The 57,671-nt window shown below is 54.0% G+C and carries 47 protein-coding genes and 1 riboswitch (2 of these 48 cut by a window edge); of the genes, 18 read left to right on the top strand and 29 right to left on the bottom strand.

Going from position 1 to position 57,671, the window contains the following annotated elements; all coding sequences use genetic code 11:
- The 21 genes from secM to leuO all read right to left on the bottom strand — a co-directional run.
- Positions 1-379, bottom strand: partial view of a secA translation cis-regulator SecM gene (secM, locus tag FDX14_RS13100; protein ID WP_038637228.1) — the 5' portion only. It extends 128 nt beyond the left edge of the window; 379 of the gene's 507 nt are visible here — the first part of the coding sequence; it begins with the start codon at positions 377-379; its stop codon lies off the left edge, out of view.
- 282 nt (positions 380-661) lie between these two features.
- Entirely contained in the window at positions 662-1,579 is a 918-nt protein-coding gene (lpxC, locus tag FDX14_RS13105; RefSeq protein ID WP_006686706.1) for a UDP-3-O-acyl-N-acetylglucosamine deacetylase, read from the bottom strand.
- A gap of 100 nt (positions 1,580-1,679) precedes the next feature.
- Complete coding sequence (gene ftsZ / locus FDX14_RS13110; protein WP_003018753.1) at positions 1,680-2,831, bottom strand: cell division protein FtsZ; 1,152 nt, start codon at positions 2,829-2,831, stop codon at positions 1,680-1,682.
- A 62-nt stretch (positions 2,832-2,893) separates the two neighbouring features.
- A complete protein-coding gene (gene ftsA, locus FDX14_RS13115) occupies positions 2,894-4,156 on the bottom strand; it encodes a cell division protein FtsA (RefSeq protein ID WP_003018755.1) in 1,263 nt (420 codons plus the stop codon).
- Positions 4,153-4,986, bottom strand: a complete 834-nt coding sequence (gene ftsQ, locus FDX14_RS13120) for a cell division protein FtsQ (protein ID WP_003018758.1) — start codon at positions 4,984-4,986, stop codon at positions 4,153-4,155. The genes ftsA and ftsQ overlap by 4 nt, the downstream gene beginning before the upstream one ends.
- A gap of 1 nt (position 4,987) precedes the next feature.
- Positions 4,988-5,908, bottom strand: a complete 921-nt coding sequence (locus tag FDX14_RS13125) for a D-alanine--D-alanine ligase (RefSeq protein ID WP_137349672.1) — start codon at positions 5,906-5,908, stop codon at positions 4,988-4,990.
- On the bottom strand, positions 5,901-7,376 hold the full coding sequence (gene murC / locus FDX14_RS13130; protein ID WP_042312325.1) for a UDP-N-acetylmuramate--L-alanine ligase: 1,476 nt from the start codon (positions 7,374-7,376) through the stop codon (positions 5,901-5,903). The genes FDX14_RS13125 and murC overlap by 8 nt, the downstream gene beginning before the upstream one ends.
- A gap of 51 nt (positions 7,377-7,427) precedes the next feature.
- Complete coding sequence (murG, locus tag FDX14_RS13135) at positions 7,428-8,495, bottom strand: undecaprenyldiphospho-muramoylpentapeptide beta-N-acetylglucosaminyltransferase (RefSeq protein ID WP_042312327.1); 1,068 nt, start codon at positions 8,493-8,495, stop codon at positions 7,428-7,430.
- Positions 8,492-9,736 carry a cell division protein FtsW gene (gene ftsW / locus FDX14_RS13140; RefSeq protein WP_042312329.1) on the bottom strand — a complete coding sequence of 415 codons (1,245 nt, stop codon included), beginning with the start codon at positions 9,734-9,736 and terminating at the stop codon, positions 8,492-8,494. The genes murG and ftsW overlap by 4 nt, the downstream gene beginning before the upstream one ends.
- The gene (gene murD / locus FDX14_RS13145; protein WP_042312331.1) at positions 9,736-11,052 is read right to left on the bottom strand and encodes a UDP-N-acetylmuramoyl-L-alanine--D-glutamate ligase; all 1,317 of its coding nucleotides are present in this window, start codon (positions 11,050-11,052) and stop codon (positions 9,736-9,738) included. The genes ftsW and murD overlap by 1 nt, the downstream gene beginning before the upstream one ends.
- Positions 11,053-11,054: 2 nt before the next feature.
- A complete protein-coding gene (mraY, locus tag FDX14_RS13150; RefSeq protein ID WP_016151694.1) occupies positions 11,055-12,137 on the bottom strand; it encodes a phospho-N-acetylmuramoyl-pentapeptide-transferase in 1,083 nt (360 codons plus the stop codon).
- The gene (gene murF, locus FDX14_RS13155) at positions 12,131-13,489 is read right to left on the bottom strand and encodes a UDP-N-acetylmuramoyl-tripeptide--D-alanyl-D-alanine ligase (RefSeq protein ID WP_137349673.1); all 1,359 of its coding nucleotides are present in this window, start codon (positions 13,487-13,489) and stop codon (positions 12,131-12,133) included. The genes mraY and murF overlap by 7 nt, the downstream gene beginning before the upstream one ends.
- Positions 13,486-14,973: a UDP-N-acetylmuramoyl-L-alanyl-D-glutamate--2,6-diaminopimelate ligase gene (murE, locus tag FDX14_RS13160; RefSeq protein ID WP_079225513.1), complete on the bottom strand. Its 1,488-nt coding sequence runs from the start codon at positions 14,971-14,973 to the stop codon at positions 13,486-13,488. The genes murF and murE overlap by 4 nt, the downstream gene beginning before the upstream one ends.
- Positions 14,960-16,726: a peptidoglycan glycosyltransferase FtsI gene (ftsI, locus tag FDX14_RS13165; protein WP_042312340.1), complete on the bottom strand. Its 1,767-nt coding sequence runs from the start codon at positions 16,724-16,726 to the stop codon at positions 14,960-14,962. The genes murE and ftsI overlap by 14 nt, the downstream gene beginning before the upstream one ends.
- A 15-nt stretch (positions 16,727-16,741) precedes the next feature.
- On the bottom strand, positions 16,742-17,107 hold the full coding sequence (gene ftsL, locus FDX14_RS13170) for a cell division protein FtsL (RefSeq protein ID WP_006686695.1): 366 nt from the start codon (positions 17,105-17,107) through the stop codon (positions 16,742-16,744).
- Positions 17,104-18,045 (bottom strand): 16S rRNA (cytosine(1402)-N(4))-methyltransferase RsmH, encoded by a 942-nt coding sequence (rsmH, locus tag FDX14_RS13175; RefSeq protein ID WP_042312345.1) that lies wholly within the window; start codon positions 18,043-18,045, stop codon positions 17,104-17,106. Before rsmH ends, ftsL begins: the two co-directional genes overlap by 4 nt.
- 1 nt (position 18,046) lies before the next feature.
- Positions 18,047-18,505, bottom strand: a complete 459-nt coding sequence (mraZ, locus tag FDX14_RS13180) for a division/cell wall cluster transcriptional repressor MraZ (protein ID WP_038637194.1) — start codon at positions 18,503-18,505, stop codon at positions 18,047-18,049.
- 613 nt (positions 18,506-19,118) lie between these two features.
- The gene (gene cra / locus FDX14_RS13185) at positions 19,119-20,123 is read right to left on the bottom strand and encodes a catabolite repressor/activator (RefSeq protein WP_032940373.1); all 1,005 of its coding nucleotides are present in this window, start codon (positions 20,121-20,123) and stop codon (positions 19,119-19,121) included.
- A 265-nt stretch (positions 20,124-20,388) separates the two neighbouring features.
- Entirely contained in the window at positions 20,389-20,880 is a 492-nt protein-coding gene (ilvN, locus tag FDX14_RS13190) for an acetolactate synthase small subunit (protein WP_003829566.1), read from the bottom strand.
- 2 nt (positions 20,881-20,882) lie between these two features.
- Positions 20,883-22,607 (bottom strand): acetolactate synthase 3 large subunit, encoded by a 1,725-nt coding sequence (gene ilvI, locus FDX14_RS13195; RefSeq protein ID WP_137349674.1) that lies wholly within the window; start codon positions 22,605-22,607, stop codon positions 20,883-20,885.
- A 318-nt stretch (positions 22,608-22,925) separates the two neighbouring features.
- Positions 22,926-23,873 (bottom strand): transcriptional regulator LeuO, encoded by a 948-nt coding sequence (leuO, locus tag FDX14_RS13200; RefSeq protein ID WP_042312350.1) that lies wholly within the window; start codon positions 23,871-23,873, stop codon positions 22,926-22,928.
- 654 nt (positions 23,874-24,527) lie between these two features.
- Here leuO and leuL point away from each other — a divergent pair.
- The 5 genes from leuL to leuD all read left to right on the top strand — a co-directional run bounded on the left by leuL (position 24,528) and on the right by leuD (position 29,385).
- On the top strand, positions 24,528-24,614 hold the full coding sequence (leuL, locus tag FDX14_RS13205) for a leu operon leader peptide (RefSeq protein ID WP_048998978.1): 87 nt from the start codon (positions 24,528-24,530) through the stop codon (positions 24,612-24,614).
- A gap of 89 nt (positions 24,615-24,703) precedes the next feature.
- Complete coding sequence (leuA, locus tag FDX14_RS13210; RefSeq protein ID WP_061382934.1) at positions 24,704-26,275, top strand: 2-isopropylmalate synthase; 1,572 nt, start codon at positions 24,704-24,706, stop codon at positions 26,273-26,275.
- Positions 26,275-27,366 carry a 3-isopropylmalate dehydrogenase gene (leuB, locus tag FDX14_RS13215; RefSeq protein ID WP_137349675.1) on the top strand — a complete coding sequence of 364 codons (1,092 nt, stop codon included), beginning with the start codon at positions 26,275-26,277 and terminating at the stop codon, positions 27,364-27,366. Before leuA ends, leuB begins: the two co-directional genes overlap by 1 nt.
- 2 nt (positions 27,367-27,368) lie before the next feature.
- Entirely contained in the window at positions 27,369-28,769 is a 1,401-nt protein-coding gene (gene leuC, locus FDX14_RS13220) for a 3-isopropylmalate dehydratase large subunit (protein ID WP_042312356.1), read from the top strand.
- Positions 28,770-28,779: 10 nt separating this feature from the next.
- The gene (gene leuD / locus FDX14_RS13225; RefSeq protein ID WP_137349676.1) at positions 28,780-29,385 is read left to right on the top strand and encodes a 3-isopropylmalate dehydratase small subunit; all 606 of its coding nucleotides are present in this window, start codon (positions 28,780-28,782) and stop codon (positions 29,383-29,385) included.
- Between the two features lie 45 nt (positions 29,386-29,430).
- On the opposite strand, the gene idnR is transcribed toward leuD, so the two are convergent.
- The 5 genes from idnR to sgrT all read right to left on the bottom strand — a co-directional run bounded on the left by idnR (position 29,431) and on the right by sgrT (position 34,309).
- Positions 29,431-30,423, bottom strand: coding sequence for a DNA-binding transcriptional regulator IdnR (idnR, locus tag FDX14_RS13230; protein WP_032944294.1), 993 nt, complete (start codon positions 30,421-30,423; stop codon positions 29,431-29,433).
- Between the two features lie 82 nt (positions 30,424-30,505).
- A complete protein-coding gene (locus tag FDX14_RS13235; protein ID WP_061382929.1) occupies positions 30,506-31,789 on the bottom strand; it encodes an MFS transporter in 1,284 nt (427 codons plus the stop codon).
- A gap of 58 nt (positions 31,790-31,847) precedes the next feature.
- Positions 31,848-32,612, bottom strand: coding sequence for a gluconate 5-dehydrogenase (gene idnO / locus FDX14_RS13240; protein ID WP_061382927.1), 765 nt, complete (start codon positions 32,610-32,612; stop codon positions 31,848-31,850).
- 280 nt (positions 32,613-32,892) lie between these two features.
- Complete coding sequence (locus FDX14_RS13245; protein ID WP_042312361.1) at positions 32,893-34,071, bottom strand: sugar efflux transporter; 1,179 nt, start codon at positions 34,069-34,071, stop codon at positions 32,893-32,895.
- Positions 34,072-34,186: 115 nt separating this feature from the next.
- Positions 34,187-34,309, bottom strand: a complete 123-nt coding sequence (gene sgrT, locus FDX14_RS13250; RefSeq protein ID WP_016151681.1) for a glucose uptake inhibitor SgrT — start codon at positions 34,307-34,309, stop codon at positions 34,187-34,189.
- A 99-nt stretch (positions 34,310-34,408) separates the two neighbouring features.
- On the opposite strand from sgrT, the gene sgrR reads away from it, so the two are divergent.
- The 4 genes from sgrR (at position 34,409) to thiQ (ending at position 39,500) form a co-directional block, all read left to right on the top strand.
- On the top strand, positions 34,409-36,064 hold the full coding sequence (sgrR, locus tag FDX14_RS13255) for an HTH-type transcriptional regulator SgrR (RefSeq protein ID WP_137349677.1): 1,656 nt from the start codon (positions 34,409-34,411) through the stop codon (positions 36,062-36,064).
- Positions 36,065-36,111: 47 nt separating this feature from the next.
- A riboswitch (TPP riboswitch) is annotated at positions 36,112-36,209 on the top strand.
- Positions 36,210-36,239: 30 nt separating this feature from the next.
- Positions 36,240-37,223, top strand: a complete 984-nt coding sequence (gene thiB / locus FDX14_RS13260; protein WP_137349678.1) for a thiamine ABC transporter substrate binding subunit — start codon at positions 36,240-36,242, stop codon at positions 37,221-37,223.
- Positions 37,199-38,809 (top strand): thiamine/thiamine pyrophosphate ABC transporter permease ThiP, encoded by a 1,611-nt coding sequence (gene thiP, locus FDX14_RS13265; RefSeq protein ID WP_137349679.1) that lies wholly within the window; start codon positions 37,199-37,201, stop codon positions 38,807-38,809. The genes thiB and thiP overlap by 25 nt, the downstream gene beginning before the upstream one ends.
- Complete coding sequence (gene thiQ / locus FDX14_RS13270) at positions 38,793-39,500, top strand: thiamine ABC transporter ATP-binding protein ThiQ (RefSeq protein WP_042312368.1); 708 nt, start codon at positions 38,793-38,795, stop codon at positions 39,498-39,500. Before thiP ends, thiQ begins: the two co-directional genes overlap by 17 nt.
- A gap of 38 nt (positions 39,501-39,538) precedes the next feature.
- On the opposite strand, the gene FDX14_RS13275 is transcribed toward thiQ, so the two are convergent.
- Both FDX14_RS13275 and araC read right to left on the bottom strand, forming a co-directional pair.
- The gene (locus FDX14_RS13275; protein WP_038637157.1) at positions 39,539-40,306 is read right to left on the bottom strand and encodes a DedA family protein; all 768 of its coding nucleotides are present in this window, start codon (positions 40,304-40,306) and stop codon (positions 39,539-39,541) included.
- 119 nt (positions 40,307-40,425) lie between these two features.
- Positions 40,426-41,271, bottom strand: a complete 846-nt coding sequence (gene araC, locus FDX14_RS13280; RefSeq protein ID WP_003018834.1) for an arabinose operon transcriptional regulator AraC — start codon at positions 41,269-41,271, stop codon at positions 40,426-40,428.
- Between the two features lie 339 nt (positions 41,272-41,610).
- Here araC and araB point away from each other — a divergent pair, with 339 nt between their 5' ends.
- The 6 genes from araB (at position 41,611) to rluA (ending at position 51,822) form a co-directional block, all read left to right on the top strand.
- Positions 41,611-43,320, top strand: coding sequence for a ribulokinase (gene araB, locus FDX14_RS13285; RefSeq protein WP_137349680.1), 1,710 nt, complete (start codon positions 41,611-41,613; stop codon positions 43,318-43,320).
- A 10-nt stretch (positions 43,321-43,330) separates the two neighbouring features.
- Positions 43,331-44,833, top strand: coding sequence for an L-arabinose isomerase (gene araA / locus FDX14_RS13290; protein ID WP_079225522.1), 1,503 nt, complete (start codon positions 43,331-43,333; stop codon positions 44,831-44,833).
- 96 nt (positions 44,834-44,929) lie between these two features.
- Positions 44,930-45,625, top strand: coding sequence for an L-ribulose-5-phosphate 4-epimerase (araD, locus tag FDX14_RS13295; protein ID WP_042312376.1), 696 nt, complete (start codon positions 44,930-44,932; stop codon positions 45,623-45,625).
- A gap of 91 nt (positions 45,626-45,716) precedes the next feature.
- Positions 45,717-48,068 carry a DNA polymerase II gene (gene polB / locus FDX14_RS13300; protein WP_137349681.1) on the top strand — a complete coding sequence of 784 codons (2,352 nt, stop codon included), beginning with the start codon at positions 45,717-45,719 and terminating at the stop codon, positions 48,066-48,068.
- A gap of 176 nt (positions 48,069-48,244) precedes the next feature.
- Positions 48,245-51,151 carry an RNA polymerase-associated protein RapA gene (rapA, locus tag FDX14_RS13305; protein ID WP_137349682.1) on the top strand — a complete coding sequence of 969 codons (2,907 nt, stop codon included), beginning with the start codon at positions 48,245-48,247 and terminating at the stop codon, positions 51,149-51,151.
- A gap of 11 nt (positions 51,152-51,162) precedes the next feature.
- Complete coding sequence (rluA, locus tag FDX14_RS13310) at positions 51,163-51,822, top strand: bifunctional tRNA pseudouridine(32) synthase/23S rRNA pseudouridine(746) synthase RluA (RefSeq protein ID WP_042312382.1); 660 nt, start codon at positions 51,163-51,165, stop codon at positions 51,820-51,822.
- A gap of 173 nt (positions 51,823-51,995) precedes the next feature.
- Here the strand turns inward: rluA and djlA are convergent, their stop codons facing one another.
- Entirely contained in the window at positions 51,996-52,811 is an 816-nt protein-coding gene (gene djlA, locus FDX14_RS13315; protein WP_003845702.1) for a co-chaperone DjlA, read from the bottom strand.
- Positions 52,812-53,066: 255 nt separating this feature from the next.
- Between djlA and lptD the strand changes: the two genes are divergently transcribed.
- The 3 genes in view from lptD to pdxA are tightly spaced (at most 53 nt apart) and all read left to right on the top strand, a layout consistent with a single transcriptional unit that may run on beyond the window.
- On the top strand, positions 53,067-55,424 hold the full coding sequence (lptD, locus tag FDX14_RS13320; protein WP_042312385.1) for an LPS assembly protein LptD: 2,358 nt from the start codon (positions 53,067-53,069) through the stop codon (positions 55,422-55,424).
- 53 nt (positions 55,425-55,477) lie between these two features.
- Positions 55,478-56,764: a peptidylprolyl isomerase SurA gene (gene surA / locus FDX14_RS13325; RefSeq protein ID WP_042312387.1), complete on the top strand. Its 1,287-nt coding sequence runs from the start codon at positions 55,478-55,480 to the stop codon at positions 56,762-56,764.
- Positions 56,764-57,671: the 5' portion of a 4-hydroxythreonine-4-phosphate dehydrogenase PdxA gene (gene pdxA, locus FDX14_RS13330; protein WP_042312390.1), read on the top strand. 85 nt of this gene lie beyond the right edge of the window; 908 of the gene's 993 nt are visible here — the first part of the coding sequence; it begins with the start codon at positions 56,764-56,766; its stop codon lies beyond the right edge, outside the window. Before surA ends, pdxA begins: the two co-directional genes overlap by 1 nt.

A 57,671-nucleotide genomic window follows, 5' to 3' on the forward strand; every position in this document is an offset into this window, starting at 1 on the left:
CCTGCGTCAGCATCGCGCTGAGCGTATTCAGTAACGCAAGATGGTGCGCCTGGATTGGCAACGGCTCTTCAGCAACGGGCAGCGCCTGAGGAGCCATGGCAAAAGAAAGATGGCGAATGACCGTACGAATAGCATGCTGATGCCAGTAGTCGACGGTAAAATTCGGGCGGCGATTGGTCGCTTCCAGCAAAGCAAGCTGGTTAAAGTTAACTTTAGCGCCTTGATCGTGATTGCTGGCGGTCGCCTTCGCGGGGGTATTAGGTTCAGCAGCATTACCGAGCGCGGGCAGGCCAAAACTAGCCGCGACCATCCCCAACAGGAGATGCGGCCAGAAGTACCGTCTGCCTAACTGTCGCCAGCGCGTCAGTATTCCACTCACGTTATTGCCACCTGATATACCCTGCGTTTGGGGTTACATATGCAAAACCATTTTTTGCGCACAAATATTACCATTAATGCGTTCGTACCACAGCAGTAATGACGCAAGTCGCGGGTAAATATGCTTAAGAAAGCAGCGATCGAACGCTATTTTACTCTGCCGGTGGGGAGAAAATCGCTTCAGAGAAGGTGGTTTGCAATCGAAAAATAAAAAAACGACTGGTTCACCTGGCCGGAGAGAGTGCCAGATTAACCAGTCGAATTTATGCGACAACGTATGTCGTTATGCCAGTACGGTCGAAGGTGCTTTGAACGCCAACGGCAGTTCTGCATCGTCCTGGAAGGTCACATATTCCCAGGCTTCCTGTTTCGCCAGGACCGCCTGCAACAGTTTGTTATTCAATGCATGACCGGATTTATACGCGGTGAATGCACCAATAATGTTGTGACCACACATGAACAAGTCACCAATCGCGTCGAGCATTTTGTGACGAACGAATTCGTCTTCAAAACGCAGGCCGTCTTCGTTCAATACGCGATAATCGTCAACAACGATGGCACAATCGAAGCTGCCGCCCAGGCACAGGCCGCGGGACTGCAGATATTCGATATCACGCATGAAGCCGAAAGTACGCGCGCGGCTGATCTGGCGCATGAACGCATCCGCAGAAAAGTTCATCGCGTAGCGCTGCGTGCTGGAGTCGATTGCCGGATGGTTAAAGTCGATGGTGAAATCCAACGTAAAACCATTATACGGCTTAAACTCAGCCCACTTATCGCCATCTTCGACACGAACGGTCTCTTTGATGCGAACAAATTTTTTGGCGCTGCTCAGTTCTTCAATACCTGCATCAAGCAGCAGATAAACGAACGGAGCGGCACTGCCATCCATGATCGGGATTTCCGGGGCGTTAACTTCAATAACGATGTTATCGATACCTAAGCCCGCCAGAGCAGCGTTAAGGTGCTCAACGGTTGAAATCCGTACATCATGCTCATTGACCAGACACGTACAGAGCATGGTATCACGCACAGATTTGGCATCGGCCGGGAAATCTACCGGAGGATTCAAGTCGGTGCGACGATAGATGACCCCGGTGTTGGCCGGCGCAGGGCGTAATGTCAGGGTGACTTTTTTGCCGGTATGCAAACCGACGCCAGTCGCCTGAACGATACGTTTAAGAGTCCTTTGTTTGATCATCGTATAATCTCGCCAAATTACCTATCCAACCGAAGTGTACTATACATTCGGTGGGCCAGTTTAGCACAAAGAGCCACAATTCCCAAATTCCAGCTAATTCTTAATCAGCTTGCTTACGCAGGAACGCAGGGATATCCAGATAATCCGGCTCTTTAGTGGTTTGCGGCGTATTGTCGTTCACCACTTTCGCAACCGGTTTTTGCTCTTGCGTCAACGGCGCCATACCGTGTTGCTGGTAACGATCCATTACCGGTTGCTGAACCTGCTTGTTGGTTACCAGAGTGATTTCAGGACGCTTGTCCATACCAATTCCAGTGGCAACAACGGTCACGCGCAGTTCGTCGTTCATATCCGGGTCCAGAGAGGTACCGATAACCACGGTCGCGTTATCCGATGCAAAGGCACGGATGGTGTTACCGACGGTTTCGAACTCATCCAGACGCAGGTCGAAGCCCGCAGTAATGTTGACCAACACGCCGCGCGCGCCGGACAGATCGATATCTTCCAGCAGCGGGGAAGAGATTGCCATTTCAGCCGCTTCTTCCGCACGGTCTTCACCGCTTGCCACGCCGGAGCCCATCATCGCGTAGCCCATTTCGGACATCACGGTGCGCACGTCTGCAAAGTCGACGTTCATCAGGCCCGGACGCGTAATCAGTTCAGCGATACCCTGGACTGCACCTTTCAGCACATCGTTCGCTGCGCCAAACGCATCCAGCAGGGAGATACCACGGCCCAGCACTTTCAGCAGTTTGTCGTTCGGGATAGTGATCAGAGAGTCCACGTGTTTGGACAGCTCGGTGATACCCTGCTCAGCGAATGCCATACGCTTCTTGCCTTCAAAGTTGAAAGGCTTAGTCACGACAGCAACGGTCAGGATACCTAAATCTTTTGCTACTTCAGCAACCACTGGCGCTGCACCGGTTCCGGTACCGCCGCCCATACCTGCTGCAATAAACACCATGTCTGCGCCGTCAAGCGCTGCACGCAGAGCTTCACGATCTTCGTCTGCCGCATTACGACCGACTTCCGGGTTTGCACCCGCGCCCAGACCTTTGGTGATGCCGCTACCAATCTGAATGGTCTGTCCAACCGCCGTTTTACGCAACGCCTGAGCGTCGGTATTCACCGCAAAGAATTCAACACCTTCGATGCGCTCGCGCACCATGTGTTCAACGGCATTACCGCCGCCGCCGCCGACGCCGATGACTTTAATCACCGCGTCATTGGTTAGTTCCATAGGTTCAAACATAGTTTCTCTCTCCGTTGTGCCTGTCGCCTGAGACCGTTAATGTGCGTCGGTCTCTTTAAAAATTAAAACTCTTTTCGCAGCCAGCTATTGAGTCGTTTAATCCACGAGCCAACTGACGCCGTTACGCGTTTTTCAACTTCAGCCTCACCACTTAAATGGGATTCTTTCCCGTAGTGAAGCAGCCCCACCGCCGTGGAATAGTACGGCTCCTGGGCATAATCCGTCAGACCGGTAATATTCAGCGGTGCGCCAATACGGACTTGCGTATGGAACACGCGCTGTGCGCAGGCCGCAAGACCTTCAATTTGCGCTGCGCCACCGGTTAACACAATCCCCGCCGCCAGATGATGTTTCACACCCTGCTGGCGAAGCTGTTCTTGTAATTGCAAAATTTCTTCGTTGACCAGGTTGAGCAGCTCGGTATAACGCGGCTCAATGACCTCTGCCAAAGTCTGACGCTGCAGGCTACGTGGCGGACGGCCGCCCACGCTTGGCACCTCAACGCTCTCGTCTTTACCGACGATGGAGCCCAGCGCGCAGCCATGACGAACTTTGATGGCTTCGGCATCGCTCGGCGGCGTACCGAAGGCATACGCGATATCGCTGGTCACCACATTCCCTGCATAAGGGATCACTTTGGTATGGCGCAACGCCCCGCCAGTATAAACGGCGATGTCCATTGTACCACCACCAATATCTACCACGCAGACACCCAGTTCACGTTCATCTTCCGTCAACACGGAATAACTGGCTGCCAGTCCGGCGAAAATCAGTTGGTCAACTTTCAGACCACAACGTTCAACGGCTTTGACAATATTCTTCGCCATGTCGTTATGACAGGTAATAAGATGCACTTTTGCCTGCATGCGTACGCCGGAAAGACCGACCGGATTTTTAATACCTTCCTGGTAGTCAATGGCGTATTCCTGCGGAATAACGTGCAGAACACGATGTTCATCGCGCACGCGTACGGATTTTGCCGTATGTACGACGTTTTCCACATCTTCCTGTGTCACTTCCTCTTCGGAAATGGGCACCATACCAATTTCATTCTGACAGCTAATATGTTTGCCGGAAAGCGCCAGATATACCGAGGATATCTGGCAATCTGCCATCAGCTCAGCCTGGTCAATGGCGCGCTGTACGCATTTCACCACTGACTCAAGGTCATTCACCCCGCCTTTATCCATACCTCGCGATGGGCAACTGCCCACGCCAATGATATTGACCATACCGTCGGGCAGAACTTCCCCTACTAAAGCGGCTACCTTCGCGGTGCCAATCTCCAGTCCAACTACCAGTTTTCTGTCCGTCGCCTTGATCATTGTTGTTCTGCCTGTGCCTGATTCTGTTGCTGATTAGATTCCTCAGGAGGCAAGGGAACCCAGCCTACTGCCGCTCCTGAGTCATAACGCAAATCAACGTAGCTAATCCGTTTGCCATCGGTTTGCGCCTGCTGCTGTAAAACCGGGTAGAGTTCCACAAAGCGAGCCAAACGTTTTATCGTATCGCCCCTGCCCAGATTGAGCTTAATATCGTTATTCAGCGTCAACTGCCAGGAACGACGCGCGGTCATCGCCGCTTCCTTCAGGGTGAATCTATCCTTAGCCAGCACCTGCCCCATATCGCGGAACCCTTGCAGCACTTCACTTGCGCTGCCTTCCGGTCCGTACAACATGGGTAATACCTGCTTATTGGCCCGACCGGTTGGGACGCTGAACGTATTGCCTTCGGCATCCACCATATGCTGGTCATTCCAACGCGCAATTGGCACATATTCAACCAGATGAATCTTCAATTCATCAGGCCATTGCTTTCTGACGCTCGCCTGTTTAATCCACGGGAGGCGTTCAATCTGACTCTGGATGATGTTTACATCCTGCGTCATAAAGGTTCCCGGCGCGCCCAGCGCCAGAATTGACTGACGGATATCATCATTGCGCGTGTAATGCCGTTCGCCGGTTAACACCAGTTTTGACAACGGCAAACGCTGCGCATCTTCCATCCATCCCAACACTACCCAGCCGCTGACAAACACGGTGCACAGCACTGTCAGCAGGAACAGTATTCCTGCAAGACGCGTTCCATTATTGCGGCGTGAGGAGTTTACTTCTTCTTCATCACCGTTTCGCGTGTTCAGCGCAGCCTGCGACATATCAGTCCGCCAACTCCAGAATTCTTACCACCAACTGCGAGAAGCTCAGACCCGCCTGACGCGCCGCCATCGGCACCAGGCTGTGGCTGGTCATACCCGGAGAGGTATTGGCTTCCAGCAGATAAAACTGGCCATCGCTGTCCAGCATGACGTCAATGCGCCCCCAACCTTTACAGCCCAAGGCGGTCCACGCTTTCAGGACTAAATCCTGTAATCTGGCCTCTTGCTCGACTTCCAGACCTGCGGGGCAGAAATATTGTGTCTCATCAGAGAGATACTTCGCCTCATAATCATAGAAGGTTCCCGCGGGTTGGATACGTATTGACGGTAAAATTTCTTCGCCGAGTATCGCAACGGTAAATTCCGGGCCACTGAGCCATTTTTCAATCAGTACTTCTTCATCATGCTGAAAAGCCAATGCTAATGCACCCTGCAAAGCATTTTCTTCTTCAACTTTTGACATCCCTACGCTGGAGCCTTCACGGCTTGGCTTCACAATCAGCGGCAAACCTAACGCAGAGATTTTTGCAACTATCTCATTGCTAAGACCTTTTTCGAACTCAGCGCGGGTCAACGCAACCCATGGCGCGACGGGTAAACCTGCGCCCTGCCACAGCAGCTTGCTGCGCAGTTTGTCCATTGAGATCGCGGAAGCCATGACGCCGCTGCCGGTATACGGCAGGCCGATCTGCTCCAGCATGCCCTGCAACGTGCCATCTTCCCCGCCACGACCATGCAACGCAATAAACACCTTCTGAAAACCCATAGATTTCAGAAGAGTGACATCAACCTCTTTCGGGTCAACCGGATGGGCATCGACACCACCTTCGCGTAACCCTGCCAATACGGCCGCGCCGGAATTCAGCGACACTTCTCGCTCTGCGGAGGTACCTCCTGACAGGACCGCGATTTTATCAGCCATGTTGTTCTTCCTCCGGATTTTGCGGCTTCAGTTTGATTTCAGCTAAGGAACGCGCAATTTTGCCGATATTTCCAGCGCCTTGCACCAAAATCAGATCGTTGCCGGTTAATACCGGTGCCAACATTTCTGCCACCAGGGCCGGATCGGATACCAGAATAGGATCGATCTTACCGCGACCACGAATAGTACGGCACAGCGAGCGGCTGTCAGCGCCCGGAATGGCGGCTTCGCCCGCGGCGTATACATCCAGCATCAACAGCGTATCAACCTGAGTCAGCACGTTGGCAAAGTCGTCATACAAATCGCGAGTGCGCGTATACCGATGCGGCTGGAACAGCATCACCAGATTTTTGTCCGGCCAGCCTGCGCGTGCAGCTTTAATTGTGGCGTCCACTTCCGTTGGGTGATGGCCGTAATCATCAACCAGCATCGCGGTCCCGGCTTTACCGTTAACCGGCTCAAGTGGGAATTCGCCGAGGAAGTCAAAACGACGTCCGGTACCCTGGAAACTTTCCAGCGCGCGCAGGATCGCGTCGTCTTCAATACCTTCTTCCGTTGCGACAGCCACCGCAGCCGCGGCGTTCAGCGCATTGTGGCGGCCCGGCGCGTTTAACGTCACGCGTAGATCGGCCATCCCCTGACGCACCAGCGTGAAGTGCCCCTGCGGGCCGATCTGCTGGTAATCCTCAACGCGCACATCGGCATCATCACTGAAACCATAGGTTGTGGTTTGACGGCCAACTCGCGGTAACAGTTCGCGGATCACCGGATCGTCAACGCACATCACCGCACGACCATAAAACGGCAAGTTATGCAGGAAATTAATAAACGTCTGCTTTAAATTTTCGAAGTCGCCATGGTAGGTATCCATATGGTCGGCTTCGATATTGGTGACAATCGCCACCATCGGCTGCAAATGCAGGAACGACGCGTCGCTCTCGTCCGCTTCGGCAATCAAATAACGGCTATGACCCAGGCGCGCATGGACGCCAGCAGCCTTCACCAGACCACCGTTAACAAAAGTCGGATCCAGCCCCGCTTCCGCGTAAATACTGGAGACCATCGCTGTGGTCGTGGTTTTACCGTGCGTCCCGGCAATGGCGATGCCGTGACGAAAACGCATTAACTCCGCCAGCATCTCAGCACGGCGGATCACTGGAATACGCGCTTCATGCGCCGCAACAATTTCCGGGTTATCCGCAGAAATAGCGCTGGAGACCACCACCACGCTCGCATCGCGCACGTTTTCAGGGCGATGGTTGAAGAAAATCGTGGCGCCGAGATTCGTCAACTGCTGCGTCACCGGATTTGGCGCTAAGTCAGAACCGCTGATCTGATAACCTTCATTGGCCAAAACTTCGGCAATACCGCCCATACCAGCACCACCGATGCCGACAAAGTGAATGTGCCGAACGCGACGCATTTCGGGCACGATGGAACGCAGTTTTGCCAGTTGTTGTGTATTCATTCTTTAGCCATTAACTTCTTAGTTCATGCGATGCAAAAGGCATCACCACAATTACGCCCGGGCAGCCCGGCTCACTTCATTTGCAACGCGTTCGGTGGCATCCGGTATGGATGCGGCGCGCGCACGTTCTGCCATGGTTAATAAAGTTTCTCGCGACCACCCGGCAAGGGTGCTGGCGACGGCGTCCACAGTAAACTGTGGTTGCTCTAAAATTTTGGCGGCGCCCGCTTTTTCCAGCGGCAACGCATTCCAGTACTGCTGTCTGTCTTTGTGCTGGAACGGCACAAACAGCGCAGGCAAGCCTGCGGCGGCAATCTCACTCACCGTCAGCGCGCCAGAACGGCACACGACAACATCCGCCCACGCATAAGCGGCGGCCATATCATCAATAAACTCAGTGACCTTATGCTGCGGTTGTCCCGCCTCGGCATAAGCGTGTTCAACGGTCTGCTGCGCGCCCTTACCGCTCTGGTGCCAGATAGTCACCGCCTCGCCAAGCTTTGCGGCAACCTGCGGCATCGTCTGGTTGAGGACGCGTGCGCCCTGAGAACCACCAACCACCAGCACACGAACCGGGCCTTCACGTCCAGCCAGACGCGCTTCGGGTAATGGCAACGCCAGAACGTCCGTGCGTACTGGGTTCCCGACCACGTCCGCATTCGGGAAAGCGCCAGGGAAAGCCTGCATAACCTTCGTTGCAATCTTTGCCAGCCATTTATTGGTTAATCCCGCAATGCCGTTCTGTTCATGCAGTACGACCGGAATACCTAATGACCATGCAGCTAAACCGCCAGGACCTGACACGTAGCCGCCCATGCCGAGCACCACATCAGGCTTGAATTGCTTCATGATGGCGCGCGCCTGACGCCAGGCGTTAAAAATACGCACGGGTGCGGCAAGTAGTGCGTTAACGCCTTTGCCACGCAGACCGGAGATGCGAATAAAGTCAATTTCAATGCCATGCTTCGGCACTAAGTCCGCTTCCATACGATCGGCGGTGCCCAGCCAACGAACCTGCCAGCCCTGGGCCATTAAATGGTGCGCGACCGCCAGCCCCGGGAACACATGTCCGCCGGTACCGCCTGCCATCACCATTAACCGCTTCGGTTGACCACTCATCGTGCACCTCGTGTAAACGCCTGGGCTTTTTCCAGACGCGTTTCATAATCAATACGTAACAAAAACATGATGGCCGTCGACATTATCAACAAACTGGAACCACCATAACTGATTAACGGCAGCGTCAGGCCTTTGGTTGGCAGCATACCTGCCGCCGCGCCGACGTTTACCAGCGCCTGGAAGCTAAACCAGATCCCGATGGAGCAGGCTAAAAAGCCTGAAAAACGGTGGTCAATTTCCAGCGCTTTACGGCCAATCGACATCGCGCGAAAAGCGACGAAGAATACCATTAAAAGTGCCAATACCACACCGATATAACCCAGCTCTTCCCCAATGATGGCGAAGATGAAGTCGGTGTGCGCTTCCGGTAAATACTCCAGCTTTTGGACTGAGTTGCCTAACCCCTGCCCCCAAACCTCACCGCGGCCAAAAGCCATTAGCGATTGCGTCAGCTGGTATCCGCTGCCGAACGGATCTTCCCATGGATTCCAGAAAGAGGTTACGCGACGAATACGATACGGTTCGGCAAGGATCAGCAGCACGACCGCCGATATCCCCATGCCGATAATCGCAATGAACTGCCATAATTTAGCGCCGGCAAGAAACAGCATCGCCAGCGTGGTGACAAACAGCACCACCACAGTACCGAGGTCAGGCTGCGCCAGCAGCAGCACGGCCAGTACCAGGATCACGCCCATCGGTTTCAGGAAGCCGCGCAGGTTGTTTCGCACTTCATCCACCTTGCGTACCAGGTAATTGGCGAGATAACAGAACAGCGACAGCTTGGTAAATTCCGCAGGCTGAATACGCAGCGGCCCCAGAGCAATCCAGCGCGACGCCCCGTTAACGGAGCTCCCCACCACCAGCACGATCAGCAGCATGATGATCGAGGCGATGAGCATCGTGGTGCTGTACTTCTGCCAGAACTCCATCGGCAAACGCAGCGTGACCATCGCCAAACAGAACGCCAGGAAGATGTACAGCGCGTCGCGTTTGGCAAACAGGAAGGGGTCGCCCGCCAGACGTTGTCCTACCGGCATCGATGCCGATGTCACCATGATGAAACCAATTGCCGCCAGACCAAAGGTCAGCCACAGCAGCATGCGGTCATACATGATTAGGCTGTCCGCGTCTTTATCGCGCGAAGCCATCACCCAGCCTTTAAGTGCCGCGAAGATCCACGCCAGGATACCCAGTCCCGGTAAGCGCGGCATTCTCAGACGAGGGAGAGATAAACGCATCAACCCAACTCCTTCGCCAGGCGCGTAAAGACGTCACCGCGTTGCTCAAAATTCTTGAACTGATCGAGGCTGGCACAGGCGGGCGACAGCAGCACCATATCACCGGGCTTCACGCGCGGCGCGAGCAGACGCATTGCCTGCTCCATGGTTTCAGTTTGTTCCGCAACCTCAGGTCGCAGCGCGGCAAGCTGCGCGCCATCGCGGCCAAAGCAGTACAGACGAATGTTGTCGCCGTTCAGATAACGTTGCAGCGGCATAAAGTCAGCGGATTTCCCGTCGCCGCCCAACAACAGGTGCAGCGTACCGTCAACGTGCAGGCCATTCAGCGCCGCTTCGGTACTGCCGACATTGGTCGCTTTTGAATCGTTGATCCAACGCACACCATTATGATTCAGTACCAACTGGAAACGATGCGCCAGACCGGTAAAAGTGGTCAGCGCTTTCAGGCTCGACGCCCGCGGCAGACCCGCAGCATCAGCCAGCGCCAGCGCTGCCAGGGCGTTGGTATAGTTATGCTGGCCGGTAAGCGTCATCTCTTTCACGTTCAGAACTTTTTCACCCTTCACCCGCAGCCAGGTTTCGCCCTGCTGACGATTAAGATGATAGTCACCCATGTTGACGCCAAAGCTCACGCAACGCTCATCGGCACCACGAACCGGCATGGTCAGCGCATCATCCGCATTGACCACGCAGACTTTCGCATTCTCATAAACGCGCAGTTTGGCCGCACGATACTGCTGCAAGCCAAACGGATACCTGTCCATATGATCTTCGGTGACGTTCAAAATAGTGGCGGCTACGGCCTGTAAGCTGGAGGTTGTTTCCAGTTGGAAGCTCGACAGTTCCAGAACATACAGCTCACGCTCATCATCCAGCAGCATCAGCACGGGCAGGCCAATGTTACCGCCCACCCCCACGTTCACACCGGCCGCTTTCGCCATTTCGCCAACCAACGTCGTAACGGTGCTTTTACCGTTAGAACCGGTGATCGCAACGATCGGCGCCTGCGCTTCGCGACAGAACAGCTCGATGTCACCGACAATTTCAATCCCCGCATCGGCGGCAGCGCTCAGCGAAGGGTGCGCCAGGGCAATACCAGGGCTGGCGACGATAAGATCGGCGTCCAGCAGCCAGTCATCATTCAGACTGCCAACATGACGCTCAACCGCTTCCGGTAATTTATCCAGGCCCGGCGGCGTCGCGCGGGTATCCATCACGCGCGGCGTTACGCCACGCGCCAGGAAGAAATCCACGCAGGACAGCCCGGTCAAACCCAGACCGATAATGACGACTTTTTTACCCTGGTAATCAGCCATGATTAACGTACCTTCAGCGTTGCCAGGCCAATCAGCACCAGCATCAGCGAAATAATCCAGAAGCGCACAATCACGCGCGGTTCCGGCCAGCCTTTCAGTTCATAGTGATGGTGGATCGGCGCCATACGGAAGATGCGCTGTCCGCGCAACTTAAAGGAACCGACCTGCAGAATGACCGACAGCGTTTCTACGACAAATACGCCGCCCATGATCACCAGCAGGAACTCCTGACGCAGCAGCACAGCAATAATGCCCAGTGCGCCGCCCAGCGCCAGCGATCCGACGTCGCCCATGAAGACCTGCGCCGGATAGGTGTTAAACCACAGGAAGCCTAACCCTGCACCGACAATCGCCGTACAGACGATCACCAGTTCACCGGCATGGCGTAAATACGGAATGTGCAGATAGTTGGCAAAGTTCATGTTACCGGTCGCCCATGCCACCAGCGCAAAACCCGCAGCCACGAACACGGTCGGCATAATCGCCAGACCATCCAGACCATCGGTGAGGTTGACCGCGTTACCAGTCCCCACAATCACAAAGTACGCCAGCAGGACGTAGAACAGTCCCAGTTGCGGCATCACGTCTTTGAAGAACGGCACGACCAGTTCCGTCGCCGGGGTATCTTTGCCCGCGAGATACAGCGCAAAGGCTACGCCCAGAGCAATCACCGACATCCAGAAATATTTCCAGCGCGCAATCAGGCCTTTGGTGTCTTTGCGTACCACTTTGCGGTAGTCATCGACAAAACCGATGATGCCGTAACCGACCAATACCACCAGCACGCACCAAACGTACGGGTTCGACGGGTATGCCCACAGCAGCACGGAGATAACAATCGCGGTGAGGATCATAATCCCGCCCATGGTCGGCGTACCGCGTTTACTGAAGTGTGATTCCGGACCGTCGTTACGTACGACCTGTCCAAAGGACATTTTTTGCAGGCGGGCGATCATGCGCGGGCCCATCCACAAAGAGATGAACAGCGCGGTCAGCAGGCTGACGATGGCGCGAAACGTCAGATAAGAAAAGACGTTAAAGCCGGAATAATATTTGACCAAATGTTCGGCCAGCCAAACTAACATGTCCCATTCTCCTGTAATGCGCGTACTACCTCTTCCATGGCGGCACTACGTGAACCCTTCACTAAAATCGTCATGATCTGATGTTCTGCAATCAGCGCCTTGAGATGCGCGACCAGCGCGGTTTTATCCGCAAAATGCTCGCCCACGCCGCTGGCGCCGCTAATTGCCTGACTCAGTTTCCCTGTACTCAGTACACGGTCGATGCCCGCGGTTTTCGCAGCAACACCTACCTGTACGTGACATGCTTCGCTTTCCGCGCCAAGCTCTGCCATATCGCCCACCACCAGCACGCGGTAGCCCGGCATTTCGGACAGCACCTGTACCGCTGCGGTCATCGAACCAACGTTAGCGTTGTAGGAGTCGTCCAACAGCAGCTGATTTTCTGCGAGTTGAATCGGGAACAGACGCCCCGGTACCGCTTGCAGATCCTTCAGGCCCGCTTTGATCGCCTCAGGCGTCGCGCCTACCGCCATAGAGAGCGCAGCCGCCGCCAGGGCGTTAGCTATGTTGTGACGACCCGGCAACGGCAGCAGAACATCAATGCTTCCGGTTGGCGTTTGCAATGAAAACTCCGTGCCGTGTGAAGTCACGTGAACGTTGGTCGCCGAAAAGTCGCTGTTGGCCGCATTCGGGGAGAAGCGCCAGACTTTGCGATCGCCAATGATGCTCTGCCAGTTCAGCCAGTCGTTGTTATCAGCATTCATGATGGCGATACCATTCGCCGACAGACCGCTAAAGATCTCACCTTTAGCCTTCGCAACGCCCGCCAGAGAGCCGAAACCTTCCAGATGCGCGGCGGCAAGATTGTTCACCAGCGCCGCTTCCGGGCGCGTCAGGCCAACGGTCCAGGCGATTTCGCCCTGATGATTGGCGCCGAGCTCAATCACGGCATAGTCGTAATCATTGTTTAAGCGCAACAGCGTCATCGGTACACCGATGTCGTTGTTCAGATTGCCTGCGGTATACAACGTTTTGCCGCACTGGCTGAGAATCGCGGCGGTCATCTCTTTAACAGACGTTTTGCCGGATGAGCCGGTCAGGGCGACAACGCGCGCCGGAACCTGGGCGCGAACCCACGCGGCCAGTTCACCGAACGCCAGACGGGTGTCGTTGACAATAACCTGCGGTAAATCAATATTGAGCGGACGGCTGACTAACAGCGCGCCTGCTCCCCCGTCTTTCGCCTTATCGGCAAAATCGTGGGCATCAAAACGTTCGCCTTTCAGCGCCACAAACAGGCAGCCCGGCGTCACTTGACGCGTATCGGTTGTCACTGCATCGAGGGTCAGATCGGCCCCTTTTAGTTCGCCACGGAGGATTTCCGCCAGCTGGCTGAGCGTTACGCTAATCATGCGATCACCCCTAGCAGGCGCGCAGCCGTGACACGGTCAGAATAGTCGAGGCGCTGTGAGCCAACGATCTGGTAGTCTTCGTGACCTTTACCAGCCACCAGCACCACGTCGTTTTCTTTCGCCTGCATGATGGCGTTAGTCACTGCTTCTGCGCGACCCTCCATCACCCTCGCCTGTCCGGCATCCAGCATCCCCGCCAGAATGTCGTTGATGATGGCGCGCGGCTCTTCGGTACGTGGGTTGTCATCGGTCACCACGACAACATCAGCAAATTGTTCGGCAATCGCGCCCATCAGCGGACGTTTGCCTTTATCGCGATCGCCGCCGCAGCCAAAGACGCACCACAGTTTGCCAGTACAGTGCAGACGCGCCGCCTGCAGCGCTTTTTCCAGCGCATCCGGCGTATGAGCATAATCAACGACAACAGTGGTTTTACCCGGCGCGCTGAACACTTCCATGCGCCCACAAACCGGCTGTAATTGCGCCGCCGTTTGCAGTAAATCGGCTAACGGATAACCCAGCGCCAGCAGCGTTGCCAGCGCCAGCAGCAGATTGCTGACGTTAAACGCCCCCATCAGGCGACTTTCTATTTCGCCCTCACCCCATGAAGAGGTAAAGCGAATCGTTGCCCCGCTGTCGTGATACGTCACCTCAACCGCTTTTAACCAGCGACCATGACAGTTCGGGTTGATGTGGTCTTCCATCGAAACGGCAACCGCATCCGGAAGTTTCGCCAGCCAGCGACGGCCAACCTCATCATCCGCATTGACGATGGCCTGACCGCAATGGTGCGTGGAATACAGCAGCCATTTCGCGGCTTCGTAATGTTCCATGTCACCGTGGTAGTCGAGGTGGTCACGGCTTAAGTTAGTAAATACCGATGCGGCAAACTTCAGCGCCGCAACGCGATGCTGAACCAGACCGTGGGAAGAAACTTCCATCGCGCCAACCGTTGCGCCCTGCGCAACCAGCCCCGCCAGCACATGCTGGACATCAACGGCTGAACCGGTGGTATTTTCCGTCGGGATCACTTTGCCCAACAGGCCATTGCCAACGGTTCCCATAACCGCGCTGGTTTCACCCAGCAGTTGGCTCCACTGCGCCAGCAATTGGGTCGTAGTAGTTTTACCGTTGGTCCCGGTCACGCCGACCAGACGCATTTTTTCAGAAGGCTCGTGGTAAAAACGGCCCGCCAGTGCAGATAAACGTTCGTTAAGCTGGCTGAGATAGATAACCGGAACGCCGTGCATTTCACGGATTTCACCGTCAGTCGCTTCATCTTTTGCTTCTGCAATAATGGCAGCCACACCTTGCGCTATCGCCTGCGGGATATACCGACGCCCGTCCGCCTGATGACCCAATACTGCTACAAAGAGATCGCCCGATGCAGCCACACGGCTGTCGAGCGTCATCTCCCGCAGTGCTCGCTCCGGTGCACCCGGCACCCATGGAGCAAGAAGGTCGCGCAAATTACGATCTGCCACCTGTTGCCTCGCCTTGATTATTCACAAATTCACTTTTATCGCTCGTTGCCAGCGCATCCGGCTCGATGTTCATGGTGCGCAATACGCCGCCCATGATGGCACCGAAGACCGGCGCGGAAACGGCGCCACCGTAGTATTTACCCGCCTGCGGATCGTTGATAACAACAACCAGCGCGAAGCGCGGCTGACTCGCAGGCGCAACGCCTGCGGTATAAGCAATGTATTTGTTGATGTAGCGACCATCCGGCCCTACTTTTTTCGCCGTACCGGTTTTGATAGCGATGCGATAGCCTTTAATCGCCGCCTTCACGCCGCCGCCACCGGGCAGCGCCACGCTTTCCATCATGTGCACCACGGTACGAACGGTCGCTTCCGGGAAAATACGTTCGCCCGGTACAGGAGGGTCAACTTTGGTAATCGACAGCGGGCGATAAACGCCATAGCTGCCGATCGTTGCGTAGACTCGCGCTAACTGTAACGGGGTTACCATTAGCCCATAGCCGAAAGAGAAGGTGGCCCTCTCTATGTCAGACCACCGTTGTTTTTGAGGATATAAGCCACTGCGTTCTCCGACCAACCCCAAATTGGTCGCTTTTCCCAGCCCAAAACGTGAGTAAGTATCTACTAACGCTGAGGACGGCATCGCTAACGCCAGCTTAGAAACACCGACGTTACTCGACTTCTGCAAAACCCCGGTAAGGGTCAATTCGCTATAACGCGCCACGTCTTTGATTTCGTGGCCATTAATTCGGTAAGGAATCGTATTAAGTACGGTATTTTCGCGTACCACTCCACGCTGCAGCGCCGTCATTACCACCATTGGTTTGACGGTAGAACCCGGTTCAAACACGTCGGTAATGGTACGGTTACGCATGACATCTTTTTGCGTACCGGAGAGATTATTGGGGTTGTAGGACGGGCTGTTGGCCATCGCCAGCACTTCACCGGTGTTGACATCCACCAGCACGGCGCTGCCGGATTCCGCTTTGTTGAACGCGACGGCATTATTCAGTTCACGGTAGACCAGCGCCTGTAAACGCTCATCAATACTCAGCGCGAGGTTATGCGCCGCCTGGCTGTCAGTAGAGGAAATATCTTCAATTACGCGACCATAGCGGTCTTTACGCACGATACGTTCGCCCGGCTGTCCGGTGAGCCACTTATCGAAGCTCTTCTCAACGCCTTCAATCCCCTGGCTGTCAACGTTAGTAAAGCCAATGAGGTGAGCGGTCACTTCTCCGGAAGGATAGTAACGACGGGATTCTTCACGCAGGTGAATACCCGGCAGCTTGAGTTTTTTGATGTAGTCGGCCATGTCAGGGTTAACCTGACGCGCCAGATAGATAAAGCGTCCTTTCGGGTTGGCGTTAATGCGGGAAGCCAGCTGGTCGAGCGGTAGATTCAGCGCAGTCGACAGCGCTCTCCAGCGTTCACCAACGCTCACGCCGCCTGCGTCATGCACCTCTTTCGGGTCGGCCCAAATCGCTTTCACCGGAACGCTCACCGCCAGCGGACGACCGGAACGGTCGGTAATCATCCCGCGCGATGTGGAGACTTCCTGGACGCGCAGGGAACGCATGTCACCCTGACGCACCAGCATATCCGGCGCAATGATTTGCAGCCAGGCAACGCGCCCCAGCAGGAAACCTAATGCCAGCAAAATACAGCCGCACAGTAACGCAAAACGCCAACTGACAAAGTTGGCTTGTTCTTCCTGGCGTTTTGGTTTGTGCGTTTTTGCCGCTGCTTTCATGCGTCGCGTTTATCCTTATTTTTGTACTACGATATTTTCTTGTGAGGGATCAACATGCTGCATTTGCAGCTTTTCCGTTGCGATCCGTTCAACACGGCTATGGTCGCCGAGCGCGTTCTCCTCAAGGATCAAGTTGCGCCATTCGATATCCAGCGCATCTCGCTCCAGAACCAGTTGCTCACGCTGCGCGGTCAGTAACCGCGTATGGTGGGCTGTTGTCACGACGGTAACCGCCGTCAAAATAATGCAAATGAACAGGCAGAGTGGCAGCTTCCCATACCGCAAAAGATCGTCACCGATCACGCCAGGCAAGGCATGGCGCTCGTTGCTTCCTATCGATCCTTTAACTTTGCTGAGGGCTTCTGTCACTCTGCTGATCATGCGTTCGTCCTCTCTGCAATACGCAGAACTGAACTACGGGCACGAGGATTTTCAGCTACCTCTTCTTCACCCGGCATCATCTTGCCTAGTGCTCTTAACTCACGGCCGCCCAGCTTTTTGATCTGCGCTTCCGTCATCGGTATTCCAGCCGGAACCTGAGGACCACGGCTTTGTTCGCGCATAAAGCGTTTCACAATGCGGTCTTCAAGCGAATGGAAACTGATAATCGAAAGGCGACCACCTGGTGCCAGCACGCTGAGCGAGCTTTTTAGCGCCTGCTCTATCTCCTCCAGTTCACTGTTCACCCAGATGCGCACCGCCTGGAAGGTACGGGTCGCGGGATGTTTGAATTTGTCTTTCACCGGCATTGCCGCCGCAATCACTTCCGCCAGCTCTTTGGTGCGGGTCATCGGTTCGATGCGATTGCGCTCTACGATGGCGCGAGCAATACGTTTACCAAAGCGCTCCTCGCCAAAGGTTTTAATCACCCAGGCAATATCCGCTTCATCGGCGGTTTGCAGCCATTCGGCCGCGGACTGACCGCGTGTTGGATCCATACGCATATCCAACGGACCATCACGCATAAACGAAAAACCGCGCTCCGCGTCATCAAGCTGCGGTGAAGACACGCCAAGATCGAGAAGAATCCCGTCGATCTTACCGGTAAGCCCACGCTCGGCGACATAGTCAGCCAGTGCAGAGAAAGGTCCATGGACGATGGAGAAACGGGGATCGGTAATCGTCTGTGCAACGGCAATAGCCTGCGGATCGCGATCGATAGCCAGTAAACGTCCCTCTTCGCCAAGCTGGGAGAGGATCAGACGTGAATGACCACCGCGACCAAATGTCCCGTCAATGTAGATGCCGTCTGGACGAATATTCAGGCCGTTGACGGCCTCATCCAGCAACACCGTTGTATGTTTATAATTTTCCATCATTTTATAGAGACAAATCCTGCAATCGTTCCGACAGCGCGCCGGTAACAGACTGCTCAGCGTCGATATCTTCCTTGACCTGTTGATACCAGGTCGTTTCATCCCACAGCTCAAACTTATTGAACTGCCCAACCAGCATCACTTCTTTCGTTAGCCCCGCATGTTGTCGCAGAATGGGCGCTATCAATAATCGGCCAGCGCTATCCATCTGACATTCGCTGGCATGCCCCAACAACAGGCGCTGTACACGACGCTCAACTGGATTCATGCTCGACAGACGCGATAACTTCTGCTCGATAATTTCCCATTCAGGCAGGGGGTACAGCAGCAGGCACGGGTGATGGATGTCAATGGTGCAAACCATTTGACCGGTAGCGCACTCGAGCAGTTGATCCCGATAACGGGTGGGCACCGATAAGCGCCCTTTACTGTCGAGATTAACTAACGTTGCTCCCCGGAACATGCCAGCCTCACCCCCGATTACCACTTTATCCCACAAAATCCCACTTAAAGGAGTTTACGGAGCGGAGGAAAACCTTGTCAAGCAAGTCACGGCGCTAAGCGGAGCAAAAAACACATTGTTTACGGCTAATATCAGCGTTGAACAAATTCCGTACAGCAAACGAAGCAAATTAACGTCATGAATATTTGTAAGAAAAAAATCCAACAACTCATGATTGTTTAAAACAACTGAATATCATCCAAAGAAAATATAAAGTGTCAGTTTGCGACGCGAGCGGCATTTTAGGACAATATGCAGCGAGATAACAGTACCAGTTAATCAGTCTGTATGCCGTGCAGGAGCGAGGTCAGCGTGAGGTTGTCGCCATAGGGCAGCAAAGTGTTTGTTAATTCGGCAAATCCCCACAAGCATGTAACAAAATAATACAACCGTAACGCATCTTTACGCTTCAATAACCCAAAAATGGCGAGTTGCATTTTTAATTCGGCATATTTCAAGAATCAATTTCAGATAATTCTAAAGAATATTCTTAATTATAATGAGGTTATTTCTGAGAATAGAATATTTGATGACGTCAGAGGCTTATGCCGTTGACGTCATCAAATGAGGCAACTTAGTTACGGCTCAGAATACCGCGACGGTACAGATTACGCCGTATACGCGTTAATCCTGGTTTGGGTTTACGCGGCTCATCCAGACTTGCCAGCACAATCTCCAGCACGCGTTCCGCTACATCACGATGGCGTTGCGCCACCGCAAGAACCGGACACTGCAGGAAGTCGAGCAGTTCGTGATCGCCAAAAGTCGCTATCGCCAAATCAGACGGCAACTGCCCATCGCGACGCAGGGTCACATCCATCACCCCCTGCAACAGAGCAAACGACGTGGTAAACAGCGCCTGAGGCATTGGATGCGTTTCCAGCCATTTATCAAACAGCTGCGCTGCCGCTTCGCGTTCATAGCTGTTGGCGTAGAGGAAATGCACCTCACGCGGATCATCTTTCCACGCGGTACGGAAGCCCTGCTCACGCAGGAAGCTGACAGATAATTCAGGGAGCGCGCCCAGATAAAGTACGGTTTCTGCAGGGAATTTACGTAACTCCTGCGCCAGCATTTCCGCATCATCCTGGTCCGCGCCCACGACGCTCGTGAAATGTTCGCGATCCAGCGCACGGTCCAGCGCCACAATCGGGAATGAACTGTTTGCCCAGCGCTGATAGAACGGATGTTCTGGCGGCAAGGAAGTCGACACAATGATGGCATCAACCTGGCGCTGTAAAAGATGCTCAATACAGCGCATTTCGTTATCTGGCTGATCTTCAGAGCAGGCAATCAACAGTTGATACCCGCGCTGACGCGCCTGGCGCTCCAGATAGTTTGCGATCCGGGTATAGCTTGTGTTTTCAAGATCCGGGATCACCAGCCCGATAGAACGTGTGCGTCCAGCACGCAGCCCGGCCGCCACGGCATTCGGGTGGTAATTATGCTCACGCACCACCGCCATGACTTTTTCAACCGTTTTGTCGCTTACGCGATATTGCTTTGCTTTGCCATTAATAACGTAGCTTGCAGTCGTTCGCGAAACGCCGGCCAACCGAGCGATTTCATCCAGTTTCACAATTGCCCCTTGCGTAAAATGTACAAACCATAACCTTTGTGATGGCATGGGTTAAGTTTCTTAACATCTAAGCGCAGAATAATGACTGCGGCAACCGCTTTTGTCTCTGGTTACTGCTGATTTCGCAAAAAAAAAGCGCAACAGGAAGCATCAGCGAAAACGGGTACGTTACCTGTAGGCCGGATAAGGCGTTTACACCGCCATCCGGCATGACCTCCACGAGGATGCCTGATGACGCTGTGCTTGTCAGGCCTACAGTCGACTATTAGCGCATGATTTTATCGCCGCGAGAAAGCCCCACCACGCCGGAACGAGCTACCTCTACAATTTTGGCAACTTCCCGTAATGTTGCCAGGAACGCATCCAGCTTATCACTGGTGCCCGCCAACTGTACGGTGTAGATGGACGGCGTGACGTCGATGATTTGCCCGCGGAAAATCTCCGTGTTGCGTTTCACCTCTTCCCGACCATAGCCGCTGGCCTGAATTTTCACCAACATGATCTCGCGTTCAACATGGGCACCCTGCCCCAGTTCGCTCACGCGCAGAACATCCACCAGTTTGTGTAGCTGCTTTTCGATCTGCTCCAGGACTTTCTCATCCCCTACCGTCTGAATCGTCATCCGCGACAAGGTTGGATCGTCAGTGGGGGCGACGGTCAGGCTTTCAATATTGTATCCACGCTGGGCGAAAAGGCCTATCACACGCGACAAGGCACCCGACTCGTTTTCCAGCAATACCGATAATATCCGGCGCATAATCAGGTCCTCTCCGTTTTGCTTAACCACATTTCATCCATACCGCCCCCACGAATCTGCATCGGGTAGACATGCTCGCTGCCATCAACGGTGACATCGACAAACACCAGACGACGATTGCGCACATGCTCCAGCGCTTCACTCAGTTTGCTTTCCAGTTCTTCTGGATGGTTAATTTGGATACCAATATGCCCATAAGCCTCGGCAAGGCGCACAAAATCGGGCAGCGACTGCATATAAGATTGTGAGTGACGTCCGGAGTAGATCATGTCCTGCCACTGCTTGACCATGCCGAGATAACGGTTGTTCAGGTTGAGCACCAGTACCGGCAACTCATATTGCAGCGCCGTAGACAGTTCCTGGATGTTCATCTGAATACTGCCATCCCCGGTAACACACACTACCGTTTCATCCGGCAGCGCCATTTTCACGCCTAACGCCGCAGGTAATCCAAATCCCATGGTGCCGAGGCCGCCTGAGTTAATCCAACGGCGTGGTTTATCGAATGGGTAGTAGAGTGCGGCAAACATCTGATGCTGGCCAACGTCAGAGGTGACATACGCATCCCCTTTCGTCAGACGCCAGATGGTTTCAATCACCGCCTGTGGCTTAATGCTTTCACTTTGCGTGTCATATTTCAGGCACTGACGGGCGCGCCAGTGTTCAATCTGTTGCCACCAGTCACGGTTATCATCCAGCGGCTGCTGAGATTTCTCCTGATCCAGCAGTTCGAGCATCTGATCAAGTACCAGACGAGCATCGCCGACAATCGGAATATCCGCAGTGACGGTTTTCGAAATAGAGGTCGGATCGATGTCGATATGCAGCACGGTCGCATTTGGGCAATATTTTGCCAGGTTATTGGTCGTTCGATCGTCAAAGCGCACGCCGACGGCGAAGATCACATCGGAATGATGCATGGTCATGTTTGCTTCGTAAGTTCCATGCATGCCCAGCATCCCAAGCGCCTGCCGATGTGTTGCCGGAAACGCGCCTAACCCCATTAGCGAGGAAACAACCGGCAGATTAAGTGCTTCAGCGATCTGGCCTAACTGCTCATGGCAGGCGGCATTAACGGCGCCCCCCCCCACGTACACAACCGGTTTTTTAGCCGCGACTAACGTCTGCAGAGCGCGTTTTATCTGCCCTTTATGTCCGGCCGTCGTCGGATTATACGAACGCATGCTCACCGACTCAGGCCAGCTATAAGGCAGTTTCTTAGCTGGATTCAGAATATCCTTCGGCAAGTCCACCACCACAGGCCCGGGACGACCGCTTGCCGCCAGCCAGAAGGCTTTTTTTAGCACCTGTGGGATGTCTTCCGTTTGTTTGACCAGGAAACTGTGCTTCACCACCGGGCGGGATATGCCTACCATGTCGCACTCCTGGAAGGCATCGTAGCCAATCAGCGACGTTGCGACCTGTCCGGAGAGGATCACCAGCGGAATGGAATCCATGTAAGCCGTTGCAATCCCGGTAATCGCGTTGGTAGCGCCGGGTCCTGAAGTGACTAATACGACGCCCACCTCCCCCGTAGCGCGCGCAAGGCCATCAGCCATGTGTACCGCAGCCTGCTCATGGCGGACCAGCACATGATCAATACCACCGACTGTATGCAGCGCATCATAAATATCGAGGACGGCCCCCCCGGGATAACCGAATACCTGCTTTACACCCTGATCGATGAGCGATCGGACGACCATCTCGGCTCCAGACAACATCTCCATGGCTTGCCTCACTCTTATAATGAAAAACGGTTTAACAACACATTAACCGCTGACGATGACGCATGGCAATTGACTCCGCAGGGGTAGCCTCAGAGCAAATAAGAATAAAACGGAGGAAAGCGTCGATTTAATGGAGAATTAAACCAGGATAAGTAAATGATATGATAAATAATCGCTTAAAAAGGGGTACTTACAGCTATTACTCTATTTTTTTACACTTTTGGCTAAACCTGAAAAGTGGATTTCAGCATAAAATTTCATATACAAAGAAAAAAGCAGAACAAACAGGTTGCATTAACCGATTTGTTCTGCTGAATGCTATTGCTTACAGACGGAGACCAACAGCTCTTCCATCCATTGATGTCCTTTATCCCGGCCAGCAGCTTCATGCCAGGAAAGATAACATGTCCGACTATTCAATTTTAAAGGTAAAGGCAATATCTGAAGTTCTAACGAATCTGCGAACTCTTCTGCCAACCAACGTGGCGCAATCGAAACCAGATGCGTTTGCGATACAATATTAAGAACGCTAATTAATGCCATGCCCTGGTAAGCGACGCAAGATTGTTTATCCGGCGTGTCATACCACGGCTGACTGAAAGATGCGAAGCGGTCCAACGAAACCACCGCGTGCTGCTCATTATAAAGGTCGCTTTCCAATAATGGACCACTAATGCGCGGATGCTTTTTGCTCGCGACTAATACCATTTCATCATTGAATAACGGAATACTTGAGAATTCTGGACGGCGGAATTCTTCATAGCTAATAACAAACTCAGTTTCCTGGTAACGCAACTGATGCTCGGTATTTTGATTGAGTGAAGATTTAAATACGACATTAATGTTTGGCGCGACTTGTTCAACCCGATTATAAATCAATGATGTCAGGATATTATCTAATGGGCTGCATACGCAAAGATTGAATACACGTTCGCTGCTGGTTGGCTCAAAACCCGATCCAGGCAGCTCGTTTTGCACTAATTGCAATGCCTGACGAATGGAACCAAATAGCTGGAAAGCTCTTGCTGTCGGCTGGATCCCACGGCCGTAACGAACAAAAAGCTCATCATTAAACATGACCTTCAGGCGCGCTACCGCATTACTGACTGCTGGTTGCGACATTCCTAAGGTATGCGCTGCGCGGGTAATATTCTGTTCCTGCATCACCGCATCAAAAACAGTTAAAAGATTAAGGTCAACCATGCGAAGCTGCGGTTTTCCTGGCTCTAAAAGATTGGGTTTATCTATTATTTTTACTTCTGGCATAGTTAACTCCACTGTCACTCTAAACTCCCTTTTTCCAGACGGAGTGAAGAAATAACCTCCGTTAATATGATTTACCATGCATATAAAATGAGAAAAAGGAAAAACATTAAAATTAGGAAAACATAAAGGTACAAACCTAAATGAACAAAAGAGCAATGCGAGCGCAGTGTGGCAGAGGTCACTGCACGATGATTCATATGTTTAAATTTCAAAAACAATATAACCATAAGCACGGCGAATACACAATCATACATATTATGAATGTATATTTAAGTTTTAATTAAATGTTTATATTATTAATACATTAAAAGTTAACATTAATTTATCAATTATGAGCTTTTGCTCTCTTCCTATCTATTCAAAATTAGTATAAAAACAGGTAAATCATACAGATATAAAATCTCAAACAGGTCAACTACTTCAACCGATGGTTACAGTAAGTGCAAACAAATATGCTTAAATATGTCTAATCATGAAAAACATGTACAAGCATCAGCGGATTAATTTTATATACGGTAAAAAATTCAGCACAATTCGCTTAAGTTTTGCCTAAACTTTCCTCTGCTACAGGGGCATTTACAGAGGATGGGGTTGACATCGAAGTTCATATCCAGTACCACTAAAAGCATATCGCATTCGCCTGGAGCTTAATTGATGACTTACATTGCTCGTTTCAACGGTCTACTACTACTAAACGCATCTTCGTTGCGCGGTAGACTGGTGGACGACATTCAGCATTAAGTCAGCTCCAGTTAAGACAGAAACCCGCGCCGTTGCGCGGGTTTTTTTATGCTCGAAGCAAGGCGCCCTAAAGACCAAGGACCTAAACCATGAGCCAGCAAGTCATTATTTTCGATACCACCTTACGCGACGGAGAACAGGCGTTACAGGCAAGCCTGAGTGTGAAAGAAAAACTGCAGATTGCGCTGGCCCTCGAGCGTATGGGCGTTGACGTGATGGAAGTGGGTTTCCCGGTTTCTTCACCCGGTGACTTTGAGTCGGTTCAAACCATTGCTCGTCAGGTTAAGAACAGCCGCGTTTGCGCCTTAGCGCGCTGCGTTGAAAAAGATATCGATGTTGCCGCTGAATCCCTGAAGGTCGCTGAAGCTTTCCGCATTCATACGTTTATCGCCACCTCGCCGATGCATATCGCAACAAAATTACGCAGCACGCTGGATGAGGTTATCGAGCGAGCTATCTATATGGTTAAGCGAGCGCGTAATTATACGGATGACGTGGAATTCTCCTGCGAAGACGCGGGTCGTACTCCTATCGCAGACCTGGCTCGCGTGGTAGAAGCCGCCATTAATGCGGGTGCCAAAACCATCAATATCCCCGATACCGTCGGTTACACCATGCCTTTCGAATTTGGCGCAATCATTTCCGGTCTGTATGAACGCGTACCAAATATCGATAAAGCCATCATCTCCGTGCACACCCATGATGATTTAGGTCTGGGCGTCGGCAACGCGCTGGCGGCCGTTCACGCCGGAGCGCGTCAGGTGGAAGGCGCGATGAACGGTATTGGCGAACGCGCTGGTAACTGCTCACTGGAAGAAGTGATTATGGCGATCAAAGTGCGCAAAGATATCCTGAACGTACAGACCCGCATTAATCACCAGGAGATCTGGCGTACCAGCCAGTTAGTCAGCCAAATCTGTAACATGCCCATTCCGGCAAACAAAGCGATTGTCGGTAGCGGTGCCTTTGCGCACTCCTCCGGCATCCATCAGGACGGCGTACTGAAAAATCGTGAAAACTACGAAATCATGACGCCTGAATCCATCGGCTTGAATCAGGTGCAGTTGAACCTGACCTCCCGTTCCGGACGCGCCGCGGTGAAACACCGTATGGACGAGATGGGCTATAAAGAAAATGAATACAATCTGGACAACCTGTATGACGCTTTCCTGAAACTGGCAGATAAAAAAGGTCAGGTATTCGATTACGACCTGGAAGCGCTGGCTTTTATTAACAAACAGCAGGAAGAACCAGAACACTTCCGTCTGGACTATTTCAGCGTACAGTCTGGTTCTAATGATATTGCCACGGCCTCCGTCAAGCTGGCCTGTGGTGAAGACGTCAAAGCCGAAGCGGCGAACGGTAACGGCCCGGTCGATGCCATTTATCAGGCCATTAACCGCGTGACGGAATACAACATCGAACTGGTGAAATACAGCCTGACCGCCAAGGGGCACGGTAAAGATGCGCTGGGTCAGGTGGATATCGTCGCCAACTATAACGGTCGCCGCTTCCACGGCGTCGGTCTGGCAACAGATATCGTCGAGTCTTCCGCTAAAGCGATGGTGCATGTGCTGAACAATATCTGGCGCGCCGAAGAAGTCGAAAAAGAATTGCAACGCAAAGCTCAGAACAACGAAAACAACAAGGAAACCGTGTGATGTCGAAGAATTACCATATTGCTGTTTTGCCGGGTGACGGTATTGGCCCGGAAGTGATGGCGCAAGCCTTGAAAGTACTGGACGCAATTCGCCACCGTTTTAACCTGCGCATTACCACCAGCCACTACGATGTGGGTGGCGCCGCCATCGATAATCACGGTCAGCCGCTGCCACCGGCAACAGTTGAAGGCTGTGAGCAAGCTGACGCCATTCTGTTTGGCTCCGTTGGCGGCCCGAAATGGGAAAACCTGCCGCCAAACCAGCAGCCTGAACGCGGTGCGCTGCTGCCATTGCGTAAGCATTTCAAATTATTCAGCAACCTGCGCCCGGCAAAGCTGTACCAGGGGCTGGAAGCGTTTTGCCCGCTGCGTGCCGATATCGCCGCTAACGGTTTCGACATCCTGTGCGTGCGAGAACTGACCGGTGGGATCTACTTCGGTCAGCCAAAAGGCCGCGAAGGCAGCGGCCAGCATGAAAAAGCCTTTGATACCGAGGTATATCACCGTTTCGAGATCGAACGTATTGCCCGTATCGCGTTTGAATCCGCGCGCAAACGTCGTCACAAAGTGACCTCGATTGATAAATCTAACGTACTGCAGTCTTCCATTCTGTGGCGTGAAATCGTTAGTGAAATTGGTAAAGAGTATGCGGACGTTGAACTGGCGCATATGTACATCGACAACGCCACCATGCAGTTGATTAAAGACCCGTCGCAGTTTGACGTCGTGCTGTGCTCTAACCTGTTCGGCGACATCCTCTCCGATGAGTGTGCGATGATCACCGGCTCCATGGGCATGCTGCCGTCCGCCAGCCTGAACGAGCAGGGTTTTGGTCTGTACGAGCCTGCTGGCGGCTCCGCCCCGGATATCGCTGGGAAAAACATTGCTAACCCTATCGCCCAGATCCTGTCGCTGGCGCTGCTGCTGCGCTACAGCCTGGATGCCAACGATGCGGCAACCGCAATTGAGAGCGCCATTAACCGCGCATTAGAAGAAGGCATTCGCACTGGTGATTTGGCCCGTGGCGCTGCCGCAGTCGGTACCGATGAAATGGGCGACATCATTGCCCGTTACGTCGCAGAAGGGGTGTAATCATGGCCAAAACGTTATACGAAAAATTGTTTGATGCGCACGTTGTCTTTGAGGCGCAAAACGAAACCCCGCTGCTGTACATCGACCGCCATCTGGTGCATGAAGTCACCTCCCCGCAGGCGTTTGATGGTCTGCGCGCGCATGGCCGTCAGGTGCGCCAGCCGGGTAAAACCTTCGCCACCATGGACCACAACGTCTCCACGCAGACCAAAGACATCAACGCCTCCGGCGAGATGGCGCGTATCCAGATGCAGGAGCTGATTAAGAACTGCAACGAGTTTGGCGTTGAGCTGTATGACCTGAACCACCCGTACCAGGGTATCGTCCATGTGATGGGGCCTGAGCAAGGCGTGACCTTGCCGGGAATGACCATCGTCTGTGGCGACTCCCACACCGCCACCCACGGCGCGTTCGGCGCGCTGGCGTTCGGTATCGGCACGTCAGAAGTTGAACACGTGCTGGCAACGCAAACCCTGAAACAGGGCCGCGCCAAAACCATGAAGATTGAAGTCAACGGCAAAGCCGCGCCGGGCATCACGGCGAAAGATATCGTGCTGGCGATTATCGGTAAAACCGGCAGCGCGGGCGGTACCGGGCACGTGGTTGAATTTTGCGGCGAAGCCATCCGTGCGCTGAGCATGGAAGGCCGCATGACCCTGTGTAACATGGCCATTGAAATGGGGGCCAAAGCGGGTCTGGTCGCACCGGATGAAACCACGTTCAACTATGTGCAAGGTCGTTTACACGCACCGAAGGGCGAGGATTTTGCCCACGCGGTTGAGTACTGGAAAACGCTGCAAACCGACGACGGCGCAACGTTTGATACCGTCGTCACCCTGCAAGCAGAAGAGATCGCGCCGCAGGTGACCTGGGGAACGAATCCGGGTCAAGTGATCTCGGTGAACGATACTATTCCCGATCCGGCGTCATTTACTGATCCCGTTGAGCGCGCATCGGCAGAAAAAGCGCTGGCGTATATGGGGCTGAAACCGGGCATTCCGTTAACAGAAGTGGCTATCGATAAAGTGTTTATCGGTTCCTGCACCAACTCGCGCATTGAAGATTTACGCGCTGCGGCGGAAATCGCCAAAGGCCGCAAAGTCGCGCCGGGCGTACAGGCACTGGTGGTACCGGGTTCTGGTCCGGTGAAAGCACAGGCGGAAGCGGAAGGTCTGGACAAGATCTTTATCGAAGCAGGATTTGAATGGCGCTTACCGGGCTGTTCCATGTGTCTGGCCATGAACAATGACCGCCTGAACCCAGGCGAGCGCTGCGCATCCACCAGCAACCGTAACTTTGAAGGTCGTCAGGGCCGCGGTGGTCGCACGCATTTAGTCAGCCCAGCGATGGCCGCCGCCGCCGCCGTTACCGGCCACTTCGCCGACATTCGCAGCATCAAATAAGGAAACTACCATGGCAGAGAAATTTACCCAGCATACCGGCCTGGTTGTCCCACTGGATGCCGCCAACGTCGATACCGATGCAATTATCCCGAAACAGTTTTTGCAGAAGGTTACGCGCACCGGTTTTGGCGCCCATCTGTTTAACGACTGGCGTTTCCTGGACGAAAAGGGTCAACAGCCAAATCCAGAGTTTGTGCTGAACTTTCCGGAATATAAAGGTGCCTCAATTCTGCTGGCACGGGAAAACTTTGGCTGCGGCTCTTCACGCGAACATGCGCCATGGGCGCTGACCGATTACGGCTTTAAAGTGGTGATCGCGCCAAGCTTCGCCGACATCTTCTACGGCAACAGTTTCAACAACCAACTGCTGCCGGTGAAATTAAGCGACGAACAGGTCGATGAGCTGTTCAACCTGGTCAAAGCCAATCCGGGGATTACATTTGAAGTGGATCTGGTCGCGCAGGTAGTGAAAGCGGGCGATAAGTCCTACAGCTTTAAGATCGACGACTTCCGTCGCCACTGCATGCTGAACGGTCTGGACAGCATCGGGCTGACGCTGCAGCACGAAGCCGCCATCACCGAGTACGAAGACAAGCAGCCCGCGTTTATGCAGTAATCTCTCCCGCTGGTCACCACACGGTGGCCAGCCCTTTCTCTTCGCCTAAAGCGTATCGCCGTAATAGATTTGGTAGCCAAGATTGACGCTGCCCGGCGCATCTTTCCCGTTCAAACGCTTAATCAGAATATCCGCTGCCGTTTTGCCAATCTCAAAGCGTGGCGTAATCACGCTGGCAATTTTTTGCAGCCGTGCGCGCCCTATTTCCAGCCCGTGGAAACCGGCAATCGCCATTTTTCCCGGCACATCGTACTGCTGTGCCTGACACTCCAGCAGCGCGCCAACCGCCAGGTCATCGTTGGTACAGAAAATAGCGTCAATATCCGGTTTTTCCGCCATCGCCTGCTGGAACATCTTGCGGCCCAGCGCCACCGACGAAATGGTTTTTGGCGCCAGGTGGTACGCTTCCAGCCCCTGCGCCGCCAGCGCTTTCTCGGTGCCGCGAAAACGGCTAAGGTCGCGGGGGTCATCCATCGAGCCAAAGAAAGCAATGCTGCGTTTGCCGCTGTCGATAAAAGCCTGCGTCATTTCAAACGCGGCTTTTTCGTTATCAAACCCAACCTGAATATCAAGATACTGGCCGCTAATGTCCATTAGTTCTGCCACCGGCACGCCGCTGGCGCGCACGTACTGGATCATCCGCTCGGTATGCAGCTTTCCAGTGAGGATCAGGCCGTCGATATTGTAAGAGAGCAGGTTCAGCACTTCGCGTTCTTCACGCTCGGCATCATATTCGTAGTTGGCGATCAGCGTCTGGTACTGGCAGGCCGAGGTGACGGATTCAATCCCCGCCAGCACATCGGCAAAGATCTGATTACGAAACGAGGGGATCAGCACACCAATGGTTTTGCTGCGGGCGTTGAGCAGAATTTCCGGGGCGCGGTTGGGGATGTAGTTGTTCTCTTCCATCACTTTCGAAATCAATTCGCGGCTGCGTTGCGACACCTGATTCGGGTCACGCAGATAACGGCTGACCGTCATCTTATTCAGCCCGGCCAGATTAGCGATATCCTGTAATGTCATCCGATTGTTTTTCATGAGGTTCTCTACGACCAACAGCCCATTATGCTCGCAGAGAACCTTATCACAGCCGGTTAGCGACTGCACTCCTCGCTCAACCTTAACGCGTAGCCATCTCAGCCGACGGCGACGTGGTTTCATTTTGCGCACGAACGCAGTACATCAGCACCACCGACGCCAGCAGAGCAATCGCCATGAAGGTGTAGGAGACGCCCGGCCCGCCGGTCACACCGTTGAGGTAACCCACCAGCCACGCGCCGAGGAATGCCCCTAACGCGCCAAAACTGTTGATCATCCCCATCGACACGCCGGAGACGTTGCGCGGCAGCAGTTCGGGGATCAGCGCAAAGAACGGCCCGTAAGGCGCATACATACAGGCAGCGGCCACAACCAGCAGCGCGTAGGAGAGCCAGAAGGACTGGTTGCCCAACAGCCACGAGGCAAAGAACGCGATGGCGGCAATCAACAGCAGCGGCCAGATAAACAGTTTACGGTTCTGGAACTTATCGGACAGCCAGGAGACGGTCAGCATCAGGCAAATCGCCGCCAGATACGGCACCGCTGCCAGCCAGCCCACCGCCACGATGTCCATCTGTGCCGCATTTTTGAGGATTGACGGCATCCACATCATGAAGCCATACACCCCGATGCTCCACAGCGCATGCACCGCGCAAAGCATAATGACGCTGCGTGAACGCATCGCTTCACCGTAGTTACGCATCGGTTTGATGTCGCGCTGCTCGCGATCCATCGCCTGCTGTAATGCCTGTTTCTCCTGCTCGCTCAACCAGCCCGCATCCGCCGGTTTGTCGCGTACCAGAATCACCCAGCAGAACGCCCAGAGCACCGCCGGGATACCTTCGATAATAAACATTTCGCGCCAGCCCCAGGCTTCAATCAGGTAGCCGGAGACTATCGACATCCACAGCACTGTGACCGGGTTGCCGAGAATTAAAAAGGTGTTGGCGCGCGAGCGTTCAGTTTTGGTAAACCAGTTGCTGATATAAATCAGCATAGCGGGCATCACCGCTGCTTCGACGATGCCGAGAATAAAGCGGATCGCCATCAGCGTTGGGATATTGCTTACAAAGCCGGTCGCCGCGGCACAAAGCCCCCAAAGGATCAGGCTGTAAAAAATCATTTTGCGCACGCTATGCTTAACGGCGTACATCGCACCCGGCACCTGGAAGAAGAAATAGCCCAGGAAGAACAGCGCGCCAATTAACGATGCGGTTCCCTGAGTAATTCCTAAATCATGTTCAATACCGGCGGCAGCGGCAAAGCCGTAATTGGCGCGGTCGAGATAAGCTAAGCTGTAGGTAATAAAAATAATCGGCATTAAATACCACCAGCGACGCGCCGGCAGTTTTGCGAGCATATTCATACTCACTCCTTGGATTATTGTTTTATCTGTCAGGCCGCGCGTAGCGGCCCATTATTGATCAGACCGCGGCCAGCATGCCGCCGTCCACAAACAGAAGATGTCCATTAACAAAGTCAGAGGCCGGCGCGGCAAGATAAACCGCCGCGCCGATCAACTCTTCCGGTTTACCCCAGCGGGCGGCGGGCGTGCGCTGGAACAGCCAGGCGGAGAATGCCTCATCGTTAACCAGCGCGGTGGTCATGTCGGTGGCGAAATAACCGGGCGCAATACCGTTGACCTGAATATTGTATTCCGCCAGTTCCACGCACATGCCACGGGTTAACATTTTGACCGCGCCTTTTGACGCCGCGTATGGGGTAATGGTTTTACGACCTAATTCGCTTTGCATTGAGCAGATATTAATAATCTTCCCGCGGCGGCGTTGCACCATGTAGCGGGAAACCTGCTGCGACACCAGAAAGACCGATTTCTGGTTTACATCAATCACTTTGTCCCATTCAGCCTCCGGGAATTCGGTGAAGGGATAACGACGCTGAATTCCGGCGTTGTTAATTAAAACATCAATGGCCCCAACTTCCTTTTCGATTTGCGCGATGGCGCGCGCCACCTCTTCCCCGTTGGTGACATCAAATCCATAGCCAACGGCGCGATAGCCTTCGGCCACCAGTTTGTCCGCCGCCGCCTGAGCGCGCTGCTGGGTAATATCGTTAATCACAATCTCAGCACCGTGCGCCGCCAGACCGTTGGCCAGCAGGTTACCAATGCCCTGAGCGGAACCGGTAATCAGCGCGCGTTTACCAGTCAGGTCGAATAGGTTTTTCATAAAAAAAACTCCTTTTTTAATAACTGTTACGCGTAACTGTATACGCGTAACAGTAGAAAAAAGAAGATCCAGGAAGAGGAAAATGATCGTTATGTGATCAACATTGCATTTACGTGCAAGATGAAAAAAAGAGGGATTGGCCTGATAAGCGTAACGCGATCAGGCCGTAAGGACAGGTTGCCGGATGGCGGCGTAAACGCCTTATCCGGCCTACAAAAACGACAAAAGCGAATACGAAATGTCGTCCGGTCGAACACAGCGACGCCGGGACTGCACCGGACTAAACATCCTTCACCCGCCCGGTCATCCACAGCGTGACCACCGAAATCGCCGCAATCACCCAGTAAACGGCAAAATGCCCGTAGCTTTGGGCAACCGCCCCCTGAATCACTCCGGCCAGAATCACGCCCGTTGAAATACTGTTGGTAAACAATGTGGTCGCAGAACCCGCGCGCCCCGGCATCAGATCCTGAAACCACAGCATTCCTATTCCGGCGATAATGCCGATAAACACTGCGTTAAACAGTTGCAGAACCAGCAGCGCCGTGCGGCTGTGAAAGAAGATCAAACCGAGATAAAACAGTACGCCCGCCGCTACGGCCGCAATCATCATGCGCCGCTTGCCAAAGCGTTTCACATAGTAGCCCGCCAGAATCATCGCCGGAATTTCCAGCCCGGCCGCGGTGCCCATCAGGATCCCGGCCAGCTTGTCCGGTAAACCCAGTTCAAGGCTGATCCACAGCGGCATATCGATGATGTACATGGTGTTGCAGGTCCACATCAGCGTGGAGGCAATAAACAGCATGCGTACATTTTTGTCCTGCCAACCGCCAGCCTGTTCCAGCGGCACATCGACAGGTTGTTCCACCCGCGCCACAGACGGCAGTATCAGCGCGATTAGCACGAGGCTAATAGCAAAAATGCCTGCGGCAATGGAAAACATCGCCGTGAAGCCGTAATTCAGCGCCAGCATAAAGGCCAGCGGCGGCCCAATCACCCAGGCCAGCGAAAGCTGCGCACGCATCACCGAGCTAAACATCACCACTTCGCGCGCGGAACTATCGGCATATTCCCGCGCCAGCGCAAACAGCTGCGGCATGGCGGTATTCGCCAGCGAAGCCAGCAGCACACCGCAGGTGATCAGAGTGAGATAGTGGCGATTAAAGGCAAACAACAGCGCGTTGCCGATTGCCATCAGACAACAGAACATGATCAGTTTGCGCCGATCGCCCTGACTGTCGGATCGTTTCGCCAGACCAAGGCTGACTCCGATCCCGGCAATGGCGTTGACGGTGTAAAACAGCCCGACCCAAAATGGCTGCGCCCCGACTTCACGGCTCAGAAACAGGCTCAGCGTGGGAGCCTGCAACGCCCCGGCCACGCCCATCATAAAAGCGACCAGCATAAATGCCGCGTAAACGCCGTTGAGGCGCCGTCCCATGGTCATAATCCAGAGCATATCTTTCCTTTTAAGCGCAGCTGAAACGAAAAAAGCCAGCAGATAATACCTGCTGGCGCGGCGATTAACACCAATACTCAGTCACACATGATGTCTGCAACTCGCAATTCGGAGGTCAGGCTGTCACCTCCCACTGCATCAGTTCTTCAAGCATCTTTAAGCGCTGCGGTGCGCTCAGGCAAGCCAACCAGGACGATTTTTCCGTCGCAGTAAAGTACTTCAACCAGAACTGACGCATAGATGACCCCTTCGTTGTCTCATCGCTTCATCGGAATCTATTATTGGCTTAATATAGGGATAATAAAATTGCTGAGTTTTCCGCAGGAGTTCCCCTTTTATGTCTTCTGGTCGTTTGCAACAACAGTTCATCCGTCTGTGGCAATGCTGTGACGGCAAAACGCAAGACACGACGCTGAACGAACTGGCGGAGCTGCTGAGCTGCTCGCGCCGTCATATGCGCACCCTGCTTAATACCATGCAGGATCGCGGCTGGTTAACGTGGGAAGCCGAAGTTGGGCGGGGTAAACGCTCGCGCCTGACATTCCTCTATACCGGGCTGGCGCTCCAGCAGCAGCGAGCAGAAGACCTGCTGGAACAGGATCGTATCGATCAACTGGTACAACTGGTCGGTGATAAAACGGCCGTCAGACAAATGCTGGTTTCCCACCTGGGACGCAGTTTTCGCCAGGGGCGGCACATCATGCGCGTCCTCTATTATCGTCCTATGCGCAATCTGCTCCCCGGCACGGCGTTACGCCGCTCCGAAACCCATATTGCCCGGCAAATCTTCAGTTCCTTAATTCTGGTAAATGAGGAAAATGGGGAACTGGAAGCCGACATAGCCCATCATTGGCAACAGATTTCGCCTTTACACTGGCGATTCTTCCTGCGCCCGGGGATCCATTTCCACCATGGCCGCGAGCTGGAAATGGAGGATGTCATTACCTCGCTACAGCGTATCAACACGCTGCCGTTGTACTCGCACATTACGCAAATCGTCTCCCCCACCGCCTGGACGCTGGATATCCATCTTGCCCAACCGGACCGCTGGCTTCCCTGGCTACTGGGGCAAGTCCCCGCCATGATCCTGCCACGAGAATGGGAAACGCTAAGTAACTTCTCCAGCCATCCGATTGGCACCGGCCCATATGCCGTGATGCGCAATACTAATAACCAACTAAAAATTCGCGCATTTGATGATTACTTCGGCTACCGGGCGCTGATCGATGAAGTTAACGTTTGGGTATTACCTGACATCGGCGAAGAGCCGGGCGGCGGCTTGACGCTAAAAGGTCCCACGGAAGATGAAAAAGCGATCGAAAGCCGCCTCGAAGAAGGCTGCTATTACCTGTTGTTTGATGCGCGAACCCATCGTGGCGCGAACCAGGAGGTTCGCGAGTGGGCAAGCCGCGTTCTTTCACCGACAAATTTAATCTGTCACGCCGACGAACAGTACCAACGACTGTGGTTTCCCGCCTATGGGTTACTCCCCCGCTGGCACCACGCCAAACCCGGACATGGCGAAAAACCGGCCGGGCTGGAAACGCTAACGCTCACTTACTATCGCGATCACATCGAACACCGAATTATCGCGCAGATCATGAAAACGCTGCTGGCGGAACATCAGGTACAGTTAAATATTCAGGAGATCGACTACGATCAGTGGCATGCAGGTGAAATAGTCAGTGATATCTGGCTCAACAGCGCCAACTTTACTCTCCCGCTGGGTTTCTCATTGTTCGCGCATCTCTGCGAAGTCCCATTACTGCAAAACTGTATCTCGCGTGACTGGGAAAACGATGCGGCCCGTTGGCGAACCGGTGAAATGAGCCTGGCGGCATGGTGCCAACAGTTGCTCGCCACAAAGGCCATTGTGCCGTTGATCCACCACTGGCTGATCATTCAGGGCCAGCGCAGTATGCGCGGGCTACGCATGAATACCCTCGGCTGGTTTGATTTTAAATCGGCATGGTTTGCGCCGCCGGATCCATAAGAGCCAGCTCTTAATTGCTGCCCGGCAACAAAATCACTACACTAACGCCGTTCTCAACGGGGTGCTATGCAATATGCTGGCTGAGAGATACCCGTCGAACCTGATCCGGATAATGCCGGCGAAGGGATTTGAGGCTTATCTCAAGTCCTTTGCCACCCAACTCTTGAGGTGCAAAGTGTTTAAAAAATGTCTTCCGCTTTTACTGCTGTGCGCAGCGCCCGCCTTCGCCAAACCGATACTGACCGTCTATACCTACGATTCGTTCGCCGCGGACTGGGGCCCTGGCCCGACAATCAAAAAGGCCTTTGAAGCTGACTGCAACTGCGAACTGAAGCTGGTCGCGCTGGAAGATGGCGTCTCGCTGCTTAACCGCCTGCGCATGGAAGGAAAAAACAGCAAAGCCGACGTCGTACTGGGACTGGATAACAACCTGCTGGATGCCGCCACGCAAACCAAACTGTTCGCCAAAAGCGGGGTCGCAAACGACGCCGTTGACGTGCCCGGCGGCTGGAAAAATGACACCTTTGTTCCGTTTGATTACGGCTACTTCGCTTTTGTCTATGATAAAAACAAGCTGAAAAATCCGCCAAAGAGCCTGAAGGAATTGGTAGAGAGCAGCCAAAAATGGCGCGTCATTTATCAGGATCCACGCACCAGCACGCCAGGGCTGGGCCTGCTGTTATGGATGCAGAAAGTTTATGGCGACAAAGCGCCGGAGGCGTGGCAGAAACTGGCGGCCAAAACCGTCACCGTCACCAAGGGCTGGAGCGAAGCCTACGGCCTGTTCCTGAAAGGTGAAAGCGATCTGGTACTGAGCTACACCACCTCTCCGGCTTATCACATCATTGACGAGAAAAAAGATAACTACGCCGCCGCCAACTTTAGTGAAGGTCACTATTTGCAGGTGGAAGTTGCCGCCCGCACCGCGGCCAGCAAGCAGCCGGAACTGGCTGAGAAATTCCTGAAATTTATGGTGTCACCGGCATTCCAGAATGCCATTCCGACCGGCAACTGGATGTATCCGGTGACGCAGGTTGCTCTTCCATCAGGATTTGAGCAACTGAATAAACCGGCCACCGCGCTGGAATTTACCCCGCAGCAGGTTGCGGCCCAGCGTCAGACATGGATCAGCGAATGGCAACGCGCCGTCAGCCGTTAATTCCCGGCTGGCTGGTTCCCGGGCTTTCTGCCGCCACGCTGATGGTGGCAGTTGCCCTGGCCGCGTTCCTGGCGCTATGGTTTAACGCCCCACAAGGTGACTGGCTCTCGCTGTGGCGAGACGACTACCTGTGGCACGTGGTGCGTTTTTCTTTCTGGCAGGCTTTTTTATCCGCAGTGTTGTCGGTTGTCCCGGCAATTTTCCTTGCCAGAGCACTTTATCGCCGCCGTTTCCCTGGACGTCTGGCGCTGCTACGCCTGTGCGCGATGACGCTAATCCTGCCGGTGTTGGTCGCGGTCTTTGGCATCCTGAGCGTGTATGGCCGTCAGGGTTGGTTAGCCTCGCTCTGGCAGACATTCGGGCTGGAGTGGACGTTTTCGCCGTACGGTTTGCAGGGCATCCTGCTGGCGCACGTTTTTTTCAATCTGCCGATGGCCAGCCGTCTGCTGTTGCAGTCGCTGGAAAATATTCCCGGCGAACAGCGACAGTTAGCCGCTCAGTTGGGTATCCGCGGCTGGCATTTCTTCCGCTTTGTCGAATGGCCATGGTTACGCCGTCAAATCCTTCCCGTCGCGGCGCTCATCTTTATGCTGTGCTTCGCCAGCTTTGCCACCGTTTTGTCGCTGGGTGGCGGGCCGCAGGCCACTACCATTGAGTTGGCTATCTATCAGGCGCTGAACTTTGATTACGATCCCGCCCGGGCCGCTATGCTTGCGTTGATCCAGATGCTGTGTTGTTTAGCGCTGGTGCTACTCAGCCAACGCCTGAGCCGCGCTATTGCGCCGGGCACCACGCTGGTCCAGGGCTGGCGCGATCCCGACGATCGTTTGCACAGCCGTCTGGCAGACTCGTTGCTGATTATTCTGGCCCTGTTGTTGCTGCTGCCGCCACTGCTGGCAGTGCTTGTCGATGGTCTTAACAACCAGGTACTGGAAGTGCTTATGCAGCCGGTTCTGTGGCAGGCATTGGGAACTTCACTGCGCATCGCGCTGGCGGCAGGGGCATTGTGCGTGATACTCACCATGATGCTGTTATGGAGCAGTCGCGAACTGCGCGCCCGACAGCAGGTGCTGGCAGGCCAGGTACTGGAGCTTAGCGGCATGATGATCCTCGCCATGCCGGGCATCGTGTTAGCTACCGGCTTCTTTCTGCTGCTCAATAACACCGTTGGACTCCCCGAATCTGCCGACGGCATTGTGATTTTCACCAACGCGCTGATGGCGATCCCTTACGCGCTGAAGGTACTGGAAAACCCAATGCGTGACGTGACCGCACGCTACAGTATGCTGTGCCAGTCGTTGGGAATTGAGGGATGGTCGCGCCTGAAAGTGGTTGAACTGCGGGCACTGAAACGTCCGCTGGCGCAGGCGATGGCGTTTGCCTGTGTATTGTCGATTGGCGACTTTGGCGTGGTGGCGTTATTTGGCAATGAGGATTTCCGCACCCTGCCGTTTTATTTATATCAGCAGATTGGATCTTATCGCAGTCAGGATGGCGCGGTTACGGCGCTCTTGCTGCTGATCCTGTGTTTTACGCTGTTTACCGTTATTGAGAAATTGCCGGGTCGAAATGTTAAAACTGATTGATATCACATGGCTTTACCACCATTTGCCCATGCGCTTTACGCTGTCAGTCTCGCGCGGTGAGCAGGTAGCAATACTCGGGCCCAGCGGTGCCGGGAAAAGTACGTTGCTGAATCTGATTGCCGGCTTTCTCACGCCTGCCAGCGGCACAATGATGATTGAAGGTGAAGATCACACCGCAACGCCTCCTTCGCGTCGTCCCGTCTCCATGCTGTTTCAGGAAAACAATCTGTTCAGCCATCTGAGCGTGTGGCAAAACATCGGCCTGGGTCTTGATCCGGGTTTAAAACTGAACGCGCTTCAGCGGGAGAAAATGCACAACATCGCCCGGCAAATGGGGCTCGATTCATTGCTGGAGCGACTCCCCGGTGAGCTTTCCGGCGGGCAGCGACAACGCGTGGCGCTGGCGCGTTGTCTGGTGCGGGAGCAACCCATATTGCTGCTCGATGAACCGTTCTCTGCGCTCGATCCCGCCCTGCGTCAGGAGATGTTAACCCTGGTCGCCGAGGTCTGCCGTGATAAGCAGCTTACGCTGCTGATGGTTTCCCACAGCGTAGAAGATGCGGCGCGAATTGCGCCCCGGTCAATCGTCGTCGCCGACGGACGCATTGCATGGCAAGGCAAAACAGACGAGCTACTAAGCGGTCAAGCCAGTGCCTCAGCGCTGTTAGGCATCAACCCTCATATTTCGTAGGCCGGATAAGGCGAAGCCGCCATCCGGCAAAGGAATCGCTAGTAACCCACAACTTTGCGCAGAATATCGATATACACCGGCATCAGTGGGTGACGCAATAACGCCACCAGCGCGACCACGCCGATCCCGAGCGTTAACGGTGCCAGATACAGCAAACGACTGCGGGGGAAATACGCGGTTAAACGATCGACTGCCGCTTTGCCGCTACGCCACAGCCGCCAGCATAGCCAGCCCCCGACCCACAGCAGCAACGCCGTCGCCAGCAGCAGCCATTTGAAGTCTCCGCTCTGCATATCGGAAGGAATATCGATTGCCGCTCCCGCCAAAATACCCGGCAGGAAATAGAACGGCGGCCACAGCACGCAGCCTATAATATTCGGCACAATAAATTTTGCGACAGGCAGATCCAGCATGCCCGCCACCATCGGCACCAGCGGACGCGTTGGGCCGACAAAACGGCCCACCAGAATGGTAAACATGCTGTGCTGATGCAGCGCATGCTCGGTTTTATCCAGCAGCGCCTTGTTCTTTTTCATGAACGACCAACGGTGCAGCGGCTTTTTAAAGCGCCAGCCCAACCAGAAGGAGATCCAATCCCCCAACAGGCAACCGACGATGCCCGCAAGCCAGGCATGCCAGAAATTCAGTTCGCCACTGCCAATCAGCGCCCCCAGCCCCGCCATCATCACGGTGCCGGGCAGAATCAGACCAACCAACGCCAGCGACTCCAAAAAAGCCACCAAAAGTACGGCGATCAGAGAGTACAGGGCGGACTGGAGAATAAAGTGTTCCAGCAATGCTTGCATAATGTGTCCGTCAGGTTTACGAAGCAGGGATTTTGATAACCCTTCTCAACTTCGTCAAGCCATCAATTGTCTGAATAGATTGCCAGTTATGACAACTTTCAGGACACATCATTCACTTTTTATTCACATCCAGCACGGAACTCGCTCGGACTGGCGCCGGTACATTTTTTGAAAACGCGAGAGAAATAGAGCTGGTCATCAAAGCCGACGTTGCGACCCACCGTGGCGATAGGCATACGTGTGGTACTCAGCAGTAGCTTCGCCTGACTGATACGCTGATCCTCACGCCAGCTTAATACGCTGATGCCCAATTGCTGGCGGAACAGGTGTGACAAACGGGAAGGCGACAGGCAGACATGCTGTGCGACGCTGGCAATATCAAAATTGCTGTCCGCCAGATGATCGCTAATGTACTGGCAGGCATCGCGAACGCGGTTGTCCATTGGCGGATGCAGCGACTCATTAATGGCTTCCATACGTCGGAGTAACAATTGCTCCAGCAGATTAATCGCCAGCAGTTCGGAATAGCGGCCCTCCCCTTGCCCGGCATTAATGATCTGTCCAAACAGTTCATTAAAATGCGGTTGGTGCGCTTCATCAGGGCGAAAGAAACCGGTCTGGGCAAAAATGGCCGGCCAGGTCAACCACTCCTGCCAGTAAGCGCGTGGCCGAAAGTAGACCCACTGGTGATACCACTCGCTGGCATCCGGGTGGCGTCCGTAGTGGTGAATTTCTCCGGGCGGAAACAGCAAAATATCGCCAGGTCGACAGACAAACTGCTTGCCCTGATTATTAATGACCCCTTCCCCACGGATAGTGAGATTAAGGATATAGCCCTTCATCCCCAGCGGCCTGTCGATAAAAAAGTCCAGGTATCCGTTCGCCTCAATGGGGGTTAATCCAGCCACCAAATGTGCGTTAAACGAATAGCCCGGCAGTAGGGGATCGTTTTGCGTTTCAGCCATAATTTCAATACTCCCTGGGTTCTGCTAAGAAACAATTTGTCCATATTACGCCAGACATCATCGCCGTCGCCCCTGCGGGTCACAGTGTTTGCAGTAATGGACCATCAACCCCGCTTGTGAAAAGCAATTTGTAAAAAACATGTACTACGCCAACGTCAAAATCGGCTAACGAAAGTGTCTATAACTACGGCAGAAATGTCCACATTGATTATTTGCACGGCGTCACACTTTGTGATGCCACAGCATTTTAGTCCATAAGATTAGCGGATCCTGCCTGACGGTTTTTATCCCTCCTCACTACTGTTTATCCATACCCGTATTTTTGGATGGAGTAAGACGATGGCGATTGCAATTGGCCTCGATTTTGGTAGTGATTCGGTACGCGCTTTGGCGGTGGAATGTGCCACTGGTGAAGAAATCGCCACCAGCGTTGAGTGGTACCCACGTTGGCAGGAAGGGCAGTATTGCGACGGCCCAAACAACCAGTTTCGCCATCATCCGCGCGACTACATTGAGTCCATGGAAGCGGCGCTGAAAACCGTCCTGGCCGAGCTGAGCGCGGAACAACGCGCGGAAGTGGTCGGGATTGGCGTTGACAGTACCGGTTCAACCCCGGCGCCTATTGATGCCGACGGCAACGTACTGGCGCTGCGCCCGGAGTTCGCGGAAAACCCGAATGCGATGTTTGTTCTGTGGAAAGATCACACCGCGGTCGAAGAAGCCGAAGAAATTACTCGCCTGTGCCACACGCCGGGCAAGATCGATTACTCCCGCTATATTGGCGGTATTTATTCCAGCGAATGGTTCTGGGCAAAAATCCTGCACGTAACTCGCCAGGACCACGCGGTCGCCGAGGCAGCGGTCTCATGGATTGAGCTATGTGACTGGGTTCCGGCCCTGCTCTCCAATACTGTGCGCCCCCAGGATATTCGTCGCGGTCGTTGCAGCGCCGGGCATAAATCCCTGTGGCATGAAAGCTGGGGGGGACTGCCGCCAGCCAGTTTCTTTGACGAACTCGACCCCATCCTCAACCGCCATCTGCAATACCCAATGTTTAGCGACACCTTCACGGCGGACCTGCCGGTTGGCACCCTGTGTGCCGAGTGGGCGCAGCGCCTGGGGCTACCAGAAAGCGTGGTGATTTCAGGCGGAGCTTTTGACTGCCATATGGGCGCGGTCGGCGCAGGCGCACAGCCCAATACGCTGGTGAAAGTCATCGGCACGTCTACCTGCGACATTCTGATTGCCGACAAACAAAGCGTTGGCGAACGCGCGGTGAAAGGCATTTGCGGCCAGGTTGATGGCAGCGTGGTGCCGCATTTTATCGGTCTGGAAGCGGGGCAATCTGCTTTTGGCGATATTTATGCCTGGTTTAGCCGTGTGTTGAGCTGGCCGCTGGAACAGCTTGCCGCGCAGCACCCGGAACTGAAAACACAGATTAAAGCCAGCCAAAAACAGCTGCTGCCTGCGCTCACCGAAGCCTGGGCGAAAAATCCGTCGCTGGATCACCTGCCGGTGGTGCTCGACTGGTTCAATGGTCGTCGTACGCCGAATGCCAACCAGCGTCTGAAAGGCGTCATTACCGACCTGAATCTGGCAACCGATGCGCCAGCGCTGTTTGGTGGTCTGATTGCCGCCACGGCCTTTGGCGCGCGCGCCATCATGGAATGCTTCACCGAACAAGGCATTGCGGTTAACAACGTCATGGCGCTCGGCGGTATCGCGCGTAAAAACCCGGTCATCATGCAGGCCTGCTGTGACGTGCTAAACCGTCCGCTACAGATTGTCGCTTCAGACCAGTGTTGCGCGCTCGGTGCGGCTATCTTCGCCGCCGTTGCCGCGCAGGTCCATGCAGACATTCCAGCCGCCCAGCAACACATGGCGAGTGCAGTAGAAAAGACGATGCAACCTCGTCCAGAACAGGCTCAACGCTTTGAACAGCTTTACCGCCGCTACCAGCTGTGGGCGGTAAGCGCTGAACAACAGTACCTTCCGACTGCCGCACCGGCGCAGCAAGCCCCGGTAGACCTGGCAACCCTGACTCATTAAGGACACGACAATGACAATTTTTGATAACTATGAAGTGTGGTTTGTGATTGGTAGCCAGCATCTGTATGGCCCGGAAACACTGCGTCAGGTAACCCAACATGCCGAGCACGTTGTTAACGCACTGAATACGGAAGCTAACCTGCCCTGCAAACTGGTATTAAAACCGCTGGGTACTTCTCCTGACGAAATTACCGCTATCTGTCGTGATGCCAACTATGACGATCGCTGCGCAGGTCTGGTGGTCTGGCTGCACACCTTCTCTCCAGCCAAAATGTGGATTAACGGTCTGACTATCCTCAACAAACCGCTGATGCAGTTCCACACCCAGTTCAACGCCGCCCTGCCGTGGGACAGCATTGATATGGACTTTATGAACCTGAACCAGACCGCACACGGCGGTCGCGAGTTCGGCTTCATCGGTGCGCGTATGCGTCAGCAGCACGCCGTGGTCACCGGCCATTGGCAGGATAAGCAAGCGCACGAGCGTATTGGCTCCTGGATGCGCCAGGCGGTGTCCAAGCAGGATACCCGCCATCTGAAAGTCTGCCGTTTTGGCGACAACATGCGCGAAGTGGCGGTCACTGACGGCGATAAAGTTGCCGCACAGATCAAATTCGGTTTCTCGGTAAATACCTGGGCCGTGGGCGATCTGGTGCAGGTAGTGAACGCAATTAGTGACGGCGAAATCAACGCACTGATCGACGAGTACGAAAGCACCTACACCATGACGGCGGCCACGAAAGTCCATGGTGAAAAACGTCAGAACGTACTGGAAGCCGCCCGTATTGAACTGGGGATGAAACGCTTCCTGGAACAGGGCGGATTCCACGCCTTTACGACGACATTTGAAGATTTGCACGGCCTGAAACAACTCCCGGGTCTGGCCGTACAGCGTCTGATGCAGCAAGGCTACGGCTTTGCGGGCGAAGGCGACTGGAAAACCGCCGCTCTGCTTCGCATCATGAAGGTGATGTCAACCGGTCTGCAGGGCGGCACCTCATTTATGGAGGATTACACCTACCACTTCGAGAAAGGCAACGATCTGGTGCTCGGCTCGCACATGCTGGAAGTGTGCCCGTCAATCGCTGTGGAAGAGAAACCGATCCTCGACGTTCAGCACCTCGGTATTGGCGGTAAAGACGATCCTGCACGTCTGATCTTCAACACTAAAACTGGCCCGGCAGTGGTTGCCAGTCTGATCGATCTCGGCGATCGCTATCGCCTGCTGGTTAACTGCATCGACACGGTGCAAACGCCGCATGACCTGCCGAAACTACCGGTGGCTAACGCATTGTGGAAGGCCCAGCCGGATCTGCCAACCGCATCTGAGGCCTGGATCCTTGCCGGTGGCGCGCACCACACCGTCTTCAGCCATGCGCTGGATCTGAACGATATGCGCCAGTTCGCTGAAATGCATGATATTGAGATCGCAGTGATCGATAACGATACCCGTCTGCCGGCCTTTAAGGACGCGTTGCGCTGGAACGAAGTGTATTACGGGTTCAAACGTTAATTGGTGAAACGGATTGCCCGGTGGCATTTCATTTACCGGGCCTACAAATTACGTAGGCCGGATAAGCGAAGCGCCATCCGGCATTCAGGAGTTAACATGCTAGAAGATCTTAAACGTCAGGTACTGGAAGCGAATCTGGCGCTGCCAAAGCACAACCTGGTGACGCTGACCTGGGGAAACGTTAGCGCCGTCGATCGCGAACGCGGCGTGTTTGTGATTAAACCTTCCGGTGTCGATTACAGCGTCATGACCGCAGACGATATGGTTGTTGTCAGTATCGCCACAGGGGAAGTCGTTGAAGGCACGAAAAAGCCCTCCTCCGATACTCCAACGCACCGTTTGTTATATCAGGCATTCCCGAGCATTGGCGGTATTGTTCATACCCACTCGCGCCACGCGACAATCTGGGCGCAGGCGGGTCAGTCAATTCCAGCGACAGGCACCACCCACGCGGACTATTTCTACGGCACGATTCCCTGTACGCGGAAAATGACCGACAGCGAGATTAACGGTGAATACGAGTGGGAAACCGGAAATGTAATCGTTGAAACCTTCGAGAAACAAGGCATTGACGCAGCGCAGATGCCTGGCGTACTGGTGCACTCTCACGGTCCGTTCGCCTGGGGAAAAAATGCCGAAGATGCGGTGCATAACGCCATCGTGCTGGAAGAAGTCGCCTATATGGGGATTTTCTGCCGCCAGCTCGCGCCGCAACTGCCGGATATGCAACAAACCCTACTGGATAAGCACTACCTACGTAAACACGGTGCTAAAGCGTATTACGGACAGTAGTCTCTGCGGGTACAGGATAACTGTATAAAACCACAGCAAATCTATCAGAACCAGGCTATAATCATGCCTGGTTTTTTAATGGATACACAGCGTGGCGCAGGCAGGCTTTATTTTAACCCGGCACTGGCGGGACACCCCGCAGGGAACTGAGGTCTCATTCTGGCTGGCTACAGACGACGGGCCGCTGCTGGTTACGCTCGCGCCGCAGGAATCCGTCGCGTTTATACCAGGCAGTCAGGTTCCGCGCGTTACATCATTATTACGTACAGAGAACGGCTATCGCCTGACGCCGCTTCAACTACAAGATTTCCACCGCCAGCCCGTTTCGGGTCTCTATTGCCGCTCCCATCGCCAGCTCATGCGGCTGGAAAAACTCCTGCGCGAAAACGGCGTCACTGTCTACGAGGCGGATATCCGCCCGCCGGAGCGCTACCTGATGGAGCGCTTCATCACGTCCCCGGTCTGGGCCGAAGGCGACAAACAGCACGGCACGCTGATTAATACCCGTCTGAAGCCAAACCCGGGCTATCGTCCACCGCTAAAATGGGTATCGCTGGATATCGAAACCACGCGGCATGGTGAACTCTACTGCATTGGCCTTGAAGGTTGCGGGCAGCGTATTGTCTACATGCTCGGCCCGGCAAACGGCGATGCCTCGGCGCTGGATTTTGAACTTGAGTACGTGGCAAGCCGCCCGCAGTTGCTGGAAAAGCTCAACGACTGGATTGCCCGTCACGATCCCGATGTCATCATCGGCTGGAACGTGGTGCAATTCGATTTACGCGTCCTGCAAAAGCATGCCGAACGTTATCGCATCCCCCTGCGTTTTGGTCGTGATAATAGCGAACTGGAGTGGCGCGAGCATGGCTTCAAAAACGGCGTGTTCTTCGCGCAGGCCAAAGGTCGTCTGATCATTGACGGCATTGAAGCACTCAAATCCGCCTTCTGGAATTTCTCGTCATTCTCGCTGGAAACGGTGTCGCAAGAATTGCTGGGTGAAGGCAAGTCGATTGATAACCCGTGGGACCGAATGGACGAAATTGACCGTCGGTTTGCCCAGGATAAACCCGCGCTCGCCACCTACAATCTCAAAGACTGTGAGCTGGTCACGCGTATTTTTCATAAAACCGAGATCATGCCTTTTCTGCTGGAGCGCTCGACGGTCAACGGTCTACCGGTCGACCGTCACGGTGGTTCGGTTGCCGCCTTCGGCCACCTCTACCTTCCGCGCATGCACCGGGCGGGTTACGTGGCGCCAAATCTGGGGGAAGTTCCCGCGCACGCCAGCCCCGGCGGCTACGTGATGGACTCGCGCCCGGGATTGTACGACTCCGTGCTGGTACTGGATTACAAAAGCCTGTACCCCTCAATTATTCGTACATTTTTGATCGATCCGGTGGGGCTTATCGAAGGGATGGCGCAACCAGATCGGGAGCACAGCACCGAAGGTTTTCTTGACGCCTGGTTCTCACGCGAAAAACATTGCCTGCCGGAGATCGTTACTCAGATCTGGCACGGGCGTGAAGAAGCAAAACGCCACGGAAATAAACCGCTCTCGCAGGCACTGAAAATTATCATGAACGCGTTTTACGGTGTGCTTGGCACGACCGCCTGTCGCTTTTTCGACCCAAGACTGGCCTCATCAATCACGATGCGCGGTCATGCGATCATGCGCCAGACCAAAGCGTTAATTGAGGCTCAGGGTTACGACGTCATCTATGGTGATACCGACTCGACCTTTGTCTGGCTTAAAAAGGCGCACTCAGAAGATGATGCCGCCCGGATTGGCCGGGAGCTGGTGAGCCATGTCAACTCGTGGTGGGCGCAGTCGCTAAAGCAACAAAATCTGACCAGCGCGCTGGAGCTGGAGTTTGAAACCCACTTTTGTCGCTTTCTGATGCCGACTATTCGCGGTGCAGATACCGGTAGTAAAAAACGTTACGCCGGAATGATTCAGGAAGGGGCTGAACAACGCATGGTGTTTAAGGGGCTGGAAACGGTTCGCACCGACTGGACACCGCTGGCACAACAATTCCAGCAGGAGCTGTACCTGCGAATTTTTCGTAACGAGCCGTATCAGGAGTTTGTCCGCGAGACCATCGACCGTCTGATGGCGGGTGAACTTGATGCGCAACTGGTGTACCGCAAACGCCTGCGCCGCCCGTTAAGTGAATACCAGCGTAATGTTCCGCCACATGTCCGCGCGGCACGACTGGCTGATGAACAGAATATAAATCGAGGTCGTGCGCCACAGTACCAAAACCGTGGCACCATTAAATATGTCTGGACAGTAAACGGCCCTGAACCTGTGGATTATCAGCAATCTGCTCTCGATTATGAGCACTATCTGACCCGTCAGATACAACCAGTTGCCGAGGGAATACTTCCCTTTATCGATGATAACTTTGCTACACTACTCACAGGGCAACTGGGGTTATTTTGACGCGTGACGAAACCGCCGCCATCCAGTACCATAGCGCCCTTTCCATTCCTGGACCCATTTAACACCACTACCACTGATTTATTAGCCTGGTAGCGGGGTCGTATGCTCTCAAAAACCGGGTTAGCCCGGAAAATGACGAGTATTGCCTGCAATTAAAGATATAGAGCCGAACATATATGCCTTTTACACTTGGTCAACGCTGGATCAGCGATACAGAAAGCGAACTGGGACTTGGTACTGTTGTCGCCATGGATGCGCGAACCGTCACTTTACTTTTCTCATCGACGGGCGAAAACCGTCTGTATGCGCGCAGTGATTCTCCCGTGACCCGCGTGATGTTCAATCCTGGCGATACGATAACGAGCCATGAAGGCTGGCAGCTGCATGTCGATGAAGTAAAAGAAGAAAACGGCCTGCTTGCCTATATCGGAACCCGCCTTGATACCGAAGAAACCGGTGTAACGCTGCGTGAAGTGCTGCTCGACAGTAAACTGGTATTCAGCAAACCACAGGATCGCCTGTTTGCTGGCCAAATTGATCGTATGGACCGCTTTGCGCTGCGCTATCGCGCGCGTAAATTTCAGAGCGAACAGTACCGTATGCCGTGGAGTGGTTTGCGCGGCCAGCGTACCAGCCTGATCCCCCACCAGCTCAACATTGCTCATGATGTTGGTCGTCGTCACGCCCCGCGCGTTTTGCTGGCTGACGAAGTGGGTTTAGGTAAAACCATTGAGGCTGGGATGATCCTGCATCAGCAACTGCTTTCCGGCGCCGCTGAACGCGTACTGATCATCGTCCCGGAGACGCTACAGCACCAGTGGCTGGTCGAAATGCTGCGCCGTTTCAACCTGCGTTTTGCGCTGTTTGATGATGAGCGTTATGCAGAAGCGCAGCATGACGCCTACAACCCGTTTGAAACCGAACAGTTAGTTATCTGTTCGCTGGACTTTGCCCGTCGCAGTAAACAGCGTCTGGAGCACTTGTGTGACGCCGAATGGGATCTGCTGATTGTCGATGAAGCCCATCACCTGGTGTGGAGCGAAGATGCGCCCAGCCGCGAATATATGGTCATTGAACAGCTGGCTGAACGCGTGCCGGGTATCCTGCTACTGACCGCAACGCCAGAACAACTGGGTATGGAAAGCCACTTTGCGCGTCTGCGCCTGCTGGATCCAAGCCGTTTCCACGATTTCGCCCAGTTTGTTGAAGAGCAAAAAAATTACCGTCCGGTCGCTGATGCCGTCGCCATGCTGCTGGCTGGCAACAAGCTGAGTAACGATGAGCTGAACATGTTAGGCGACATGATTGGCGAGCAGGACATTGAGCCGTTATTGCAGGCGGCAAACAGCGACAGCGAGGACGCCCAGAGCGCGCGCCAGGAGCTGGTTTCAATGCTGATGGACCGCCATGGCACCAGCCGCGTGCTGTTCCGTAATACCCGTAACGGTGTGAAAGGCTTCCCGAAACGCGAACTGCATACCATCAAGCTGCCGCTGCCAACCCAATATCAGACCGCGATTAAAGTCTCCGGCATTATGGGTGCACGAAAGAGTGCGGAAGACCGGGCTCGCGACATGCTCTACCCGGAACAGATTTATCAGGAATTCGAAGGTGACACCGGCACCTGGTGGAACTTTGATCCGCGCGTGGAATGGCTGATGGGCTACCTGACCAGCCACCGCTCGCAAAAAGTGCTGGTTATCTGCGCGAAAGCAACCACCGCGCTGCAACTGGAGCAGGTCTTGCGCGAGCGTGAAGGGATCCGCGCCGCCGTGTTCCATGAAGGAATGTCGATCATTGAACGTGACCGCGCGGCAGCCTGGTTTAGCGAAGAAGATAGCGGCGCCCAGGTGATGCTATGTTCTGAAATCGGCTCCGAGGGGCGTAACTTCCAGTTCGCCAGCAACCTGGTGATGTTCGACCTGCCGTTCAACCCGGACCTGCTGGAACAGCGTATTGGTCGTCTGGACCGTATCGGTCAGGCGCATGATATTCAGATCCACGTGCCGTTCCTGGAAAAAACAGCACAATCCGTGCTGGTGCGCTGGTACCACGAAGGTCTGGATGCGTTCGAACATACTTGCCCAACCGGACGTACTATCTATGACACGGTATACAACAATCTGATCGGCTTCCTGGCTGAGCCGGAAAATACCGATGGCTTTGATGACCTGATCAAAACCTGCCGTGAGCAGCATGACGCGCTGAAAGCCCAGCTGGAGCAAGGCCGCGATCGCCTGCTGGAAATTCACTCCAATGGCGGCGAAAAAGCTCAACAGCTTACCGAAAGTATTGAAGAGCAGGATGACGACACCAGTCTGATCGCCTTTGCCATGAACCTGTTTGATATCGTCGGTATTAATCAAGATGACCGTGGCGACAATTTGATCGTGCTGACGCCGTCCGATCACATGCTGGTACCGGATTTCCCTGGCCTGCCGGAAGATGGCTGCACCATTACATTTGAACGTGATGTCGCCCTGTCGCGTGAAGACGCTCAGTTTATTACCTGGGAGCATCCGCTGATCCGCAATGGTTTGGATCTGATCCTTTCCGGCGATACCGGAAGCAGCACTATTTCTTTATTGAAAAACAAGGCATTACCAGTCGGCACTCTGCTGGTTGAACTGGTCTACGTTGTAGAGGCGCAAGCGCCGAAACAGCTGCAGTTAAACCGCTTCCTGCCACCAACGCCGGTACGCATGCTGCTGGATAAAAACGGTAATAACCTTGCCGCGCAGGTTGAATTCGAAACCTTTAACCGTCAGCTCAGCGCCGTTAACCGCCACACCGGCAGCAAACTGGTCAACGCCGTGCAGCAGGATGTTCATGCCATCCTGCAACTGGGTGAAGCGCAGGTGGAAAAATCCGCCCGCGCGCTGATCGACGCGGCGCGTAAGGAAGCGGACGAGAAGCTGACAGCAGAACTGTCGCGTCTGGAAGCCCTGCGTGCAGTTAACCCGAACATCCGTGATGACGAACTCAGCGCCATTGAAAGCAACCGCCAGCAGGTGTTGGAAAGCCTGGATCAGGCGGGCTGGCGTCTGGATGCCCTGCGTCTAATCGTTGTGACGCACCAGTAACGGAGCCATACATGGGGATGGAAAACTACAATCCGCCGCAGGAGCCCTGGCTGGTTATCCTGTATCAGGATGAGCACATTATGGTGGTCAATAAGCCGAGCGGCTTGTTGTCCGTGCCGGGCCGTCTGGATGAGCACAAAGACAGCGTGATGACGCGCATTCAGCGCGATTATCCGCAGGCTGAATCCGTGCATCGTCTGGATATGGCAACCAGCGGCGTGATTGTAGTCGCGCTAACCAAAGCGGCAGAGCGTGAACTAAAACGCCAGTTTCGCGAGCGCGAACCGAAAAAGCAATATGTCGCACGCGTATGGGGACATCCCGCTCCGGCCGAGGGACTGGTTGATTTACCGCTGATTTGCGACTGGCCGAACCGGCCAAAGCAGAAAGTGTGTTATGAGACCGGGAAATCCGCGCAGACCGAGTATGAAGTGGTAGAGTTCGCGGCGGATAACACCGCCCGGGTGGTGCTCAAACCTATTACCGGACGCTCCCACCAGCTGCGAGTGCATATGCTGGCATTAGGGCATCCGATTCTGGGTGACCGCTTCTACGCCCCGCCACAGGCCCTGGCGTTAGCGCCGCGCCTGCTGCTGCACGCAGAGATGTTAACCATCACCCATCCCGAATACGGCAACAGCATGACGTTTAAAGTCCCGGCGGATTTTTAAAACGTTGCTGGGGACGCATTTCGTTTTTGCTTTGTGTCTCTATTTATAGACACAAATCATTCGAGATGCATCGAGGCGGCAAACGAAGAAATCCCCAAGAGCATAGATAACTATGTGACTGGGGTTTCACAGTGCAGCCAACAAAGAGGCAGCTTGAAGGATGCCGTGTATATTTACTTAAATCCTTTCTGCTCTTTAATCAGCTCGTACGCCTTCTGAATTTCCTGCGCCTTCTGCTTAGCCATCTCCATCATCTCCGGCGGCAGCCCTTTCGCCACCAGTTTGTCCGGATGGTGTTCGCTCATCAGTTTACGATAAGCGCGTTTAATGGTGGTCGCATCGTCGGTTGTTTTAACACCGAGAACATTGCAGGCGTCTTCCAGCGTCGGGCCTCGTTGCGCTTGCTGCCAGCCGCCACCACCGGACTGCTGCTGATATCCGCCGCCGAACTGTGCCCCGCCCTGCATCATGCGCAGAAACTGATCAAACTGGGTGCGCGAAATCCCCAACTCTTCAGCGATCACATACAACACTTCGCGCTCGTTAGGATGCAATGACCCATCGGCAAATGCTGCCTGGATCTGGATCTCCAGAAACATGCGGATCAGATCGAATCGACCAAAACAGACGCTGCGAAACTGACGCATCTTTTCACGTAATGGGTAATTGTCTGATTTTCCCACCCGGAAGGCGTGTTGCGCGGCAGTACGGGAATCACCGTGCAAATTCATCCGATCCATCAACTGGCTGGCGATATGAATATCGGCTTCCGTGACGCGACCTTTGGATTTGGTCAGATGTCCCATCACCTCAAAAGTGGTGGCAAAAAAAAGCGCCTGGCGTTCACGTTGGTTGGCAAACCACGCCATTTTGCGCATGCGGGCTTTGTCGAACATGTGGCCGACTAACAGGCCCAGAACCACACCCCAGAAGCCGCCGCCCATCATTAAAGCCACGGCTACACCAATTATCTTTCCCCAATACTGCATAGACTCCCCAAATCTTTATGCTCTCAGCCAGACTATGTCCCACAATATAAGCTGCTTTTACCGTTTGACGGCTGCGGTCAATTGTGGGACATCGCCTATAATTTGCATTATCATACCTGTCATTCAATGCCGTGCCTAACACCACGGATGCCTAAATGGGCAGGATTAACACTAGCGCAGTGAAGATGAGATAAGTTAGGCTGTGACCGTTTGTCACGCGCGACGCTACCGATGATGGAACAATAAATACAACGTATGAAAAAACGTATTCCCACTCTTCTGGCCACCATGATTGCCAGCGCCCTTTATAGTCAACAGGGTCTGGCAGCCGATCTCGCCTCACAGTGTATGCTGGGCGTGCCGAGCTATAACCGTCCTCTGGTGAAGGGCGAAACCAATGAATTACCCGTCACCATCAATGCCGACAACGCGAAAGGGAATTACCCGGATGACGCAGTGTTTACCGGCAACGTGGATATTGCGCAGGGTAATAGCCGCCTGCAAGCCGACGAAGTTCAGCTTCATCAGAAGCAGGCAGAAGGCCAGCCGGAGCCAGTACGTACCGTCGATGCGTTGGGTAATGTCCATTACGATGACAATCAGGTTATTCTGAAGGGACCGAAGGGCTGGTCTAATCTGAATACCAAAGATACCAACATCTGGGAAGGTGATTACCAGATGGTGGGCCGTCAGGGACGCGGGAAAGCCGACTTGATGAAACAGCGTGGGGAAAACCGTTATACCATTCTGGAAAACGGTAGCTTTACCTCCTGTCTGCCCGGTTCCGATACCTGGAGCGTCGTCGGTAGCGAAGTCATCCACGATCGTGAAGAACAGGTCGCAGAGATCTGGAACGCCCGTTTTAAACTGGGTCCGGTTCCGGTCTTTTACAGTCCTTATTTACAGTTGCCCGTCGGCGATAAGCGCCGTTCCGGTTTCCTGATCCCGAACGCAAAATACTCGACTAATAACTATTTTGAGTTCTATCTTCCGTACTACTGGAACATTGCGCCCAATATGGACGCCACCATCACGCCGCATTATATGCACCGTCGTGGCGGCATCATGTGGGAGAACGAATTCCGCTACCTCACCCAGGCGGGGGCAGGCCTGATGGAGTTCGACTATCTGAACTCCGATAAAGTATACGAAGATGATCACCCGAAGGATGACAATTCACGCCGCTGGCTGTTTTACTGGCGGCACGCTGGCGTAATGGACCAGGTGTGGCGTTTCAACGTCGACTACACCAAGGTCAGCGATACCAGCTACTTCAATGATTTCGATAATAAATACGGCTCCAGTACCGACGGCTATGCCACGCAAAAATTCAGCGTTGGCTATGCGGTACAGAACTTTGACGCCACGGTCTCGACCAAGCAGTTCCAGGTCTTCGATGCCGCAAACAGTAACAGCTACTCTGCGCAGCCGCAGTTAGACGTCAACTATTACCAGAATGACGTCGGTCCGTTTGATACCCGTATTTATGGCCAGGCGGTCCATTTCGTGAACACCAATGACAACATGCCGGAAGCCACGCGTGTTCACCTGGAACCGACCATTAATCTGCCGTTGTCAAATAACTGGGGCAGTGTCAATACCGAAGCGAAACTGCTGGCAACGCACTATCAGCAGACCAACCTGGATTGGTACAACAGTAACCCGAAAAATACCAAGCTGGATGATTCCGCCAACCGCGTCATGCCGCAGTTTAAAGTCGACGGCAAGATGGTCTTCGAGCGCGATATGAACATGCTGGCGCCGGGATATACCCAGACGCTGGAGCCGCGCGCGCAGTACCTGTACGTCCCATACCGCGACCAAAGTCATATCTATAACTATGACTCATCCCTGCTGCAATCTGACTACAGTGGCCTGTTCCGTGACCGCTCTTATGGCGGCCTGGACCGTATTGCTTCCGCCAATCAGGTAACGACCGGGGTCACATCTCGCGTTTATGATGACGCGGCCGTTGAACGTTTTAATATTTCTGTGGGTCAAATCTACTATTTCACCGAGTCTCGCACTGGCGATGACCATACAGAATGGGAGAATGACGACAAAACGGGCTCACTGGTATGGGCTGGCGATACCTACTGGCGCATCTCCGATCGCTGGGGTTTACGCAGTGGGATCCAGTACGACACGCGCTTGGATAGCATCGCAACCAGCAATAGCAGTATCGAATACCGCCGTGACGAAAACCGTATGCTGCAATTGAACTATCGTTATGCCAGCCCAGAGTATATTAAGGCCGCGGTACCTTCACGCGATGTAACTAACGCCCAATATGAAAATGGGATTTCACAGGTAGGTGCGGTGGCGAGCTTCCCGATTGCCGACCGCTGGTCGATTGTCGGTGCTTACTACTTCGATACCAATGTGAACAAAGAAGCAGATTCAATGCTGGGCTTACAGTACAACTCTTGCTGTTACGCTATTCGCTTCGGCTACGAACGTAAGCTGAACGGTTGGGATAACAAAATGCAGCACGCGATTTATGACAACACGATCGGCTTTAATATCGAACTGCGTGGCCTGAGCTCTAACTACGGTCTCGGCACCAACCAAATGTTGCGTTCGAACATTTTGCCGTATCAAAGCGCTTTATGATCTGATTGATTTACAACGTAATCCGCATTGCGGTTAATTGAAATGGAAAAAGTATGAAGAACTGGAAAACGCTGCTTCTCGGTATCGCCATGATCGCGAATACCAGTTTCGCTGCCCCACAGGTAGTCGATAAAGTCGCAGCCGTCGTCAATAACGGCGTCGTTCTCGAAAGCGACGTCGATGGCTTAATGCAGTCAGTAAAACTTAATGCGGGTCAGGCTGGTCAGCAGTTACCGGACGACGCCACGCTGCGTCATCAGATCCTGGAGCGTTTGATCATGGATCAAATCCTCCTGCAAATGGGTCAGAAGATGGGGGTTAAAATCTCTGACGAGCAGTTGGATCAGGCTATCGCCAACATCGCCAAGCAGAACAACATGACGCTGGATCAGATGCGCAGCCGTCTGGCACAGGATGGCTTAAGCTATTCGACCTATCGTAGCCAGATCCGCAAAGAGATGACCATCTCCGAAGTGCGTAACAACGAAGTCCGCCGTCGCGTCACCATTCTGCCGCAGGAAGTGGATGCCCTGGCGCAGCAGGTTGGCAACCAAAACGATGCCAGCACCGAGCTGAACCTGAGCCACATTTTGATCCCATTACCGGAAAACCCAACTTCAGATCAGGTAAACGCGGCTGAAAGCCAGGCGCGTTCCGTTGTTGATGAAGCGCGTAACGGTAGCGATTTCGGCAAACTGGCTATCACTTACTCCGCAGACCAGCAGGCGCTGAAAGGCGGCCAGATGGGTTGGGGACGTATTCAGGAACTACCGGGCATCTTCGCTCAGGCGTTAAGCACCGCGAAGAAAGGCGATATCATCGGCCCTATTCGTTCAGGTGTAGGTTTCCACATCCTGAAAGTCAACGATATGCGTGGTCAAAGTCAGAGCATCTCCGTGACTGAAGTGCACGCCCGCCATATTCTGCTGAAGCCATCGCCGATCATGACCGATCAACAGGCGCGTCTGAAGCTGGAACAAATCGCGGCAGATATTAAGAGCGGTAAAACCACCTTCGCGGCAGCAGCGAAAGAGTTTTCTCAGGATCCCGGTTCTGCCAACCAGGGCGGCGATCTGGGCTGGGCTGCAGCGGATATTTTCGATCCCGCTTTCCGCGATGCGCTGACCAAACTTAACAAAGGCCAGATGAGCGCCCCGGTGCATTCCTCTTTCGGTTGGCATCTGATCGAACTGCTGGACACGCGTAATGTGGATAAAACTGACGCAGCGCAGAAAGACCGTGCCTACCGTATGCTGATGAACCGTAAATTCTCGGAAGAAGCAGCGACCTGGATGCAGGAACAGCGCGCCAGCGCATACGTTAAAATTCTGAGCAACTAATGACTCGTATTCAACGCGTTGTCATCACTCCCGGCGAACCCGCCGGGATTGGCCCAGACCTCGTGGTTCAGCTCGCACAGCGTGAGTGGCCCGTAGAACTCGTCGTCTGTGCGGATGCCGCTCTTCTCAGTGACCGGGCAGCGATGCTCGGTTTACCGCTTTCACTCCTCCCCTACTCTTCAGATACTCCAGCCAGACCGCAATCAGCAGGTACGTTGACGCTGTTACCGATTGCGCTACGAGCACCTGTAGTCGCAGGTCAATTGGCGGTAGAAAATGGGCAATATGTCGTGGATACGCTGGCTCGCGCCTGCGATGGTTGTCTGCAAGGTGAATTTGCGGCGCTGATTACCGGCCCTGTCCACAAGGGCGTAATCAATGACGCTGGGGTGCCGTTTACCGGGCATACCGAGTTTTTTGAAGAGCGTTCACAGGCGAAGAAAGTGGTGATGATGCTGGCGACGGAGGAGCTGCGCGTGGCGCTGGCCACCACGCATTTGCCGCTCAGAGCCGTTGCCGACGCCATTACGCCTGCCCTGTTGCAGGAAGTGATCGGCATTCTGCATCATGATTTGCGCACCAAATTTGGCATTGCCGATCCGCATATTCTGGTGTGTGGTCTTAACCCGCATGCTGGTGAAGGCGGACATATGGGGACGGAAGAGTTAGACACCATCATTCCGGTCCTCGATGCACTGCGTACGCAGGGGATGAAATTAAACGGCCCACTGCCTGCAGATACGCTGTTTCAGCCCAAATATCTCGACCACGCGGATGCCGTATTGGCAATGTACCACGATCAGGGTCTCCCCGTGCTAAAATACCAGGGATTTGGTCGCGGTGTGAATATCACGCTGGGCCTGCCCTTTATTCGCACATCTGTCGATCACGGTACCGCACTTGAACT

This window comes from Citrobacter sp. wls710, from assembly GCF_005281115.1.
Classification (GTDB): domain Bacteria; phylum Pseudomonadota; class Gammaproteobacteria; order Enterobacterales; family Enterobacteriaceae; genus Citrobacter; species Citrobacter werkmanii.

Coding starts and splice junctions, on each gene's coding strand:
- lpxC (WP_006686706.1), bottom strand. CDS start 1,579: ATGATCAAACAAAGGACTCTTAAACGTATCGTTCAGGCGACTGGCGTC.
- ftsZ (WP_003018753.1), bottom strand. CDS start 2,831: ATGTTTGAACCTATGGAACTAACCAATGACGCGGTGATTAAAGTCATC.
- ftsA (WP_003018755.1), bottom strand. CDS start 4,156: ATGATCAAGGCGACGGACAGAAAACTGGTAGTTGGACTGGAGATTGGC.
- ftsQ (WP_003018758.1), bottom strand. CDS start 4,986: ATGTCGCAGGCTGCGCTGAACACGCGAAACGGTGATGAAGAAGAAGTA.
- FDX14_RS13125 (WP_137349672.1), bottom strand. CDS start 5,908: ATGGCTGATAAAATCGCGGTCCTGTCAGGAGGTACCTCCGCAGAGCGA.
- murC (WP_042312325.1), bottom strand. CDS start 7,376: ATGAATACACAACAACTGGCAAAACTGCGTTCCATCGTGCCCGAAATG.
- murG (WP_042312327.1), bottom strand. CDS start 8,495: ATGAGTGGTCAACCGAAGCGGTTAATGGTGATGGCAGGCGGTACCGGC.
- ftsW (WP_042312329.1), bottom strand. CDS start 9,736: ATGCGTTTATCTCTCCCTCGTCTGAGAATGCCGCGCTTACCGGGACTG.
- murD (WP_042312331.1), bottom strand. CDS start 11,052: ATGGCTGATTACCAGGGTAAAAAAGTCGTCATTATCGGTCTGGGTTTG.
- mraY (WP_016151694.1), bottom strand. CDS start 12,137: ATGTTAGTTTGGCTGGCCGAACATTTGGTCAAATATTATTCCGGCTTT.
- murF (WP_137349673.1), bottom strand. CDS start 13,489: ATGATTAGCGTAACGCTCAGCCAGCTGGCGGAAATCCTCCGTGGCGAA.
- ftsI (WP_042312340.1), bottom strand. CDS start 16,726: ATGAAAGCAGCGGCAAAAACGCACAAACCAAAACGCCAGGAAGAACAA.
- ftsL (WP_006686695.1), bottom strand. CDS start 17,107: ATGATCAGCAGAGTGACAGAAGCCCTCAGCAAAGTTAAAGGATCGATA.
- rsmH (WP_042312345.1), bottom strand. CDS start 18,045: ATGATGGAAAATTATAAACATACAACGGTGTTGCTGGATGAGGCCGTC.
- mraZ (WP_038637194.1), bottom strand. CDS start 18,505: ATGTTCCGGGGAGCAACGTTAGTTAATCTCGACAGTAAAGGGCGCTTA.
- ilvN (WP_003829566.1), bottom strand. CDS start 20,880: ATGCGCCGGATATTATCGGTATTGCTGGAAAACGAGTCGGGTGCCTTG.
- ilvI (WP_137349674.1), bottom strand. CDS start 22,607: ATGGAGATGTTGTCTGGAGCCGAGATGGTCGTCCGATCGCTCATCGAT.
- leuO (WP_042312350.1), bottom strand. CDS start 23,873: ATGCCAGAAGTAAAAATAATAGATAAACCCAATCTTTTAGAGCCAGGA.
- leuL (WP_048998978.1), top strand. CDS start 24,528: ATGACTTACATTGCTCGTTTCAACGGTCTACTACTACTAAACGCATCT.
- leuA (WP_061382934.1), top strand. CDS start 24,704: ATGAGCCAGCAAGTCATTATTTTCGATACCACCTTACGCGACGGAGAA.
- leuB (WP_137349675.1), top strand. CDS start 26,275: ATGTCGAAGAATTACCATATTGCTGTTTTGCCGGGTGACGGTATTGGC.
- leuC (WP_042312356.1), top strand. CDS start 27,369: ATGGCCAAAACGTTATACGAAAAATTGTTTGATGCGCACGTTGTCTTT.
- leuD (WP_137349676.1), top strand. CDS start 28,780: ATGGCAGAGAAATTTACCCAGCATACCGGCCTGGTTGTCCCACTGGAT.
- idnR (WP_032944294.1), bottom strand. CDS start 30,423: ATGAAAAACAATCGGATGACATTACAGGATATCGCTAATCTGGCCGGG.
- FDX14_RS13235 (WP_061382929.1), bottom strand. CDS start 31,789: ATGAATATGCTCGCAAAACTGCCGGCGCGTCGCTGGTGGTATTTAATG.
- idnO (WP_061382927.1), bottom strand. CDS start 32,612: ATGAAAAACCTATTCGACCTGACTGGTAAACGCGCGCTGATTACCGGT.
- FDX14_RS13245 (WP_042312361.1), bottom strand. CDS start 34,071: ATGCTCTGGATTATGACCATGGGACGGCGCCTCAACGGCGTTTACGCG.
- sgrT (WP_016151681.1), bottom strand. CDS start 34,309: ATGCGTCAGTTCTGGTTGAAGTACTTTACTGCGACGGAAAAATCGTCC.
- sgrR (WP_137349677.1), top strand. CDS start 34,409: ATGTCTTCTGGTCGTTTGCAACAACAGTTCATCCGTCTGTGGCAATGC.
- thiP (WP_137349679.1), top strand. CDS start 37,199: ATGGCAACGCGCCGTCAGCCGTTAATTCCCGGCTGGCTGGTTCCCGGG.
- thiQ (WP_042312368.1), top strand. CDS start 38,793: ATGTTAAAACTGATTGATATCACATGGCTTTACCACCATTTGCCCATG.
- FDX14_RS13275 (WP_038637157.1), bottom strand. CDS start 40,306: ATGCAAGCATTGCTGGAACACTTTATTCTCCAGTCCGCCCTGTACTCT.
- araC (WP_003018834.1), bottom strand. CDS start 41,271: ATGGCTGAAACGCAAAACGATCCCCTACTGCCGGGCTATTCGTTTAAC.
- araB (WP_137349680.1), top strand. CDS start 41,611: ATGGCGATTGCAATTGGCCTCGATTTTGGTAGTGATTCGGTACGCGCT.
- araA (WP_079225522.1), top strand. CDS start 43,331: ATGACAATTTTTGATAACTATGAAGTGTGGTTTGTGATTGGTAGCCAG.
- araD (WP_042312376.1), top strand. CDS start 44,930: ATGCTAGAAGATCTTAAACGTCAGGTACTGGAAGCGAATCTGGCGCTG.
- rapA (WP_137349682.1), top strand. CDS start 48,245: ATGCCTTTTACACTTGGTCAACGCTGGATCAGCGATACAGAAAGCGAA.
- rluA (WP_042312382.1), top strand. CDS start 51,163: ATGGGGATGGAAAACTACAATCCGCCGCAGGAGCCCTGGCTGGTTATC.
- djlA (WP_003845702.1), bottom strand. CDS start 52,811: ATGCAGTATTGGGGAAAGATAATTGGTGTAGCCGTGGCTTTAATGATG.
- lptD (WP_042312385.1), top strand. CDS start 53,067: ATGAAAAAACGTATTCCCACTCTTCTGGCCACCATGATTGCCAGCGCC.
- surA (WP_042312387.1), top strand. CDS start 55,478: ATGAAGAACTGGAAAACGCTGCTTCTCGGTATCGCCATGATCGCGAAT.